The sequence below is a fragment of the Neorhizobium phenanthreniclasticum genome, from assembly GCF_040066075.1.
Taxonomy (GTDB): domain Bacteria; phylum Pseudomonadota; class Alphaproteobacteria; order Rhizobiales; family Rhizobiaceae; genus Neorhizobium; species Neorhizobium petrolearium.
Genome location: NZ_JBEAAL010000032.1, coordinates 1 through 57,671, shown reverse-complemented (window position 1 = coordinate 57,671; position 57,671 = coordinate 1). Strand labels below are relative to the sequence as shown.

Sequence of the window (57,671 nt, the reverse complement as noted above, 5' to 3'; positions counted from 1 at the left end):
CCCGTCGCCGTGCCGGCGGCGCGGTAGATCCCATCGCAACATACCGCGTCAGCGGTTATCGCAAGAAGGTCGCGTCAGAGCGCCCGGCGCCAGCTGCCGGCAGCGGTGGGATTGTTTAGATTCTGATAGGCCGGCCTAAGGGTTAGGTGTGCCGTTCCTTAAAAAGGCATCGGTTCCAACTTCGAATTTGATTACCATGTTTCCGGTATTTCTCTAAGAAACCGGCGCGCGCCCGTAATGCGGCAGCTCAAAACGTGCATCGATAACCATCGGATTAATTGTTCCTTGATTATCAAATCCTAATGTTTCGGCTTGCAGGAATAACCTGCTGTTTATACAGATGCCGGTCCTATAGATGCAGAAAAGCCTACGCGCCCGATCCTCCCATTCCGCCCTTCTTGTTATAGCCGCTGTGACAGCGTTCTTCATCGTCGTCGGTACCATCCTGGCGGTGTTGGTGGCTTTGGCGGTCAAAGACATGACGGGGGCGGCAACGGCGATCGATGATGCCCGCGCACTCAATGCCGCTGGCGCCGCTGTGCGGGCCTTTCGGAACAATCTCAGCGCAACGGTCAGGGACAACGCCGTCTGGGACGATGCCTACAGGGCAATCGCGTCGGAGGATGCAAAGGATTGGGCTGTCGAGAACTGGGGCACGACGACGGAGGACTATCCGCTGTACGACATTGCCATCGTGCTGACGGCAGAGCGGGAGGTATTGATCTCCTACAAGAAAGGGCAGGAATTTGACCCAATCCGCTATTTCGGCGCAACGCTCTTTGAGTTTTCCGAAAAAGCGAGCAAGGCGGGCCAGAATACGGTTGCAGGTTTCGTGGCGACACCTGACGGCACCGTGCTTGTCGGAGCCAGTGCCATTCAACCTTATACGGCGACGGCCGATATCCCTCCGAGGTTCAGCACGCTCTTCCTCGCCAAGATGCTGACACCTGAGGCAGTGGCACAGCTGGACCAAACCTTTCACCTTGGCGACTTGAGACTTGTTAGTTTTCCCAATGCTGACCATTTGAGCACGCCACTTCCAGGCGTCGACGGCAGAGCCATTTCCTATCTGGAATGGCCAAGCCGGGATCCGGGTTCAAAGATCTATCAGGAAGTTCGGGGCTATTTGCTTGCGGCCGCGTTGCTTCTCACCGGCTTCTTCGTTGCCATTGTTGTGACCGGTTCCCTTTCTGCCCGCAACTTCAAGCGATCGGCGCAACAGGCCCATCAGAGAGCAATTCATGATCCATTGAGCTCCCTCTTAAATCGAGCGGGATTCCTGGAAAGGCTGGACGAGCGGCTGGTTCGAAAGGTTGAGTTGGACCTTCATTTTCTCGATCTCGACGGGTTCAAAGAGGTCAATGATGCGTGGGGACATGCCGTCGGTGACGCATTGATCAAGCTCGTCGCCGCCAGGATCGAGGCGCTTCTGCCCGATGATGCATTGTTCGCGCGTCTCGGTGGCGATGAATTCGCCATTGCCGTGGCGAAGGGAGCCGTCGATGAGCTTTCGGAAACGATCCTGCGCGCATTGGCGACCCCGTTCATTATCGGTGGAAGGACAATAGAGATCGGGGTAAGCATCGGTCTTGTTTCCACCGATGCAACTATCAATGACCCTCTCGAATTTGTCCGACGCGCCGACATGGCCTTGTACCGGGCCAAAGAAAATGGCCGAGGTCAGGCTGTCGCATATCACGGAGACCTTGACCTTGAGCGGGAGCATCGCACGAGACTGGAGGATAGTCTCCGTTCGGCGATCGCGTCTGCAAGCATTCACCCAGCCTATCAGCCATTGGTAGATGCGGAGACCGGAGAGCTGAAGGGGGTCGAAGCCCTGGCTCGGTGGACAACCGAAACCGGCCCGATCAGCCCGGAAGTCTTCATTCCGATCGCCGAACGCGCCGGTCTGATCGATGAACTTGGCCTGCACGTACTCTCGGCGGCTATCGACAGCGTTAGGCAATGGGACGATATCACCGTTTCCGTCAATGTCTCGCCGATACAGCTCAAGAATCCGAACTTTGCTGCAGATGTCGCAGCCGTTCTCAAGGCGAAGTCTTTCGATCCAGGCCGGCTGACGCTTGAAATCACCGAAGGTGTTCTGATGTCGAATCCTGAACACGCCAAGCGTTCGATTGCCAGCCTGAAAGCGATCGGCGTCAAGTTCGCCCTTGACGATTTCGGTTGCGGTTATGCGAGCATCGGGGCGTTGCGGGAGTTCGGTTTCGACCGCATGAAGATAGATCGATCGCTGGTAACGGCGATCGATAGCGAGCGGGGAGCGCGGATATTGGCCGCAACCATCTCCCTTGCCAATGCGCTCAACATTCCCGTAACGGCTGAGGGCGTCGAAACGCCGGCACAGGCCAAAGTTCTCAAGCTTTCCGGATGCGACCAGCTTCAGGGCTATTTGGTAGGCAAGCCCATGGCGGCCGTCGAAATCGAAAAAAGATTTATCTCACACGTGGCCTGAACCGCGCCAGGAGATTCCTTTCCTAGCGGAACCCTCCGCCTCAATGCTGGTTCTTCCTCAAAGAAGGAGGATTTGACATGGGCATGAATGCACCAAAGAAAGGCGCACCGGGTACGACCGATCAGTCTCCGCGGTGGGAAGGACCACAGGAAAATCTGCCGCGAGGCTACATGCCGGCCAAGGATGATCCGGATCGGGACAGAGATGCGCGCGGCGAGAACAATCGCGATCCATCTCGCGAAAAGCTTTCCGATGCCGGCAAGACCAAGGGAGACTGACATGAAGGAAAGCCAATCGCCCCGCGGTCCCGAAGCCGACGCAAAAGGTCAGTTCGCCAAGTCGCAAGCCGACAGGAAAAGCAGCGGCGTTCATAGCGCCAAGCCGACGGTCGTTACCGGGTCCGAGGATGCCACGGCACATCGCAACCCGCCAGGAAGGAAGGGTAAGGGGGCCTCCAACGACCATTAGTGCGGTCCGCACCAGGGCGCTGGTGCGGACGTTACTTCTTGAAAAACCAAAGGCCACTCACCAGATTGATTTCGCTTCTTTATCCGGTTTGACAGCGAAAGGAGGAAATCATGTACATCCCGGATATGCCATTCCGTGCGCCTGTTACGATCCGCCTGCAATCGGGCTTGGAGCGCAGTTTTGGAAGCGTCTATGACGCGCTGGATTTTCTGGAAAATGAATGGCCTTTAAAACACGGGGAGCGCTATCAGCGCGCCGTGCGAAGGTGCCGTGCAGCTTTGAACAGGATGCTTCCCACCGAGGTCGCCCGCGAGGCATTCATCGCCGCCTGCCTGGAGGCCGGCATGCCCGCGATCATGGTCGGCGGCATTGTGTTTGCTCCATCGGGTAACGGCAGGATCGCGGCTTCGTAAGCGAAGGCGGGGGACCGGTTGCCTGCATCGCGCCCGTTCCCCTGCTCGTTGAACGCATCTCTCGTACCCGGCATCGTCATGACTTGGCCGACTGACCGCAAGGCGGCCAAATCGCTCAGCGCTCCGAGGTTGTGCTAAGCTCAACCTTATCCCCATCCTCGTTCCCGATGAGGCGTTTGGATTGGGTATCTCGCTTTGTTTCGGCATAGGCCATCATCAGAGGCCCGACGCCCTTGATGTCATCCGGGCGGATTTCCTCCGAAAGATAATATTCCACCGTGCCGTCCCGGTATCGGCCGTTAAAACCGCCAAGACCCGCTACGCAACAGACATTGTGAAGCTTGATCATGCCATCCGGAGCCGGCCGCAATTCGTGTTCGATCAGCGATTGGAGAGCTGTCCGGCCGGCGTGCGCATAGGATGCCGATCCGGTGAGGCGCGCAAGCTTCTGGAGGAAATAGGAAAACATCGCCGTCGCCGAACTTTCTGGGTAATTCCGGGCTTCGTCGGGGCGGTCGATGACCTGCAGCCAGCGGTGGTCCGGCGTTCGAAGGGTCAACAATCGGGATGCGAGCGCCGAGGCTCGATCGGCAAGTTCCTGCCGAACTGGGCCAAACGGCAGGCTCTCGATAATGTCGACGAAAGCCATGGCGAGCCAACCAATCGATCTTCCCCAATGGGCGGGCGAGAGGCCGCTTTCCGCATCCGCCCAGGATTGCTGCCGAGATTCGTCGTAGCCATGCCGGTAAAGGCCGGTCGCCTGGTCGTAAGTCAGGTCGAGCGCGGTCAGGAATTGCCGAAGCGTCTCATCTGCCATGTCGGGCCGGGAGGTGGCGCGGGCATATTCCATCTTGAACGGCAGAGCCATGTAGAGACCGTCCAGCCAGATCTGGTGGGGGTAGCGGAGCTTATGCCAATAGACGTCGCTTTCGGTGCGCGGATGCGTTTCAAGTTGCCGCGCGAGTAAAGTGGCGGCACTAAGCCAGGCAGTCTCGCCGGTTAGCCGGTAAAGGAAGACGAGGGCGCGGCCGGCCAGGATATTGTCGATGTTGAATTCCTCGATCTCATACCCGGCCAGCCGACCCGAGGCGTCGATCTGACCGCCGACCAGCCGGATAAGGTGGTCGAGCCAGCGGTCGTCGCCGGTCGCTTCATAGAGCGTAATCAGACCGCGATAGAGGCACCCGTCTTCGTAGCACCACGCGCCGCCCTTATAATATTCGTAGTTGCGGACATAGGTCTCGAAGTAGTCGTGAAGCATCGGATTTCAGTCTTGTGCTGGATGAATGGAAGGAGGGGAGAGCCGTACAAGGCGGCTGAATGTGGTGTTTTCCGCAATAATCCCGGCGTGGCGGAGAGGCGAGAGACGGCAGGCCATTTCCGGCACCTCTGCCTCCGCCTCGGGCGCGAAGGAAACCGAATAATTCTCAAAGGTGATGTCGTGGATTGCCGCTTCCGGCAGGCCGTAAAAGACGGCTGCCGCCGTGCGGGCGCCGGAGACGGTAACATTTTCGATCGAGATTGATCTGATACTCGGCGTCTCGATGGATACCGGTAGCGGCGCTCGGGACTGGACGTAGTCCGACCGGCCATCGGCATCGCAGAAATAAAAGGAGTTGACCGCTACCGGTGTCGCGACCTCCTCCATAAGGCTGTCCGCAATCCTGATGTCCGAAACCATGCCGCCGCGTCCCCTCCGGGTCTTGATGCGCAGGCCGCGGTCCGTGCCCCTGAAGTGGCAATTCCGGATGGTGATGTCCCGGACACCGGCACTCATCTCGCTGCCGATGACGACGGCCCCATGGCCGCGTTCCATGAAGCAGTTGGAGATACTTACGCGTTCCGTGGGCAGGTCCGGCCCGCCGCGCGGGCTGCGCTTGCCGGCCTTTATGGCTATGCAGTCGTCTCCGACCGAGATGTGCAGCCCGACGAGACGGACGTCAGCACAGCTTTCGGGGTTGAAACCGTCCGTATTCGGCGAATCCGGATGATTGTAGATTTTCAGGCCGACAGCCAGCACTCGCCTGCAGAGGACCGGATGAATCGTCCAGGAGGGCGAATTGCGGATGGTAAGGCCGGAAAGGGTCACGTCCTCACATCCGGAGAGAAAGACGGTCCGTGCCCGGCGGGCGCCCTGACGTGTCTCCTTGGGCCAGGACCACCAGTCTCCGCGGTCGCCGCCGCCATCGATGATACCGGCGCCGGTGATCGAAAGGTTCCGGCAGTCGATCGCGTTGATGAGGCCTGCATAACAGGCTTCCGCCACGCCCTCCCAAGTACCGAGTACACGGCCATCGGGATGACGAGCAGGTATGATAGGAAAGTCTTCCCTTTCGGAGGTCGCCGCCAATTCCCCTCCCTCTTCAATCAGCAGTGTCATGCTGCTCTTGAGGAAGACCGGGCCGCTTAGCCAGCGGCCCGCGGGTATCTTGAGCGTTCCTCCGATCGGAAGAGCGGCAATGGCGCTCTCAATCGCTTCAGCATTGTCCGATGATCCGGTCGACGCGCCGAAATCGCGGATGTCAATTAAAGCGGTTTCGTTTCGCGTTGTGAACTCAAGACGGGCATCGCCTATCTGGAGAGAATAAAGGCTGCCCGGCTCCAGCCCATTGACCGAGGAGACGACACGCCGTGTCGTCTCCTCGGCTACAAGGCCACCATCAGCATCCCGCACTTCCCAGGCGAACGTAGCGTCACGTTCAAAGAAATACCTTCCGGCATCGACGCTGAAGGTCGCACTGCGTGATCCGGTCGTCAGAAGTTCGATGGTGGCCGTCACGTCTTCAGATCCCCGTCAGCGCTTCATTGATGCCGGCGATGATTTCGGCCGCGGCGTCCTCGGCGGACTGTTGGCCGTAGGCGAAGGCTTCGAAATTGCTGTCGAAGGCTTCGGTGACCCGCGGATGCTCGTTGAGCGGCGAAACGCCGGGGCTCGTCGGCTCCATCACTTGCTTGTAAGCCTCCAACTGCACAGGCTTGATCTTGCCTTCCTTGGTCAGGATATCGAGGGCTGCCTTGCTGGAGGGAATGCCTCGACTGGCGCCCATCACCTTCGCCGCTTCCGGGTCGTTGAGCAGGCAATTGACGATCTGCGCTGCCGCCTTCGGGTCCTTGCTGTTCTTGGAGATCGCAAACAGCATGGAAGGCTTGCGATAGACACCGTCCGTCTTGGCTCCGTCGATCGTCAGGAGCTTGACCGGGACCAGTTCCTGCCCCTTTTCCATAGGGGTTGAAATCTTCCCGTAGGTGCTGTCCCACTGATAGGTGCCGGCGATCTGGCCCCTCGCCCATTTTTGGTTTTCATGCAGCGGCGTGTTGCCGGCGGCGGCAACCTGTTTCCAGGATTCGATGACGCCTTTGTCGACCAGGGTCTGGTAGAATTCGAGACCCTCGACGAGTTCCTCTTCCGTCCAGGCGACCTGGTTCGTCGCTGGGTCGATCAGGTCCTTACCGGTCTTTTGCGTGGTGCGCAGGATGACCACAAGCCGGGCGTCGAGGGCGGCGCCTTCGAAGGGATAATAGTCCTTGCCGAGCTTTTCCTTCATCTTCGGTGCGGCAGCGATCAGTTCATCCCAGGTCTTCGGGATCGGGACACCGGCCTTGTCGTAGGTCGTCTTGTTGAACATGAAGACGCGCCCGGTGGTGGAGACCGGAATGCCGTTCAGCTTGCCCTTGACGGTGCCGCTGTCGAGGTCGGCCTTGGTCCACTGGCCGAGGTCGATGATGTCCTTGTACTGATAGAGATCGGCAAAGCCGGTGCCGTTCTTGGTAAAGAGCGGCAGCCACGGCCAGTTGATCTGCAGGATATCGGCTTCGGTGCCGCCGGCAAGCTGGGTGGCGACCTTCTCCTGATGCCCTGTCCACCCGGTGAACTCGGGCGCGATCGTGTGGCCGAACTTGCCGCCGCAAATCTTCAGGGCTTCCTGCGTTGCAAGGTGACGGTCGTCGCTGCCCCACCAGGACATGCGCAGATCCGCAGCGAATGCTGTCGAAAGGCTGGTAGCGGCAAACAGTGCCGCCGTGATGATCATGGTTCTCATTTTGGCTCCTCCCAGGTTGGAACGGTGAAATTTCAGACCGCCAGGCTGATATTCTCCCCGGTCTGGCGATCGAACAGATGCACTCCTCTCGGGTCCGGGCTCAGCCAGACCCAATCGTCGCGCAATGCGCTGCGGTCGTAGGCCGCAGACGGCACGACGGCGATCAGTCGCTTCGGGCCGATATCGACATAGAGGTAGACTTCATGGCCCATGAACTCGATGTGATTGAGCTTGCCTTTGAGTGTTGCCGGCGTCTCAGCGGCGGCAAGGCGCAGATGCTGAGGCCGGATGCCGAGCGTTACCGCGCGGCGCGAATTTCCCGACAGGCGGGAGGCGAAATCTTCACCGAGCTCGACCGTCTGATCCGCTGTCCGGATGCTGCTTTCTCCCACAAGCTCTCCGTCCAGGAAGTTCATTTCCGGGCTGCCGATGAAACCTGCGACAAAGGTATTGGCAGGGCGATTGTAGAGCGTCACCGGGTCGGCGACCTGCATGATGTGCCCGTCCTTCATCACACAGATGCGGTCGCCCATGGTCATGGCTTCCGTCTGGTCGTGGGTCACGTAGATGACAGTCGCCTGCTGTCCCTCGGCCTTCAGGCGCTTATGCAGGTCGGTGATGCGCACACGCATCGAGGCGCGCAGCTTCGCGTCGAGATTCGAGAGCGGCTCGTCGAACAGGAAGACCTGCGGCTTCTTGATGAGTGCCCGGCCGACAGCGACCCGCTGGGCCTGACCTCCGGAAAGTTGCTTCGGAAGCCGATCGAGGAGCGGGTCGATCTCCAGAAGGCCGGAGACGTGCTGCGTCGCCTCCGCGATCTCTGTAGCCGGGCGGCGCTTCAGCCGCATGCTGAAGGAGAGATTCTTGCGCACCTTCATATGAGGGTAGAGAGCATAGTTCTGGAAGACCATGGAAATGCCGCGGTCGCCCGGGGTTTTGTCGTTAACAAGCTCACCACCGATGAGGATCTCGCCGCCGGTAATCCGTTCAAGGCCGGCGATCATGCGCAGCGTCGTCGATTTGGCGCAGCCGGACGGGCCCACCAGCACCATGAACTCACCATCCTCGACATCGAGGTTGATGCCATGCACCGCGCGGAACGAGCCATAGTCCTTTTCGAGGTTTCTCAGTTGCAGACGCGCCATGTCGATTATCCTTTGATGCCGCCGGACGAGATGCCGTCGATGAAATATTTCTGCGCGAGGAAGAAGACCGCGAGCGCCGGCGTCAGCGTCAGGACGGACATGGCGAGCACGCGATTCCATTCGAACGCTTCCGTGGTGTCGATCGAGAGTTTCAGCGCCAGCGAAACCGGATATTTGTCCACCGAGGAGATGTAGATCAGTGGCCCCAGGAAGTCGTTCATCGTCCACATGAACTGGAAGAGGCAGACGGAGATCAGCGCCGGCATGAGCAGCGGCACGACGATAAAGATCAGCGCCTGCCACGTGGTGGCGCCATCGACACGGGCGGCTTCTTCCATGTCGCGAGGAATGGCGCGCAGGAACTGCACAAGCATGAAGACGAAAAAGGCGTCTCCCGCAAAAGCCGAGGGTACCCACAGCGGCAGAAAGCTATCGAGCCATCCGAGGTCGCGGAAGAGCAGGTATTGCGGAATGCGGGTGACCACGTTCGGCAGGAGCAATGTCGCGATCAGCGAGGCGAAGAGCAGCTTCTTAAACGGAAACTCGAAGCGAGCGAAACCGTAGGCTACTGCCGTGCATGAGATGGCCGTGCCGATCACTTTGGGGACGACGATCCAGAGCGTGTTCAAAAAGAACGTGCCGAAGGAATAGGGCGTCGACGTCCTCCAGCCCTTGATATAGCCGTCAAGTGTCGGATTCTCGGGCCAGAAGCCGGGATTGGCAAATATCTCGGAATTGGTCTTGAAGGATGCGCCGATCAGCCAGATCAGCGGATAGAGCATGAGCAGGCCCACTCCGGCGAGCAGTGCATAACGAAATGCCATGCTGAGCCGATGGCTGCGCATTTCGCGCGCGCGCATGGTGTCAATGTCGCCGACCGTGGGTGCGGTATTGGAAAGCACATGCTCGGTCATGATCAGTTCCTCTTGTCGCCGGCGTAGTAGACCCAGTGGCGCGAGGACCAGAAGGCCACGAGCGTGAGCAGCATGATGATGACGAAGAGGACCCAGGCGATCGCCGAGGCATACCCCATGTCGAAGCGCTTGAAGGCCTCATCATAGATGTAGAGCGGCAGGAGATAGGTGGATTTCAGCGGGCCGCCTTGCGTGATGATGTAGGGGCCGTTGAACTCCTGGAAGGCCTGGACCATCTGCATGATCAGGTTGAAGAAGATGACCGGGGTGATGAGCGGCAGCGTGATATAGACGAAGCTTGTCCAACGGCCGGCGCCGTCGATCGCGGCAGCCTCATAAAGCGTCCTGTCGATGCTCTGAAGTGCGGCGAGGAAGATCACCATCGCCGAACCGAACTGCCAAAGCCTCAGCAGCGTGATGGTGAACAGCGCATTGGTCGGATCGCCAAACCAGTTGACGGGTTCGAAGCCAATCAGATTCAGGCCCATATTGACGAGGCCGACATCCGCAAAGATATATCGCCACAAAACGGCGATTGCGATCGAGCCGCCGAGGATGGACGGTACATAATAGGCCGTGCGGAAGACATTGATGAACTTCAGCTTGTAGTTCAGGATCACCGCCATGAAGAGAGCGAAGGCGAGCTTCAGTGGCACGGTCGTGAAGACGTAGACGAGCGTCACCCAGAGCGATTTGCGGAAGGTCCGATCGTTGGTGAAGAGTTTGATGTAGTTCGCCAAGCCGGTGAAGATCGGCTCGTTCATCAGGTTATAGTTGGTGAAGCTCAGGTAGAGCGATGCCACGAACGGAAGGGCCGTGAAGATCAGCAGCCCGATGATGTAGGGCGATAGATAAAAAAGACCCAGGAACCGGCTTTCTCCGCTCATGCCGCTGTCCTCGACTTTGCCAGCGCTTCGGCCCGCCGGTGATGGGATCTATCGATGATCTGGCGGGAGGCATAAAGCTGGATGAGCAGGGCGAGCGTTCCGCCCTGGGCAAGGTCGCCCATGAGTTTCGCCGGCCCGTTGCGCGCGCCCCTGCAAAGGGCAATGTTAAACGACGAGATACTTCCCTTATTGTGCATCGTATTTTTGGCACAGAAATCCCGCGGCGCCCGCAACGACGGCGGGCTCCTGAAAAATCTAACGCCATTTCCTCCCAATCTGGCCTTCAAACGTGTTGAGGTCTTGGTTCCCGCACTGATAATCTCATCTTGTTGGAGAGATCAAATCGACAAATTCGGGGAAAAGGATGGACAAAATTGAAGGTAGCGTGCTCGCCGGGATTCCGATGGGTGCACTTGCCCTGACACTCACGCGTTCAACCATAAGGATGCAGCATTCCCACACCTGGAGCGTCGACAAGTCGAACAGTGTCCACGATCTCATCATCTGCCTGACGGGCTCGGCGCATTACGAGGTGGACGGAGAGGCAATCCTCATGTCGCCGGGCCGGGCGATGCTGTTGCCGGCGGACACGCACTTCATCGGCTATTCGACCTCGAAGGAGCCTTATACGGGAATTGCCCAACACTTCATGCTCGACCTCTTCGGTCGGCTGGACATGATCTCCCAGATGCATCTCAAGCGGTCCGTTGCCCTTTCCCGCTGGGATATGATGGAGCCGCTGACGCGCTACTATCACGACAATTCGCCGCCCTATTCCACCACACTCCTGCAGCATCATCTTTTCATGTTCCTTCTGATCGAATTCATCGAGCAGGCACATATCGGATGGCGGGAGCAATCGGTCGGTAACGTCAACAATCCCGACGCGCTTTCATTTTCCATCATGGTAGCGGCAAGTCAGATTGCCGCCGATCCGCTCAACGATCAGATCGTGGAGCGCGCTCTGAATTCGGCGCCTTATAATCTCGACTATTTCAAGCGCGAGTTCCGCAAGCGCGTTGGATGGACCCCGGACAAATTCCAGGAATTCAAACGGATGGAGAGAGCCATGGGGCTGATGGCTGGCGGTTGCAGCGTCAAGCGCGCGGCAGAGCTTTCGGGATATTCCGATGCCTATTATTTCTCCCGCATGTTCAAGCGCTATATCGGCATCAGCCCGCTTGGGTATCAACAATCGGAAAAACGCAACCGCGAAGGCGCATTTCCGCGAGGCGAAGAGGACGGGCAGCTCCTTTATCCCCTGCCACGATGAGCTCGATGGTGTGTGGCGTCCACGAAAGCACGGATTGATCCCAATTCGGTATGAGATAAAAAGTCCAGGCTTGCCACAAGCTGCGGCCTGAGCGTTTCGAAGCTCAGTTCATCTGGCCGGCCGACGGATCGGAAGACGCCAGAGAGAGGACCTTTTCCCCTTGAGAAGGAATTGAACGGGCCTTTCCAGGCACTCGTAGCCGGCGACACCCGCGAGTGTACCGAGCACGACGGCCGCAAAAAGGATTGCCGGAGCCGCGAGCGATAGCGAGACGCCAACCTGCGCCACGACGGAAACCGCGAAAGTGTGCCAGAGATAGATGGAATAGGAGCTGTCGCCGAGATAGGTGAGCGCGGGAAGATTCGGCAGCTTACCGCTGGCTTCAACGGCCAGCGCTCCCGACACGAGCATCACCGCCAGCGGTCCACATGACCAGGCATCGAATTCAAGCTTCAGCAGATGGATCGCAGCAAAGCCTGCTATTGAAGTTCCCACGAGAACAAGGCCGATCGAGGGGGAGGGCAAACGTCCGCTGCGCCACAATTTTGCGAGCGCCGCTCCGGCTACGAATTCGAGGATGACCGGTGCCGTATAGAAGCCGATGATCTGGCTCGTTGGCTGCAGCAAGGCTCCGGCGGCAACAAGCAGGCCAAACAGGACGGCCAGGGCCGGGAGCCGTGAGGCGGGTTTCAGAAACAAGATCAGCGCGAATACCGCATAGAAGAAGATTTCGTAGTTCAGCGTCCACCCCTGCACCAGTACCGGCCACAGGTTTCCCGAACTTGGAGACGTTACCGGGATGAAGAAGAACGATCCGAGCATATGCTCGAGGTTGAGTTTCAGGTTCGGGAAGAGCCCGATAACCGCACCGATGATCATGACCGCAGTCGCGGCCCAATAGGCCGGTGCGATGCGCTGAAGGCGGTTGCGGAAGAAATCGGCGGGGCTGACTGGCCGGCTGTCACTGAGAGCCACCATGATGAAACCGCTGACCACGAAGAAGACATCGACGCCGGCCGCGCCGATCGTGAAATGCAAGCCGGTGCGCTCGCCGGCATGAAAGATCACGACGGCTATCGCTGCGAATGCCCTCAGGTACTGAATTGAGTAGAGCGTCTGCATCCTGGGTATCCTTCAGCGCGGGGTTTAGGCGGTCGGGCGCCCCCGATAAGCGTTCAGCCCGTACGGGCGCTGTTCAGACTGGAAACATATTGATCGAAATAGGGGCGGGAGAGGCGGGACTGCGCGATCGTCAGCTTCCCGACGGCAAAATAGAGGAGGAACGAGCCGATATGATAAGGATGCATGATGTCGATCTCGACAAAGGAACGGACCAGCAACAGGCTGGCTATGCCGAAGAGGAGAAGCGACCCGGGGTTCCTGTCGACGGTCAGCAGTCGTCTCAGGTGACTGACGACGGTCGTCAGCAGAATGAGGGTAAGCAGAAGCGTGCCGGCCAATCCGGTTTCCACCATGGCTTCGATATAGGTGTTGTGGAAATGGAAGCCGCTTCGCGAGGCGATGTAGAAGTCCTGCCACAATCGTTCCGCTTCGGAAAACCCCGGCACCCAATAGGCCTGATAGCCGATTCCGAAATAGGGATTATCGCGAGCTGCGGCGATGCCCTGCTGCCAGAGATAGGTTCTGCCGGTCAGGGTCGCATCCTTGCCGAAGACGGAGAGGATCACATCCATCGCGCCGAATTGCAGTGCCCCAACGCCTATGACTGCCATCACGATCAGGGACGCGGCGAAGAATACCCGTCGGTTCTGTGGCGTAAAGAACATGATGACCTGCATACCGACACAGAGAGCCACGGCACCAAGCGTCGTAATGACGGATGTTGCCGATTGTGACGCGGCGAGGGAATAGACCGAAAGCAGGCCAATCAGGCCGGAGGCGATGAACCAGAGACCGCGCGCCCGGAAGATCAACACCGTTGCATAGGAAAAGAAAACGCCGAGCGAAGCATAAAGGCCGAGCTGGTTCTTGGAGGAAAAGGCGCCGACGAAACTGTAAGTGCCATCAAGCGAATCGTAGAGATAGGTGCCGAACAGAAGCGAATACAGCAATACCAGCCCGCATCCAGCGACGGCGCCGCGCGATAGAGTGGCGACGGTCATCGTCCGCATTGCGATCAGCGCACAGATGATGTGCGTCAGATACTGTACGGATGCACGCATCGATACCGGAGGAGCCGCCGACCAGAAGACCGACAGGAAACAGAAGAGTGCGAAGGAGAATATCCACAGGTATCTGAAGGAGTTGCCGAGGACGCGGCGATAGTCGATCAGGACGAGCGGAAACCAGACGGCATAATAGGCCAGGATGGAAACCTGCCCCAACCGGCTCGAATAGGCGAACACGAAGAAAGAAAGCGCGATCGCAGCCACGCCATAGACTTCATTGCGGGCCGGATCGATCAGCGCAGATTTGGCTATCCTCATGCATGCCTCATTGCATCAAAAGCTCGGAACTGACCTTGATGACATCGCCGGGCAAGAGCCTGTCGTTTTCGCCCACCATGACTTCCTTCGGCCCTTCTCCCTGGTCCCGCACCACGACATATTTGATGGTGGCAGCCTTGCCGGTAGGGTCGAATTTCAGCGCTTCAGCGGATTGGGCCAGCGCTTCCGACATCAGTTCGCGGCTGGTGCCGAGCTGCAGCCCGAGTTTTTCAAGCTCGGCTTCGGTATCCTGCAGTTCCTTGGCGCGTTGCGCCTCCCAGTCATTACGCAGATTGACTTCGTCCTGATTGGCCTGGTTAATGTCCTGCTTGGCGCGAAGTGCTGCCGTATCCGTATCCAGCATGTTCGATTCGAGATCGGCTGCCCGCTCCTCGGCCGTCAGGCGCCGGCTGGAAGTGGCAAGGCCTTGTTCGGTCAGCTTGGCCATCTTGTCGCGGTCCTCGGCGACAAGCTGCAGCCGGCGCTTCTGTGTCTCGGACTTCTGGGCTAGCGATTGGACTTCCTTTTCGAGCAGTTCCCTGAGATCGGCCAATGCTTTCAATTGAGTTTCATAACGATCCCGCCGGGATTTCATGAGCGCCGCCTCGCTGGCGATAAGCTGGTCGGCATTTGCGACATTCTGAAGCTCCGGCGGGACCTTCAGTTCATCGGCGCCGGCGACTTCCGCAAGCAGGCGGGCGCGACGGGCAAAAAGCCGGCTGCGCCCGGAATCATAGACTACCGCTTCGCCGCGAGCATTAATGAAATCACGGGCGAAACGTTGTCCTGCATCGGACCGGCGGAGCCCGCCGGCGAGGCTGACGGCCTTCAGAACCGTCAGGTTGGGGCCATAGGGATATTCGCCGGGCCTATCGACATCGCCGGTTACGAAAACCGGACGGAATTCAGCGATTTCCACCGAGGCCGATGGCAAGTTGCGTAATGCGAACTTGCTGCGCAGCTCTTCACCGATGGCTTTTGCCACGTCGGCGGTCGTCTTTCCCGCAGCTGCGAGGTCACCGATGAAGGGTAACGAGAGGGAACCCGTTGGCCCTATCGTATAATCGCCGCTGATCGCATCCCAATTTCGAACGGTGCCTTCGGCAGGCTGCCATTCAGCCACCCGAATGCGCAGCTTGTCCATAACACCGAGTTGATATCCGGTTTCATCCGCTGCGGCGCTTTCGGTCGATATGACAAGGAGCGCTCCAACCAGAAAGCATAAAATCCTCCATGCGGAGGCGGTTCGTATCTGCATTTGACTTTTCCTCAAATCGCGCGGTTGCGTCCACGCTTGGGGAGCATCATTTTTCCGAAACCGGCCGCGGACAGGGATTTCGGATTTCTTCTGGGGCAAGAGAAGGCGAACGATTAGTAGCTGCCGCGTGCCAGGCAAACGGCGGGAATCGTTTTCGCAATGATTGCGAAGTCGCCGAGAAGCGACCAGTTCTGGACGTATTGGGTATCGAAAGCGATGCGGGTTTCGTAGGAGACGTCGTTGCGACCGCTGATCTGCCAGAGACCCGTGAGGCCCGGGCGGGTCCGCAGGTAATAAGCGGCAAAGCTGTCGTAGAGGTTCAGTTCCTCATCGACGACAGGTCTTGGACCGACCACGCTCATTTCACCTCGAACAATGTTGATGAGCTGCGGGAGTTCATCGAGGCTGAGTTTGCGTAGCACTGTCCCAACAACCGTCACACGCGGGTCGACCTTGAGCTTGCGGGTGGCCCGCCACTCCTCGGCTGCTTGTGGGTTGGCGTTCAGATAGTTTCGCAGGACCTCGTCGCCATTGACAGCCATCGTGCGGAACTTGAGGCATCTGAATGACCGGCCGTTATGGCCTATCCGACGATGCCCGTAGAAGACCGGACCATTGTCGGAAAATTTCACCAGCGCCGCAATCATCAGAAAGATCGGGCTGAAAAGGATGAGGGCTAGAGCGGCTGCGGTGATGTCGAAGGTACGTTTTGCCAAGCCACCGGTCGGGAAAGCCAAGTCGGCTTGGTCGGGGCTTGAAAACGGCGAACCTGCCGAACGTGTCGCTGACTTCATAGAGTTAACTCCATTTAGGTTTTGCGATAGTCGGTGCCATTGCGGCGCGTTATTCCGAGCCTATGGGATAATAAGTCTGTGTTCGGAATTTGATGCCAGTCAAATTTTTTGCGCGGCCATTTCCGATGGGGCGCCGCTGCCGGCTGGGGGATGCCGGAGGGATATTGGTTAACTTGAGAGGCGTTGGTTTATATGTTTGGAAATACTAATTCTTGTATGTAAAATCCTGTTTGTTGCGAATAGTTTCCGACTGTGTCCGGTTATTTCCCGCTTTTTGTCTCGTCGCTGCCCCAGCTACACCCGACCGTGCTTCTTTGAGAGTGGGACCAAAGTAGCTTGCACTTAGGACCAAAGGCCCAGCCCTGCTGCGCCGCAATACAATGCTGCGCTGCAATAATCGTAGGTGTGCCGTCTTAAGCTTTGTAACAAAAGTTGATCGCATAACCGGCCACTCTACCCGACGCAACTGGTGAATTGTTCCAAACGCGGCGAAACCGGGCTAAAATATGGCGAAAACGAGGCGTAAGCATTGTGGTACGGGGGTATCAAGCGCTATGACGGGCTATATTTTCACGGAACTTGCGAAACCTTACGAAAGTTTCACCAATAGCCTGACATAATCGAGATAGGAAACTTGAATCCTCTCCTGCAGGCTCCTATGGTTGTTCCATTGGGAGAGGAGCCGAAAGATCGATGAACTGAGCAAGTTTAAGTTCGGGAGGAGGAATTATGTACGCACCGCGCGTCTTTGTCAGCATGACAGGGGTACTGATCGTTTTTGCGGTGTCTGCGTATTTTATGACCGGATCGTTTTATACGGCGCTTATACAGACATTGATCTGTGCCGTACTTCTCCAGGTCGGTTATTTCATCGGCGTTCTTTACCTGGTGCGGCGCGAAAAGAAGCTTCGCGAAGAGAACATTTCATCAGAGGCGGCCACCATCAAAAACTCGAAGGACAGCAATCGACGCGACGGTCTGCGCGCCGATGCCGCTCCGAATTTACCCGCCAGTGACACCTGATTTGTCTCGTTCAAGCTTTTTTCAGGAGATTTCACACGAGGGCCATTTTCCTGCGTCCATAGTTCCACCAACCGATGAAGCTTGGAGAGGGCTATGGCTGAAACCACTCACCAGACAATCTGCGTCATCATCGCGGCCAAGAATGCCGCCGAAACAATCGGGGTCGCGATTCAATCGGCCCTGAATGAGACGCATGTCGGCGAGGTCGTCGTGGTCGATGACGGTTCGACGGATGCGACGGCGACGGTTGCACGGCAAGCCGATGACGGATCGGGTCGCCTGACCGTCGTTTCCTTTGAAAAAAACCGTGGTCCTTCGGCTGCCCGCAACCACGCCATTGCGATATCGCGCGCCCCGCTGATCGCCATCCTCGATGCCGACGATTTCTTCTTTCCCGGCCGTTTCGCGCCGATGCTCGAAGAGGATGGATGGGATCTCATCGCCGATAACATCGCCTTCATCTACGAGCCAACCGAAATCATTCATCCAGAACGCTTCGAGACGAGGGCGCGTACAATGTCACTCACCGAATTCGTCGAGGGGAATATCTCGAAGCGCGGCGTGAAGCGCGGGGAGACCGGTTTCCTGAAACCGATGATACGTCGGAATTTCCTGGAGGCTCATGGGCTGCGTTACAAGGAGGAGATGCGGCTTGGCGAGGACTATGATTTCTATGTCCGGGCACTGGCAAAAGGCGCCCGCTACAAGGTGATCGAGCATTGCGGCTACGGCGCCGTGGTCCGGCATGATTCGCTCAGCGGTCGGCATCGCACAGAGGATTTGCGCACGTTCTACGAAGCGGACGAGGCAATTCTCGCCGACCGGAGGCTCCCCGACGAGGCGAGGGCCGTCATTACGCGACATCGCGACCATATCCGCGACCGCTACGAGTTGCGTGCTTTCCTCGACGTCAAGTCGCACGCCGGCAAGTTTGCCGCAATTCGCCATATCCTAACCCGCCCGCAGGTGTTGCCGGCGGTGGCGACAGGCATCTTCCTCGACAAGCTCGATCTCCTGCGTTCGAAATCATCTCCGGCGGCGGTTGAGCCTCCGAGGACGCGCTATCTCCTGCCTGGTATCCCTGCCGTTCAGAAATAGTCGCGGCGGATCCCATCCAGCATCGTGCGGAACTGTTCCTTCCGCTCTTCGAGGACATTATCGGGGCTGAGGCGTGGTTCGGCGCGGCCGGCCTGCCAGAGCGCCAGCACGGAGGGAGAGGCCAGAAACTGCTTGGCCATTCCGCGAAGCCCGGTCTGTGAGGGAGGCCTGCGGGTCATGACTTCGCCTCCCGGGTTTTGCGGCGTCGCCTCGGGGGCGGGCTGCTCCCCGTCGAAGCGCACGCCCCAGAAACGGGAGCGTTTGGCGACGGCCTCTGCGCGGGTGGATACCGGCACATAGCGAGGTTCATAGGTGGTGCCGACGGAGCTTGCCCAGTCGTTCCATTTGAAATTGTTGATCGAACGCGAGGTGCTGACAGCAATCCAGGGAACACGGAAGGCATCCGCCAGGATAGCGCCGTGCATGGATTCGGCGATTATCAGCTCCGACTGCGCAATGTGGCGGATGACGGATTTCGCTTCGCCGCGGGGGTCGAGGTAAGCGAGGCCGACCGGCTCGCAAACCGCCTCCCACATGCCGAATTCGGCCGATTCCCAATGGGGAATGAAGGTTTTCCTGTGGACCTTCGGGAGGCTCTGGAATTCCGGCATGTCTGTGATCATTGCCGCCGGATCGGTAATCGCCCTTTCTGGCGGCAGGCCAAGCTTGGCAGCCGTCAACGGACCGCGAACCGCACGCACGTCCCATTCCGCCGGATTGCCGATATCCGGCGGCGTGCCATAACCATAACCGCTGCCCACCACGAGCTTCTTCTGTCCCGCTGGCAACAGGGCCGGATTGAGAACAGTGCCGACACCTACGAGAAGTATCTCCGGATGCACGTCCCGAAAGCCGGGCAGCAGTGCGTCCCAGAGCCAGAGGTTGAGATCGTCGCCGAAATTGCCGTGATGCGATTCCCAGTAGTACGCTTTCATGCGGGCCTCCGTGGGATAATGGTTGAATGGGACGTCTTGGTTTCAGCGAGCGCTGCCACCGAATTTTCCGGCGCCGAGTTCGAAGGCTGCTCGAAGCAAGCCCGGATCACGCAGCACCCAGCGGGCGAGCAGGCCGAAATCCGGAGCCTGACGTCGTTTCACCCGTCCGGCCTGGCTCCAGAGCGCCTGGCGGCGGGCGGTGTTTTTGTAGGATGCGATCGACGCTACGTCGCCAGGGCGGGAGCGGAAACGCTGTTCCAGCGTGTCAAGCGCGACCCAGGTGTTGAACTGCTGGCGCAGGAACTGCGGCGAGCGGTTGTCGATGCTGTGGAAGATGTTGAGGCCCATGCCGCGGCCCGCCCCCGCCTCGTCGCAGAGCAGGGTTCGTTTCGATTTGAGAATGCAGTCGCAGAAGAACAGCACATCTTCTGCAGCCAATCGCAGCGAGGGTTCGAAGCGGATCGTTTCGAAAACCGGCCGCGCGATCACCATGCAGGATAGATGCAGGAAGCTCCAGTTCTTCAGCATCACGCTTGCCAGATTCGACATCTCGATGACGAGGGGATCTTCGGACAGCCGCGTGCCGCCCTCCGCCTTTTCGAGCTCGGCCATGCCGAAATGATAGTAGAACTCGTCGCTCGCCTGCATGGAGGCCCAGTAGCACTCGGCATCGAACCGTGTCATGCAGTCAAACGCGTTCTTCAGATGATCCGGCAGCCAGATGTCGTCCGAATCGAGAAGGGCGACGAAACGAGTTTCCGCCGGTACGTTATCGAGGCCGGTGTTGCGTGCAGCTCCTGGTCCGCCATTTTTCTGGCTGATCACCCGGATGCGCGATTTCCAGGTTTCATCAATGCCTTGAAGCTCGGTGTCGGCGGGAAGGGGGGACTCATCATCGACGATGACTATATCGAAATCCTGATAGGTTTGATCGAAGATCGATTTCAATGCGCGGCCAAGAATGCCGGCCTCTCTTTGGTAAAATGGGATAACAACCGTGAACGTCGCCATGTTTTAGCCCTGCTTCCTTGAAGAATTGCAAGCCACCGACTTTCGCCGGGCTCCGGGTTTAGGCGGCAGCTCGCTGCCGTATTCGACTGACCTCCAGCAACGGGATTCGACCTGTGGCTCCAGGCCACGACACTAAGACCATCACGCAAGTGCCGGCTGGAGCGCACTATCTAAGACCGCTACATTCGGGCTGAAATTTGTCACCATGTCCATTCTGGCAAGACCGCTGACACCGGAAGATGTCGGATCGGGTGGCCGGAGAGGCCACCTAGCCAGCAGTCTATCGACGGATCACCGCCTTTGTGATGACGCTCGGCATGCGCGTTTTCCTGCCTGTTTTGGGCGGACGGGTTAACAAATCTTCGATATGGAAGTGCTGGCTGCACTGCCGCGGGACGGGTTTCCTCCTTGCGGAGCGGGCGCTTCTGAGAAATTTTCCAGCTTATTCGACGTCGCGGGATGCGCGAGCCGGTCAGACGCCTCGCCTGCCTGATTGTGTCGCAGATTTGCCTTAATCTCGCCATATTTTAGCGAAGTCTGAAACGGGAGCGGTAATAGAATACGGACTCCGATAGATTGTTTCGGGGTCGGGAGGAAAAATTTTTCGCGCGTGCTGCGATGCAGCATTTTGGGTTGGAATCACATCGAACTCCCTGTGAATCATAAATTCGTGCGGGCGAGTTGATGGGGCGGGCGCTTGGCTGCCCACGCATCGATTACTCTGTCATCCATCAATTTTTTGCTGCGCCGCCACATTTTGCGCCAAACTCGGCGTGATCATTTTGATAACCGCGGGCCCAAGTCTGCTCTGATTGAAACGGCGGTGAGGGGAGGCACTGCTCAAAAGGGGTGACTCGTTGACTGTTGATCAGAACATATCCTCCCGTATCAATTTGATGCGTATCCTGCTGATCTCAGGCATTGTCTTCGTGCATGTGCCTTATGATCCTCCGACGAGCGCCTTCCTCGGATTGAATGGCTTCTTCGACTGGCTGCGCGTCTTTTTGGGTGACAGCCTGTTTCGCATTGGCGTTCCGTGCCTCAGCGCCATTTCCGGTTATCTGCTGTTCCAGCGCGGCCTGGACGCTTTCGACTATGCCAGGACGCTTCGTTCGAAAGCGAAAACCGTCCTTCTTCCTTTCCTGCTTTGGAATTGCAGCCTGCTCGCCACCGTTTTCCTCCTTCAGCACTTCGATATTGGCGTGGGTTATTTCCCCGACCTTTGGAACGCCTCGACACGAGAGTTCCTGAGTTATGCGCTGGCAACCGAAGGGCTGCCGGTCAATGTTCCGCTCTATTTCCTGCGTGACCTGATCGTCTGCATCATTCTTTCGCCGATCCTTGCCTTTCTGGTGCGCCGCTATGCGGCACCGACGCTTGTGATCCTCTTCGTCCTGGCGATCTTGCCGGAACTGACGCTTGGTATTGTTCTCAAAAAGTCGATTCTCTTCAGCTTCACGTTCGGCATTTTCCTGGCGCTCAACCGGCTGGACCTGAAGGCGCTCGATCGATTCTCGATTGTTGGGACCGCAGCAATGCTCGCAGTCGCCATCTTGCTGTCGATTGGTCTTTTTCGCACCGGCCCGGATTTCCCATGGGCGCTTGATCTTGCGCGCAACACGCTGTCGATCGTTGGCGCGGGGGGATTCTGGCTTATGTCGGCCTTGGCCATCCGGTCGTGGATCGGCCGGCGTCTCGCCGGCACCGGCAGCTTGAGCTTCTGGGTTTTCTGCGCCCATTATCCCTTACTGGTCCTGCTGTGGATGGTCTGGAACCGGATGGCTGGAGATGAGCAGTATCCGCTTTTCTATGCCAGCTCGGTCATCGCCAGCTTCGTCATCCTCACGACATCCAATCTCTTCGTCTCCCGCGCGATGCCGGGCTTCTATGAAATCCTGACTGGCAGCCGCGGGCGAAAGGCGAAGCTTTCCGCCGCGGCGAAATCCTATTCGTCGGCCGGCACCACTCGCTCCGGCGAACCGGCAATGACGCAACAGCAGAGGTGAAACATGATGGCGAAAGCCAGACATCTTCGGCGAGCCTGCCAGATCGCTACCGCAGCCGCGGTGGCGAGCCTTCTTGCACCCATGGCCCAAGCTCAACAGGGTGCGACCGGCAAATCCTTTGTCGAGAACTTCGACAGCCTCGACCGTTCGTTCTGGTACGTCTCCGACGGCTGGAATAACGGCAAGCACCAGAACTGCACTTGGTCGAAGAACCAGGTGCGCGTTGAAAATGGCCTACTGCAGTTGGAATTTGCCGAGCGGAAGACCAGCAACCGCAACTATGTCTGTGGCGAGATCCAGACCAAGGCGCGCTTCGGCTACGGTACATATGAGGTGCGGATGAAGGCTGCGACCGGTTCCGGGCTGAACTCTGCCTTCTTCAGCTATATCGGACCAACCGACAAGAAGCCGCACGATGAGATCGACTTTGAGGTCCTCGGCAAGAACACCGGCCAAGTTCAGGTGAACCAGTACATCAACGGCAAGGGCGGCAATGAGAAGCTTGTGCCGGTCGCCGGCGGCGCGGACCAGGGCTTCAACGATTACGCCTTCATCTGGGAGGAGAACCGCCTCCGTTACTTCGTGAACGGCAAGCTTGTTCAGGAGGTGACGGACAAGGCGACGATACCTTCGAACGCCCAGAAGATATTCCTGAGCCTCTGGGGCACCGATACACTCAAACAATGGATGGGTGCGTTTTCCTACACTCAACCCACGACGATGACCATTGACCGTGTCGCGTTCACGGCGATGGGCGAAGACTGCCGCTTTCCAGAATCCGTGCTCTGCACGCTCGATTGAGGCGGTCTGCGGCTCGTTGCCCGATGCGGTCCCTGAGAGCCGGAAGGCTCGAAAAAGGAGTTGGACGATTTGACATTGAACGTTCTTTATCTCGCGCATGATCTCGCGGATGCGGCGATCCGGCGGCGGGTGCTGACCTTGAAAGCGGGCGGTGCAAGCGTCACTGTTGCCGGTTTCGAGCGCGGCGCGAACGTGCTGTCCGACGAGCGGGATGTGCCGACGATTGTGCTCGGAAGAACAGCGGATGCCCGCTTCGCACAACGTATCGGCGCCGTGGTGGCCGCGCGCATGGTGCTGAAGCGAAAGCTCTCGGGAATCACCCGGCCCGACGTTATCATCGCCCGCAACCTGGAAACCCTTGCGCTTGCCGGCCACGCTGCCTCGCTTTTCGATCGCAATGTTCCGGTCGTCTACGAATGCCTCGATATTCACCGGCTTCTCCTCGATGAGGGGATAAAAGGCCGCCTGATGCGGCAGGCTCAACGCTTCTTCGGCAATCGCGCCAGCCTGTTGATCACCAGTTCGCCGGCTTTCGTCGAGAATTTCTTCAAGCCGCGGTCAGGTCTCGATCTGCCGGTCCTGCTTCTGGAGAACAAGGTTCTGGCCCTGAAGCCGGAACTTATGCCCGCCTCAGTCGCGCCGAGACCACCAAGACAGGGGGCGCCTTGGCGGATTGGCTGGTTCGGAGCGATCCGGTGCCGAAAATCACTGGACAGCCTGATCGATTTCGCGGCGCGGATGGACGGCAGGGTCCAGATCGTCCTGCGCGGTCGCCCGGCATATAGCGAGTTCGACGATTTCGATGCGAAGGTCAGTGCTGCCCCGCATGTGGAATTCCACGGCGCCTACCGCAATCCGGAGGATCTCGCGGCGATCTATGGCGATGTCCATTTCACATGGGCGATCGATTTCTTCGAGGAAGGGCTCAATTCGAGCTGGCTACTGCCGAACCGCCTTTATGAAGGAGGGCTCCACGGCGCAGTGCCGATCGCGCTTTCGGGGACCGAGACCGGCCGGTTTGTCGAGAAACGTGACATTGGCGTGACGCTCGACAACGCGATGCCGGAAACGCTTGAGGCTCTGTTCGAGGGCATGACCGAGGCACGCTACGCCGATCTCGCTTCTAGAATTTCAATTATTGAACGGAATCAATGGATCACGGGTCAGGCGGAATGCCAGGCCCTTGTCTCCAGACTCGCCGCCCTACATCCCAACCTCTCGTCGCCGGCAGACATGCCGGTCGTGTCAACCGTGCAGTCGTGAGGTTGAGTATGGTTTCGCGTTCTCACTGCAATGCCCAGATTTCCAGCGTCCGGACGCTCCTCGTGATCCCTTGCCTGAACGAGGCGGCAACGATCGAGCCGCTCTTGCGCAAGCTGAACGGACAGCGCGGCGAGATGGACATGTTGCTTGTTGTGGCGGACGGCGGCAGCCATGATGGCACGCGGGATATCGTGCAAAAGCTTCTGCCTGAGATACCCCGACTTCTGCTTCTGGAAAACCCGAAGCGCATCCAGAGCGCCGCGATCAATCTTGCCGTGGACCGTTTCGGGCAGGATCGCGACTATCTCATCCGTATCGATGCGCATGGTGACTATCCAGACGGGTATTGCCGGACCTTGCTGGAGGAAGCGCTCGATATGCAAGCCGATTCCGTCGTGGTCGGCATGGAGACGGTCGGCTTCGGCCTGTTCCAGAAGGCGACGGCCGTGGCGCAGAATTCCAAACTCGGCAATGGCGGCTCCAAGCATCGGGCCGGTGGCGGCGGCGACTGGGTGGATCACGGTCATCATGCGCTCATGCGGATCGAGGCCTTTCGCGCTGTCGGCGGATACGACGAGAATTTCAGCCACAACGAGGATGCGGAGCTGGATTTCAGACTGCGCGCCGCGGGCTTCCGCATCTGGATGACCGGCAAGACCTTCATGACCTATTATCCGCGGGCGAGTGCCCCGGCTCTCTTCCGGCAATATCTCGCCTATGGCCGCGGCCGCGCGAAAAACCTCATCAAGCATCGCTCGATCCCGAGGCTACGTCAGGCGATCCCGCTCGCGGTCGCTCCTGTTGTCGTCGGCGCGTTCCTCGCCTTGCTTCATTGGTGGGCCGCGGTGCCGCTGGCGATCTGGGCTGCGGCCTGCCTCGGCTACGGCTTCTGGATGGCCGTGGGGCAGAAAAACCCCTACGGCCCGCTCGCCTCGCTCTCGGCGATGATCATGCATTTCGCCTGGTCGGCTGGCTTCTGGCTGGAACTGATCGGCATTCGTCCAGGGAGGGCCGCTTGATGACGGCAGGAGAAAAGCCGGTTCGCATCGATATCGGCGTCTGCACCTATCGCCGACTGGAACTGCAGGCGACGCTCATGTCATTGTTTTCGCTGAGCGTTCCGGCGGGTGTCGAACTGCGCCTGATCGTTGCCGACAACGATGCAATTCCGAGCGCGCGCACTCTGGTAGACGGCCTGCGCAACCGGTCGCCCTTTCCGATCAGCTATGTCCATTGCCCGAAATCGAATATCTCGATTGCCCGCAACGCCTGCCTGACCGAATGCAATGCGGATTATCTTGCCTTCATCGATGACGACGAGACGGCTACGCCCCGATGGCTCGCCGAGCTATTTGCAGCGGTGATGCTTACCGGCGCAGACGCGATACTCGGCCCCGTCCGGGCGGTCTACGGAGCACGGAGCACCTCATGGATGCGCAAGGGGGATTTCCATTCCACCATGCCCGTCTGGGTCGGTGGCAGGATCAGGACCGGCTACACCTGCAACGTATTGCTCGACATGCGTTCGCCCGTGGTTGCGGGTCGCAAGTTTGCCTTGTCGCTCGGCCAGAGCGGCGGCGAGGACACGCATTTCTTCACAGCGCTCACCGATGCCGGTGGGCGCATTGAATTTGCCCAGGAGGCGATTGTCGAGGAAATCGTTCCGGAAAAACGGGCGAGCTTTTCCTGGCTTGCAAAGCGACGCTTCCGCTCGGGCCAGACGCATGGGCGCATTCTTGCCTCCAAGCATGCTGGTTTGAATCGGGTCAAACAGATGGGGCTTGCCGGTTCGAAGTTTGCCTTTTGCGCGGCGATGGCCGCAGCCACGGCCTTTTCCCCGGTCATCCGCAACCGTTATGCCCTTCGTGCGGCTCTGCACGCCGGCGCCGTTTCCGGCACGCTCGGCATGCGCGAGATTCGCCAATATGGAGCCGCTGAAGCAGCATGAGCACGTTCGTACACCAACCCGACGTGAGCTTCGTGATTGCCGCCTACAATGCGGAAGATACGATCGAGCGTGCGATTGCGAGTGCGCTGGCTCAGATCGGGGTGACCATGGAGGTCATCGTCATCGACGACTGCTCGACGGACGGCACGCGCGAGCGGGTGCGTGCGCTTGCGGATGATCGGGTGCGGCTGATCGTTCAGGAGAGGAATGGCGGACCGGCTGTTGCCCGCAATGCCGGCCTTCTTGTCGCCCGCGGCCGCTGGATCGCCATCCTCGATGCCGACGATACTGTCTATCCGGCAAGACTTTTGATGATGCTCGAAAGGGCGGAGGCTGCCGAGGCTCAGATCGTCGTCGACAATATCGATGTCATCCCCATCGAGGGCGGAAAGCCGCAGACGATGTTTCCCAGGGAAGAACTGACGCGGCGGCCGCTCATGACGCTTGCCGATTTCATCGGCTCGAACGTGATTTTCCGGTCGACCTTCAACTTCGGCTACATGAAGCCGGTCTATGAGCGGGATTTCCTTGAACGCCACGGACTACTCTTCGACGAGACGCTGCGGATCGGGGAAGACTATCTGTTGCTCGCCTCCGCCCTTGCAAGCGGCGGCGAGTGCGCAATCATGCCGGATGTCGGCTATGTCTACCATCTTCGGCAGGGCTCGATTTCGCGGGTCCTGGAACAACACCACCTCGACGCGATGCTGGCGTCCGACCGGGCCTTCCTCTCCCGCTATACGCTGGATGAGAAGGCTATGGCTGCCCAGCGCCGACGCACCCGCAGCCTCGTCGAGGCGGGTGCGTTCCTCACGCTGGTCGAGGATATCAAGAAAGGCTCCGTCAGGGGCTTCCTGAAAACAGCGATCGGAAATCCGCGTGCATTGAGACATTTGCGCATGCCGATTGCTGTCCGCATGCGCCGGCTGTTGGGGAACGGCTGGCGCCAACTGAAATCCGATCGGATAGGGCGGGGGCGCCCTCGAGAAAGGACGAAGGAATGGATATGAATAGACCAGTTCGAAAGGCGGTGATTCCCGTCGCAGGCAACGGCACTCGGTTTCTGCCGGCCACCAAGGCCATGCCGAAGGAGATGCTGACGATCGTCGATCGTCCCGTCGTCCAGTATGCCGTCGATGAGGCCATGCAGGCGGGAATCGAGAACATCATCTTCGTGACTAGCCGCAACAAAACGGCGATCGAGGACTATTTCGACAGTGCGCCGGAACTGATTGCCACGCTGACCCGCTCCGGCAAGACGGTCCAGGTTACCCAGCTTGAAAAGATGCTGCCGGTCGCCGGCACCGTCAGCTACACGCGTCAACAGGTCCCGCTCGGGCTCGGTCACGCGGTCTGGTGTGCCCGGGAACTGGTGGGCAACGAACCATTCGCGCTCTTGCTGCCCGACATGGTCTCCTACGGTCCGCAAGGCTGCATGGCCGGGCTGATGGAGCTTTATGAGGAAGTCGGCGGCAATGTCTTTGCGGTAGAAGAATGCTCACCCGAGGAGACGTCCAGCTATGGCATCGTCGGTGTCGGCCACTCCGTCAGGCACGGTTTCGAGGTGACCGAGATGGTCGAGAAGCCCAAACCGTCCGAAGCGCCGTCTAATTATTACCTGAATGGTCGCTATATTCTGCAACCGGAAATCTTTGAATTGCTTGCGCGTCAGGAACGGGGTGCCGGCAATGAGATCCAGCTTACGGATAGCATGCACAAGCTTGCGAAGGCCCAGCCGTTCCATGCACACCCCTATCAGGGACGCACTTTCGACTGTGGCAGCAAGCGTGGCTTCATCGAAGCGAATGTCGCGTTCGCCATGTTGCGTGCGGATATGGGAGCGGAGATTTACGCCTCCCTCAAGGAACTGATGATGTCACACGAGACACGCGTCCAGGCAGCTTGATGCAGCTTGAAATCATTCGCGGCGGACGGCAGCGCGGCTGCCGCCCGTCACACCAACGCTCCGGAAAGCGAGCTCCATGGATCAGGTAAACTTTCGACCACGAACGATATTTCCCGGCGAGACGCGCGACAGCGACACGTTCATTGATCTCGACAAGCTCTGGGCGGCGGCGTTTCGCCGCCTGGGCGTGATCGTCGTGTGCCTCATCGCCACCGTCACGCTTGCGGGGCTTTACCTCCTCACCGCGCAGCCGACTTACACGGCGATGACGCAAATCCTGATTGACGAAAATCTCTCGCGTTATGCCGAGGACGAGCGAGACAGCCAGACCGCCCAGCAGATCGACAACCGCATGTCGAGTGCGGTGGAGATCCTGAAATCCAAGGCATTGGCGTTACGGGTCGTCGACAAGGGCAAGTTCGACCAGAACGAAATACTGGTCAATCCGCCGCAATCGCCGGTCGCTCTTGCCAAGGGAGCGGTTCGCAGCATCGTCGCCCTGGTCACCCCCGGCGATCCGCCGCTTTCGGAAGAGCTTGCCCGCATGGGCCGGCGTGAGAAGGCCGCCGCTGTCCTGCAGCAGTCCCTGACCGTCGAACGCGTCGGACGCAGCTCGGTGATTGCGGTTTCCGTCAGGTCCCCTGATCGGCAGCTTTCGGCATCGATCGCAAGAACCTATGCCGATTCCTATCTGACCGATCAGCTCAATGCCAACTTCGATGCGTCTGAACGAGCCTCGCTGTGGCTGCAGGAACGGCTCAACGATCTTAACAGCCGTTCGCAGCAGGCGGCGCTTGCCGTCGAGCAATATAAAATCGAGCACAATCTCGTCTCGCCACGCGGAGAACTGCTTTCGACGCAACAGCTTTCCGATCTGAACAGCCAGTTGATCGTGGCCCAGGCAGATGCCGCAGCCGCTTCGGCCCGCTACGAACAATACAAGGCGATCACCGACAAGGGGCCGGATGCGGCTGTCCAGAACGCGGTCGTTTCAGCACGCGATACGGACAATACGGTCATTCAGGACTTGCGGAAGCGTTATATCGCGATCAACGACCGAGAGCAGGGGGTCATCCAGCAGTTCGGGGCAGATCACCCGCAGGCTGTCGCGCTGAAAGCGGAAAAGAACGATGTCGCGCAACAGATCTATCGCGAATTGCAGCAGTTGATGGGAAGCTTCCGCAATGAGTTCGAAGTGGCAAGCTCCCGGGAAAAGTCGCTGCGCGATAGCATCGACCGCGTCGCCGGGCGGAATTCGGAGGCCAATGTCTCAATGGTCCAGTTGCATGAACTGGAGCAGAAAGCGGCGGCGCTGAAGTCACTTTACGAATCCTATCTAGGCCGTTTCGAAGAAGCCACCCAGCGGCAATCCTTCCCGATTGCCAAGGCGCGGGTGATCTCAGATGCCGGTATTCCGACGGCGCCGTCCAGCCCTCGCAAGACGCTGACGATGGCGCTTTCGATCGTGCTCGGCCTGCTTATCGGCGGTGCGGCGGCGACGCTGCTTGAATTCCGCGAGCGGTTCTTCCGCACCGGCGACGACGTGCAGGACAAGCTGGGCCAACGTTTCCTCGGGTATCTGCCGAGGGTCAGCAATGCTCTGGTGGAAGACAAATCGACGTCTTCGGCCCCTCCTGCGCCACCGACGGAGAATGAGGCGGCTGGTGTACCTGCCGGCAACCCGATTTCATCCAGACGTCTGATGCGGATTGCCGTGGAGGCGCCCCGTTCGCAGTTTGCCGAGACGCTGCGCAATACCAAGCTTGCCTGCGATATCATGCTGCAGGATCGGAAATGCCGGGTGATCGGCGTTGTATCCTGCCTGCCCGGCGAGGGGAAATCCATGGTTGCTGCAAACTTCGCCGGCCTGCTCGCCTCGACCGGCGTGCGGACGCTGGTGATCGATGCCGACCTGCGAAATCCCGGCCTCAGCCGCATGCTTGGCAGCGAGCCGGAGGTCGGCCTTGTGGAAGTCATCCTCCAGAAGACGTCATGGACGAGCGCTGCACGTGTCGATCGCAGATCGCGGCTGACGATCCTGCCGATGACCATGCGGAGCCGCAATCTCGCCCATACAAGCGAGCTCCTGGCGTCCTCCGGCATGAGCCAGTTCCTCGAAAGCATCAAGGAAACGTTCGACGTCATCGTCGTCGATCTCGCACCGCTTATCCCGGTGATCGATGCCAAGGCTTTCGAACCCTATGTCGACGGCTTCGTCTTCGTGACGGAATGGGGCGCGACGCCCGCGAAAGCGGTGCAGTCCGTGCTGCGATCCGAGCCGCAGATCGCCTCGAAGACGGTCGGCGTCATCCTCAACAAGACGGAGATGTCGGAACTGCATAAATACGCTGATCCAGGCGCACCGGAGCGGCTGCGCAGCAGCTATCTTTCCTACTACAAGGACAAGGAAGGGGCCGCGCCGGCGCCACGATAAACCGAGAAGGGGCGGTTTCATCGCCCTTTTTTGTTTATCGACGTTCCGCCCTCAGGCACTGGCGGCAAGTTGTTCGCTCAAAGGATCGGTGTTGGCAACGAGGATTGCCTTGCCGAACACCTCGCCGATGCCGATCAGCACGGGTTCGTCGACACCGATCTCTGTCATCGCCGCTGTCATATCCCTAAGCGATCCGGTCCAGCGCTTTTCGTTTGGCCTGGATACTGCACTGACGATCACGGCCGGCATGGCAGGCGTCATGCCGGCTTCAACGAGTTTCGTGGCGATTTCGCCGGCGGTGCGACCGGCCATGTAGTAGATCGTCGTCGTCCGCGGGTCGGCGAGACCGTTCCAGTCGAGATTGTCGGGCAGCGTACCTTTGCGGGAATGGCCGGTGACGAAGCGGACGCCTTGTGCATGATCGCGATGGGTAAGCGAAACACCGAGCCGCGAGGCCATGGCGCTCGCCGAGGTGATGCCCGGCACGACATCGACCGGAATGCCCTGGCGTTCCAGGCAGGCAATCTCCTCGCCGGCCCGGCCGAAGATCATCGGGTCGCCGGACTTCAGGCGGACCACGCGTTTGCCGGCCTTGGCGAACTTCGCCATCATGTCGTTGATGTCTTCCTGCCGGCAGCTCACGCGACCGCCGCGTTTACCGACCAGCATGCGCTTCGCCTCACGACGGGCGAGTTCCAGCACTTCGTCAGAGACGAGATCGTCGAAGAGGATGATGTCGGCGGCCTGTAGTGCACGCACCGCCTTGAGCGTCAGCAGTTCGGCATCGCCAGGACCGGCTCCGACGAGCGTGACGCGGCCGGTGGCGGGGGCTTCCGCGAGCCTTTCGGCATCGCTTAGAAGCACCCCGCCGGCACCCTCCTCCGGCGCATTCGAACTTGCAAAGACACAATCGACAAAGCGTTCCCAAAATGCACGGCGCTGCGGACCAGGCGCCAACCGTTCATTGACCCTCTCCCGCAGCGATTGCGCAAGCTCTGCCCAGTTCTTGAGCGAGGCCGGCAGCAGCGTTTCGATGCGCCGGCGGATCGCCTGAGCAAGGATCGGCGCGGCACCATCCGTCGAGATCGATACGACGACCGGCGAGCGGTTGACGATCGAGCCGAACTGGAATTGGCAGAAGGTGGGCTTGTCGATCACGTTGACCGGCACGCCGGCTGTGCAGGCTGCATTGAAGAAGGCTTCGGCTTCACCCTGTTCGTCGCAATCGGCGACCGCCAGGGCGGCGCCCTCGAGCGCCTCAGTGTTCCATCCGTCGAAGTGCCGCACAAATCGGCCCTGCGGATGCTCGGCATCTCGCTCCACCAACCTCTCGAAAGTCCCTGAAAGTTCTTCCGCGTAGACATGCACCTCGGCACCGCAGGCGGCCAGAAGTTCGGCTTTCCAGGCGGCGGCATCGGAGCCTCCCGCGACGATCGCCCGCTTGCCTTCGAGCGCCCAGAAGACTGGAAGCTTCGCCAGTGCCGTCATGCGGGCAGACGCTTCGTTCCGCTGCTGTTGCAGAAGGTTCATCATTCCGCAGCCACCATCATCAGGCTTTCGAGTTTGATGAAGAGTTTGCCGTTTTCGTTTCTGACGGGGATGGTCCGCACTTCACCATCGTCGGCGCCGAGCGCCTTGCCGGTTTCGAGCGAGATTACCCAGTTGTGCAATGGGCAGGTGACCGCCTTCTGATGAACGATGCCCTGGCTGAGAGGACCGCCTTTATGTGGGCAATGATCCTCGATTGCGAAGACCTCGTTCTCGGCGGTGCGGAAGACGGCGATCTTGCCCTGCGGCGTCTTCACACAGCGCGCGCCTCTGAGCGGGATATCGGAAATATCGCCGATCGGGTGCCAATTCATATCCAACTCCATCACTCGGCCGCCTGCGGATAACCGACGGTCGCCATCGGCTTGAACTCGTGCTTGTCCTTGCCGGAAACACGTTCCGACCAGGGATCGACCTGCGCGAACTTCTGGGAGAACACGAAACGTTCGTAATAGGCCTTGCGCTTGTCGTGATCCTCCATGATCTGCCGGCGGATCTCGTCGAGCCCGATGCGCTTGGCCCACTTGTAGATGCGCTCCAGATATCGGGCCTGCTCGCGATACATCTGGGTCAGCGCGACGATATGCTCGAGCGCCTCGTCCTCGGTCCTGACGAGGCCCAACACCTCCGTGCCCTTGATGTCGAGGCCGGCGGCGCCGGCGAAGTGGATCTCGAAACCGGAATCGACGCAGATGACGCCGATGTCCTTGCAGGTCGCCTCGGCGCAATTTCTGGGACAGCCGGAAACGGCCATCTTCAGCTTTGCCGGCGTCCAGGACCCCCACATGAACTTCTCGATGCGGATGCCCAGTCCGGTCGAATCCTGGGTGCCGAAGCGGCACCAGTCGGAGCCGACGCAGGTCTTTACGGTGCGAAGCCCCTTGGCATAGGCCTGGCCGGAAACGAAACCGGCCTTGCCGAGATCGGCCCAGACGGAGGGAAGGTCTTCCTTCTCGACGCCGAGCAGGTCGATGCGCTGGCCGCCGGTTACCTTCACCATCGGAATGGCGAATTTGTCGACCACATCGGCGATCGCACGCAATTCCTGCGAATTGGTCACGCCGCCCCACATGCGCGGCACGACCGAATAGGTGCCGTCCTTCTGGATGTTGGCGTGGACGCGTTCGTTGATGAAGCGCGACTGGTAGTCGTCGGCATATTCGTCCGGCCAGTCGCAGACGAGGTAGTAGTTGAGTGCCGGACGGCACTTGGCGCAGCCGCAGGACGTCTTCCATTCCAGTTCCTGCATGACGGCCGGAATGGTCTTCAGCTTCTTTGCCTTGATGAGTCGGCGCACATCGTCATGGCCAAGCTCGGTGCAGGGACACATGGGCTGCACGGCTGCGGGATTGTATTTGTCGCCGAGAGTGAGTGCCATAAGCTGTTCGACGAGACCGGTGCAGGAGCCGCAGGAGGCCGACGCCTTGGTATGGGCGCGCACGTCGTCCAGAGAGGTCAGGCCCTTGGCAGTGATCGTCGCAGTGATCTTGCCCTTGCAGACGCCGTTGCAGCCGCAGATTTCAGCATCATCCGGCAAGGCTGCAACGGCCGCCATAGGGTCCAGCGGGGATCCTCCCTGATAGGCCTGGCCGAAGATCAGCGTGTCGCGCATCTCGGAGATGTCGGTCGCCTTCTTCTTCAGATCGTTGAACCAGGCGCCGTCGGATGTCTCGCCATAGAGAACGGTACCGATAATGCGGTTGTCCTTGATGACGAGGCGCTTGTAGACGCCGGCGGTCGCATCGCGAAGCACGATTTCCTGCCGGTCGTCACCATCGGCGAAGTCACCGAGCGAATAAAGGTCGATGCCCGTTACCTTGAGCTTTGTCGGTGTGTCCTGATGGACGAAGCCGGCCGTCGTCTCACCCGCAAGATGAGCCGCTGCGACGCGGGCCATTTCATAGAGCGGCGCGACGAGGCCATAGACCTGACCTCCGACCTCGGCGCATTCGCCAAGCGCCAGAATATCTCCATCCGAGGTTCCCATGCCGGCGTCGACGACAATGCCGCGGTTGACGGCAAGGCCGGCTTCCTTGGCGAGCGTCACATTCGGGCGGATGCCGACGGCCATGACGACGAGAGTTGCCGGGATGACACGGCCGTCGTCCAGTTCAACGCCTTCGACCTTGCCGTTGCCGATGATCTGTTTGGTGTTGGCCTTGCAGAGGACCTTGATGCCGCGCTCCTCGACGGCCTTCTGCAGCAGATAGCCGGCGGCGGGGTCGAGCTGACGTTCCATCAACGTCGGCATGACATGCAATACGGTCACATCCATGCCGCGCTGGGCAAGGCCGGCCGCGGCTTCGAGCCCTAGAAGGCCGCCGCCGATGACGATTGCCTTCTCGCGCGACTGGGCGGCGAGCAGCATGGCGTTGACGTCATCGAGGTCGCGATAGGTGATGACGCCTGGCAGGTCCTTGCCCGGCACCGGGATGATGAACGGTACAGAACCGGTGGCGATCACCAGCTTGTCGTAGCTTTCGGTAACGCCGTGATCAGACGTTACGGTCTTCTTTTCACGGTCGATCGCGACGATCTTGTGACCCTTGTAGAGGGTGATGCCATGATCGATGTACCAGCCGTCGCCGTGAATAACGATCTGCTCATAGGTCTTTTCGCCGGAAAGGACCGGTGAGAGCATGATGCGGTCGTAGTTGACGCGCGGTTCGGCGTTGAAGATCGTGATCTCAAAGCGGCCGGGCGCCTGTTCGAAGAGGTGCTCCAGCATGCGCCCCGGGGCCATGCCATTGCCGATGATGACGAGTTTTTCGGTCATGTGCTCATTTCTCCATCAGATTTCTGCTGATGCAGCCTGGGGGATGGGCTCTGCCTGATCTGCAGAGCCCATAAGGTGGCGTTATTCAGCGGCGACGAGAGCCGGGGTCTTTGCCATCGACGCCCGCTTTGCAGCCGTGCGGGAATGCGTCGCATACAGAGAGAGGCCTACGAACGCGAGGCCGCCGACCAGGTTGCCGACCACGGTGGGGATCTCGTTCCAGATGAAGTAGTCCATGATCGAGAACTTGCCGCCGAGCATCAGACCCGAAGGGAAGAGGAACATGTTCACGATGGAGTGCTCGAAGCCCATATAAAAGAACAGCATGATCGGCATCCACATCCCGATCACCTTGCCGGATACCGAGGTGGACATCATGGCGGCAACGACGCCGGTGGAGACCATCCAGTTGCACAGGACGCCGCGAATGAAGAGCGTCAGCATGCCGCCGGCGCCGTGGGCCGCGTAGCCCACCGTCCGGCCTTCGCCGATATGGCCGATCGCCTGACCGACCGCATTCGGTTCGGTGGTGAAGCCGAAGGTGAAGACGATGGCCATCATCACCGCCACCGTCAGCGCGCCGGCGAAATTGCCGATGAAGACGAGGCTCCAGTTGCGCAAGACGCCGCCGGGGGTGACCCCGGGGCGCTTGTCTATGAGCGCGAGCGGCGCAAGTGTGAAGACGCCCGTCAGAAGGTCGAAGCCCATCAGATAGAGCAAACAGAAGCCAACCGGGAACAGGATGGCGCCGGCGAGCGGCTGTCCGGTCTGGACATTGATGGTGACCGCGAAGGCGGCGGCCAGTGCCAGGATCGCCCCCGCCATATAGGCGCGGATGAGCGTGTCCCGGGTGGACATGAAGATCTTGGATTCGCCGGCATCAATCATTTTGGTGACGAAATCGGCGGGCGTGACGTAGGCCATTTCAATTCCCCTTGTTGTTTTGGACGTGGCCGATGACCAGAAATTCAGCACAAAAAAACGCCGCTCGGAGTTTGCGTCCACGGGAAGGGAGGTGTCCCGGATAGCAAAACCTTGCGACGTCGATGTCTGTGTAAACGCTTATGGCGCGCTCATCCGCGCCGATCGCCATTGACCGGTGCAGAAACTATGAAGCAAACCGCGTGCCAATTCCTGGGTTTTTCAGTAAATATCTGAAAACAATTGGAATCTTATCCTGTTAAACTTCTCGCTTAAATTATCGGCGAGTGGCTTCTGTGCAATATTTTTGTGCGATTGCTGAAATGAGAGCATCAGGGATGTGCAGATGCCAATCCCTGTTAGATTTCATGGCTGTCGAAATGGCTTGCAAGAGCACTGCGGACGGCAAATTTTTCGACATAGGCTGGCATGTTCGAGGGGTCGAAAACGTGCCCGTCCATGAAGCGGTCGCCCTCTCTGTCGCCTTCGAGGCCGATATCGGAATCGTCCGGGCCGATGCCTAGAGCTTTCCGATAGAGATCAGGACGATAGGCGCGTTTAGCCGAATTCAGGCCTGCCTCGCTGAAGGTGGTCTGGCCCCAACGGATCATCTGGCTGTAAATCCACAGCGCATGGTTCGGCCGCGGATAGTTCGCGAAATCGCGATGGAACGTGAAATAGTCGGCGATGACCCGGCGGTTGCCTTTGGCGTCCAGACTGAATTCGCCGGCAAGCACATGGCGGATGATATCGACAGGGGCCGCGATGAAGCGCGGATCGGCCAGCGCCTCGGCCAAAGCGTCATGGTTTTCGGCATCGTCGCACCAGCGCGCCGCGGCATCCAGCGCGACAATGAGCCGTGAGACGGTCTCCGGATGACTTTCGGCCCATTCCGGTCGCATACCGATGACCTTTTCCGGTGCGGACGGCCAGATGTCCTGCTTGGCGGCGACGATACGGCCGACGCCCCGTCCGGAGGCCACCATGTTCCACGGCGCGCCGACGCAGAAGCCGTCGATGGCGCCGGCTGCCAGTGCGTCGGAAGTCAGCGGCGGCGGTACCACGATGAGCTTCACGTCGCGGTCGGGATCGATGCCGCCGGCGGCGAGCCAATAGCGGAACTCGTAGTTGTGGGACGAGAAGGGGTAGGTCATGCCGAGCGTCGGCAGCGGTTCGCCGCGCTCCTTTATGACCTGCAGCACCTTTGCGAGCGCCTGGGCGTTTTCCAGCGCGCCCGCCGTCTCCGAAATCCCGCTGACTTCGCACATCCGCTCGAACAGCCGGATCGAAAGCGTGATGGCATTACCGCCGCGGCCGAGGGAGAACGGTGCAATGGTGGGTGAGGGGTTGGAGCCGAGACCAAGCATGGAGGCGACCGGCATGGGCGATAGCATATGGGCGATATCGAACTGCCTGAAGGCGAGGCGGTCCCGCACGTTGGCCCAGGAGACGTCCTTCACCAGATCGAGCGTCAATCCCTCCTTTTTGGCAAAACCAAATTCGGCTGCCGCGATCAGCACGGAGGCATCGACCAACGGAATGAAACCGGCGCGCAGCACTTTTGGACCTTCGCCATTGGAACGAGAGGGTGCGGAGAGATTGCTTCCGGTTTGGCTGATCTTCGTCATCATATTCACTCCGGCAGTCTCCGGGACACTTTCCTACTCGAAACCATCACATCAATAGCCCGGCCGCAGTCACCACGCTCTGGGCGATCTCCGACATTTTCTTCTTCTCGTTCATGGCTGTCTGGCGCAGCAGCGCAAAGGCATCCTCCTCCGACAAGCCTCGCATCTTCATGAGAATCCCCTTGGCACGCTCGATGACCTTGCGCTCTTCCAGCGCCGATCTGGCATCCGCAAGTTCGCGCTGCAGGCGGCTGAAGGCGTTGAAGCGGCTCACGGCCATGTCGAGGATCGGCTTGACGCGCTCCTTCTTCAAACCATCAACCACATAAGCCGAGACGCCGGCCTCGACGGCGGCTTCGATCGAGGCCGTGTCGGAGCGGTCGACAAACATGGCGATCGGCCGGCTCACCGTGCGGGTGAGCTGGAACAGGTGCTCCATCATGTCGCGGTTCGGGTTCTCAATGTCGATGACGATGACGTCCGGCCTCAGCGTCTCGACGATCCGGGCAACCCCATTTACCTCATGGATGACCGTGACATTGCCATGCCCAGCCTCCCGCAGCCCTTCCTCGATGATGGAAGCGCGGATGGCATTTTCGTCGATAACCAGAATGGTGAGATCGGGCGCTGACATTCCTATAGTGTTGCCGCAGTGCAGCAACCTTGGCAAGCCCACGATCACATTTGTGGATTTGTTCCATCTTTGGCCGGACGGAAAGAACCGGTTAACCTTTATTTTTTACTTCATGGAAGCATGTGCCACTCTCGTATTTCGTCCGGTTCTCATGCAATTTTCTCGTCATAATTTCCCTCAGAGTTCCGACCAGGCCAGCGCTGAAGACGATGCAGTCGACGGAGCGCGGCAGAACATCCGCCAGCAAAGTCTGGCGGAATTCAACCAGCCCGTCGTGGAGCAAGCGCCCTGGCAAGCGGCTTTCCGTCTGGCGCCGAACGTGCGCTTCACGCGGACGCCGGAAAAGATTCCGAATCGCAAGCCGGAACCGTTCGAGCCGCCCAAGGTGCTGACGGACGAAGAACAGGCCGAGCATTTTGAGGCCTTCCCGTCCGAAATCTTTGAAACGGCGGCGAATGATGCGGATGCCGCGCAGGAGATACCAGAGCCGATCGAACAGATTGCCGGCCTGCAACGGCTTGCGACGACGATGCGGCAGAACGCGGCGGAAATGCTAGAAACTGCCGCAATGCCCGAAAATTTCATTGAGGTTGCCATGCCGGAACCCGTTCAGGAAATGTCGGTGGTCACCTCGACCCGGCGCGACATTGCGATCTCCGACTATGCTTTCTGGGATGCCATGCCCTTTGAGCTTGAGGGACCAACCATAGCCGAGCCGGCAATTGCGCCAGCCGAGCCGGGCGTGTCCCGTATCGTTCCGGAGCTGACCGGCTCGGTCGCGGCGCTTTACCGCGAAGTGCCGCGGAAGACAGCTATCAGGACGGTGATGGTTGCGCCGTCTCCGAGACCGGAGCAAGTCAGGACGCCTGAGCCGGCGGTGCCTGTGCAGCCAACTCCTCAAACTCCTCGGCCGGCCATCGGGGCGGAAGCCCCGGTTGCGGTGGAGCCTCCGCGTCCCCTTCCCGCGACAGTCTCCGTGCCGGTGCCGCATCCGGAAAAGGCACGCCCGCAGACGGTCCGTCCGGCGGTGGCGGAATACGAATTCCCGCCGATCTCGCTTTTGCAGGAGCCGCGGGGCGAGCGCGGCCAGGCGATGCAGCCCGACACCCTGCAACAGAGTGCCGGTTTGCTCGAAAGCATTCTCGAAGACTTCGGCGTCCGCGGAGAGATCATCGACGTGCGGCCGGGTCCGGTCGTCACGCTCTACGAATTCGAGCCCGCGCCGGGCGTCAAATCTTCCCGCGTCATCGGCCTGTCGGACGATATCGCCCGGTCGATGTCGGCCCTGTCCGCCCGCGTTGCCGTGGTGCCGGGTCGTAACGTCATCGGCATAGAACTGCCGAACGCAACGCGCGAGACGGTCTATTTTCGCGAACTGATCGAATGTGAGGACTATTGGGAGACAAAGCACCGGCTGGCTCTCTGCCTCGGCAAGACGATCGGCGGCGAGCCGGTGATTGCAGAACTCGCGAAGATGCCGCATCTGCTCGTCGCCGGCACGACCGGTTCGGGCAAGTCGGTCGCCATCAACACCATGATCCTGTCGCTTCTCTACCGGCTGCGTCCGGAGGAATGCCGGCTGATCATGATCGACCCGAAGATGCTCGAACTCTCGGTCTATGACGGCATTCCGCACCTTTTGACGCCGGTCGTGACCGATCCGAAAAAGGCCGTGCTGGCGTTGAAATGGGCGGTGCGCGAGATGGAGGATCGCTATCGCAAGATGTCGCGCCTCGGCGTTCGCAATATCGACGGCTACAACCAGCGTGCCGCAAGCGCCCGCGATAAGGGAGAGGTGATCACCGTCAGCGTCCAGTCGGGCTTTGATCGCACGACTGGCGAGCTTCTCTACGAGGAGCAGGAGATGGATCTTTCGCCGATGCCCTATATCGTCGTCATCGTCGACGAGATGGCCGACCTGATGATGGTCGCCGGCAAGGATATCGAAGGCGCGATCCAGCGGCTGGCGCAAATGGCACGTGCCGCCGGCATCCATCTCATCATGGCAACCCAGCGTCCCTCGGTCGACGTCATCACCGGCACGATCAAGGCGAATTTCCCGACCCGTATTTCCTTCCAGGTCACTTCGAAGATCGATAGCCGCACGATCCTCGGGGAGCAGGGGGCCGAACATCTGCTCGGCCAGGGCGACATGCTGCATATGGCGGGCGGCGGCCGGATTTCCCGCGTCCACGGGCCGTTCGTCTCCGATGCAGAAGTGGAATCGGTTGTCCGTCACCTCAAGACACAGGGGCGGCCGGATTATCTCGGCACGGTCACGGAGGACGAAGAGGAGGCCGAGGAAGAGGAGGTTTCGCAGGAAGCTGTCTTCGACAAGAGCGCCATGGGCGGTGATGACACCGACGAGCTTTACGACAAGGCCGTCAAGGTGGTCATGAAGGATCGGAAGTGCTCGACCTCCTATATCCAGCGGCGCCTGTCGATCGGTTACAATCGTGCCGCGTCGCTGGTGGAACGCATGGAGAAAGAGGGTCTGGTCGGTCCAGCCAATCACGTCGGCAAGCGCGAGATCATCACGGGCGGACGACCGAGTGCGGCGGCGACCGAGGATTTCGGGGATTGAGCAGAGTTGGCTGGCAATATCCCCTCACTTGCGATTTCTAACACTTAGCTTTCAGCTAAGATGTTGAAATCGCTTTCTCTCCCACGAGGGGAGAGATGGGGATGCCGCGCCACCGCGAATCGACCTCTCCCCGTGTGGGAGAGGTTACAAAATCAGCATCTTGAGCCAAGCTAAGTGCTGGATTTTGTTGGTGAGGGGATCGCTTCGTTCTCTATGGCTTTGTTAACGCCTGCGGATATAATCGCTGAGCCGTTGCGCGGCATCTTCGATCTGCAGCGGATCGCGCAGATAGCAGGCGCGCATGAAGGCTGCACCGCCCGGACCGAAAGCGGTGCCCGGTGCCATGCCGATGCCTGTCTTGTCGACGATCCTGAACGCTTCCTCACGGCTGTCGGTGACACCGTCGATCTTCAGGAAGGCGTAGAGGGCTCCCTCCGGTTTGCGCGTTTCCACCCGGTTGGTGGCGATCAGCGCATCGCAGAGAATGTCGCGCGATTTTCGCGCTCGCTCGATATTCGAACGGATGAAGTCGTCGCCCTCTTCAAGGGCAGCGATCGCGCCTTTCTGCATGAACTGCGCAACACCCGAGGTCGAATACTGGATGAGGTTGGTCAGCGTCTGGCCGATCTCGGCAGGCACCACCATCCAGCCGACGCGCCATCCGGTCATGCACCAGTTCTTGGAGAAGGAATTGGCGAAAATGATCCGGTCTTCCGGCTCCATGACGTCCATGAAGGACGGCGCGCGGGTGCCCTCGAAATAATAGAGGCCGTAAATCTCGTCGGCGATGATCCAAAGGCCGTGCTTGCGGGCAAGTTCGAGGATCGCCTTCAGGTCTTCATGCGTAGCCGTCCAACCGGTTGGATTGGATGGCGAATTGATGAACAGCGCGCTGGTTTTCGGCGTGATCGCCGCCTTCAGGCGTTCTATGTCGAGCACCCAGCGGCCGTCGGCAAAACCCAGCTGGACGGGCACGGCCTTGGCTTCCGCGACACCGATCGAGTTCACCACATTCGGCCAGGCGGGAGAAAGATAGATGATCTCGTTGCCGGCAGAGGCGACCGTCTGGATGGCGAGAACGATCGACTGCATACCTGAGCCGGTGACGTAGATATTGTCGGTCGACAGGCTGGTGCCGTAGTGTCGCCGGTAATAGCGGACGATCGCTTCACGAAGCGGTGGAATGCCTTGCGTCCAGGTGTAGAAGGTCTCGCCGGCGAGCAGGGCCTCGCTGGCCGCGCGGGTGATGAAATCCGGCGTCGGCAGGTCGCCTTCGCCGATCCAGAGCGGCATCAGGTTTTCCCGGCCGCGGGCGTGGGTGACGATCTCTCCGATGCCGCTGCGTGGCGCTGCCGCGGCGCGGGCGCTGATATCCGGTCTGATGATGGTCATGGAGGGCCTGTCGATGCTGGAAGGGTGTTTTCCTGCGTAGGCCCGGCCCATGCGCCGGTCAATATTTTTCCGACTTCAGTGGCCTTGAAAACGGCCGAATGTGCCGCGGGAGAAACACAAGGGATCGCCCTCGCGATGAGCGGCGCGAAGCACCCTGCCGAGGATCAACGTGTGGTCGCCTGCATCGTGCATGGAGGAGAGTTTGCACTCGAAGCGGGCCAGCGTGCCTGGGATGACCGGCACGCCTTCGAGGTTTTCCAGCCAATGCAGATCGTCGAAGCCCAAACCGCCGCGGGTGAAGCGGGTGCTCAAGCGGTCTTGCTCGGCGCTCAGCACGTGGATGGCGAAATGGTCGGCCGCCGTGAAGGCACCGTGGCGGGACGAGCTTTTTGCGGGAGACCAAAGGACGAGCGGCGGGTCGAGCGACACGGAGGTGAAACTGTTCACCGTCATGCCGATCGGCCCGTCGGGTGTTCTTGCCGTCACCACCGTCACCCCTGTCGTGAACGCACCGAGCGCATCGCGGTAATGCCTGGCGGTTGATGCGTCCGGAACGAAGACCTGTTCGTTGGGTCCATGGGTGGCGTTGGCGGATATCGTCATGGCACAGGCTTTCCGATAGCTGCGGTATAGAGTTCGAACCAGGTCTGGCGGTCGATCGCCACTTTCGTAGCGTCGCCGATCTTCTTGATGCGGTAGGGATTGTTGGTGCCGAGCACCGGCAGGATATTGGCCGGATGGGCAAGCAGCCAGGCGACTGCGACGGCGGTGGCGTCGAGACCTTGTTCGACCGCGATGCGTTCCAGCACCTCGATCAATGCCGCATTTTCCGGCTTGAAGAGTGAACCACCACCGAGCGGCGACCAGGCCATCGGCGCAATGGCACGTTCCTGCAGATAGGCGAGATCGCCATTCGTGAAGGCGTCCGTCGCCAGCAGGCTGATCTCGATCTGGTTGGTGAGGAGCTGGGATTCCATCGAGGACTGCAGCAACGAGAAATCGTAAGGCCGGAAATTGGAGACGCCGACGGCGCGCACCTTTCCGGATGCGACGAGGGCATCGAGCGCCGGTCCCGTTTCATCGGGGTCCATGAACGGATCGGGACGGTGGATCAGCAGGAGGTCGACGTAGTCGGTCGCCATATCCCGCAGCGAGGTTTCGACCGACGCGTTGATATGCTCGGCGCTGGTATCATAGTGCTTGCCGCGAACCGCGGAATGCCGGCCGGACGGCGCAACGATGCCGCATTTCGTGATGATCTCGATCTTGCCGCGCAGCGAAGGCGAAGCCTTCAGCGCCGCGCCGAAGATCGCTTCGGCCGTGTAGCCGCCATAGATGTCGGCATTATCCATGGTGGTGATACCCTGCGCCAGGCAGGCTTCGACCTTGGCCTGGACATGTTTCGGCGAGGTGTCTGCATCGTCGCCGATGCGCCACAGGCCATAGACGAGACGGCTCAGTTCGAGTTCTGGCGAAAGTTGGATGCGGTCCATCAGTGGCGTTTTCCCATTAGTATCGTGTCCCTGCGCCGAGCGGTGTTGCGGGTGTTTCGGCCGGGACCCGGCCATAGACATGCGGCAGCGAGCAGGTTTTCAGCTGCGGCAGCACCTTCTGACCGAAATGTTCCGCCTCGTCGAGATGCGGATAGCCGGAAAAGATGAAGGCCCGGATACCCATCTTTTTGTATTCCTCGATCTCGGAAAGAACCTGGTCCGCCGAGCCGACGAGCGCCGCGCCGCAACCCGAGCGAGCCCGGCCGATGCCGGTCCAGAGATGCGGCTCGGCATAGCCGAACTTGTCGGCGAGTTCGCGGGTTCGAGCCTGATGCGATACGCCAAGCGAGGTGCTGTCATGGGCGCGGTTGCGGATCAGCTGGCCGTATTCGTCATCAAGTTTCGAGACGAGGTGTTCGGCATATTCGCGGGCTTCTTGCTCGGTATCACGGACGATCATATGGATGCGCAGGCCATAATCGAGCGTGCGGCCATGCGCCTCAGCGCGGGCATGAACCGCCTTCATGCGCTCGGCTATCTGTTCCTTGGGTTCCGGCCACATGAGATAAACGTCGCATTGGGCGCCGCAGAGCTCCAGCGCGTCTGGAGAGTAGCCGCCGAAATAGAGGAGCGGCCCACCGTTCTGCTGGTAAGGTCTCGCCGGATCGGTGGTGAGTCCCTTGAAGTTGTAGACCTCGCCCTCATGATCGATCGTGTCGCGCGTCCAGGCCTGGCGCAGGATCTGCACGACCTCATGGCTGCGGCGGTAGCGGAAGGCGCTGTCGGCAACCTCGCCCGGGAAATCCGAGCTGATGACGTTGAGCGTCAACCGGCCCTTCAGCATGTGGTCGAGCGTCGCGACTGTGCGGGCGAGCATGATCGGCTGCATCTCGCCGCAGCGGATGGCCGCCAGAAAATTGATCCTGTCGGTGATCTGCGAACAGGCTGCGACGAAGCTCAATGTGTCCTGACCCACCTGATAGGAGGATGGGCAGAGGATATTGCGAAAACCCAGAGTTTCGGCGCGCTTCACGATATCGGAGCAGTGTTCGAAGCTCGATTTGAGCGCGTCGTCCGGCACCCCGAGATAGGCATAGTCATCGGAGCAGAGAGCCGCGAACCAGGAGGCTTCGGCCGCATCGAGATCGGGCGATGTGATGGGTACGACGGTCATCAGTTCCTCCTCCGCGTTTGACGATTGTCACTTGCATAACATCCGATTTTATGTAGATCAATGATGTATCAATTTAGGTCCACGGTTCCTGGGGAGGGGAGCGGGAGTTCATGGAAAGCCATCCGGGCAGCCTGCCGATCTATCTGCAGATCACCGAATTGCTCGTGCGCGACATCGCGGCCGGCCGGCTGGTCGATGGGGAGAAGCTCGCGCCGGAACGCGATCTGGCGGCTGAGCTCGGGATTGCAGTCGGCACGCTGCGCAAGGCGCTGGCGGAACTGCAGAGCCGTGGGCTTCTGGACCGGGTGCAGGGGTCGGGCAACTATATCCGGGCGATCAGCGACCCGAAGAGCGTCTATGCCATGTTCCGGCTGGAGCTCATCCAGGGTGGGGGGCTGCCTACGGCCGAGGTTCTGGATATTGTTCGGCTCGACAAACCGAAGGACCTGCCGGGGTTCGGCTTTTCCCCGGAGGGACACAGGATTCGGCGGGTCCGAAAACTGTCGGGGAAGGTGGCGGCGCTGGAGGAGATCTGGCTCGACGGCTCCTATATATCGGCGATCACGCCGGAAGACCTTTCGGAATCCCTCTATCTCTACTATCGCAGCCGGCTTGGCCTCTGGATCTCCCGGGCGGAAGACAGGATCGGTCTCGACACGGTGCCCGAATGGGCGCCGCCGGTTTTCGGACCGAAGCCGGGCGCGCCGGTCCCTCATGTGCTGCGCATGAGCCAGGCGCAGGATGGCGTAGTGGCTGAGGTTTCCCATACATGGTTCGACCATTCCGTGGCGCGTTACGTGTCGCGGCTCAGGTAGGTCATCCGAATTGAGTAACGCACATATGAAATTCGAAACGACGTCAGACGGCTTTTCCATCTCGCTGAACGGACGCCTGATCCTGCGTCATGGCGCCTCCTCGCCGTCCATTTTCATCGGTCATGGCCAGGAGCGGATGGAGATGTATCGCGGCAATTTCGAGGTCGAAGACTATATCGAAGAGCGCAGTCCGCTCAGGCATGTGGAGGTCGAGGACAACAGAATCAGCCTGTCGGAGGCGAAGGGCCGCGCGCCGCGTCTGGAACTGACGATCTCGGATTCTGTGATCCACTTCCGATCGCTGGACGACACCATCAACCGCCTCTGGATTCGCATCCCTGCGGAGAGCGACGAGCATGTCTGGGGCGGCGGCGAACAGATGTCCTATTTCGACATGCGCGGCCGCCGTTTTCCGCTCTGGACCTCCGAACCTGGAGTCGGGCGCGACAAGACTAGCGAGATCACCTTCAAATCCAACCTGAAGGACAAGGCGGGCGGCGATTATTACAACACCAATTACCCGCAGCCGACCTATATCTCCTCGGCGCGTTACGCGTTGCATGTGGAGACTTCCGCTTATTCCGTCTTCGATTTCCGTCGCAAGGCATTCCATGAGATCGAAGTCTGGGCGGTTCCGGAACGGATCGAGTTCTATTCCGCGCCGACCTTCATCGAACTGGTGGAAGCATTGTCGCTGCGTTTCGGGCGGCAGCCGGAATTGCCGGAGTGGGTTTACAACGGGGCGATCATCGGCCTCAAGGACGGCATCAACTCCTTCGACCGGCTGGCAAGGATGCGGCAGGCCGGTGTGCAGATCTCCGGCCTCTGGTGCGAGGATTGGGTCGGCATCCGCCAGACCTCGTTCGGCTCACGCCTCTTCTGGGACTGGCAGGCGAACGACGAGCGGTATCCGGGCCTGCGGCATCGCATCGCCGAGCTGAACGACCAGGGCATTCGCTTTCTCGGCTATGTAAATCCCTATCTCTCCGTCGACGGGACTTTGTTTCCGGAGGCTGAGGCGGCCGGCTATTTCGCCAAGGACCAGCTCGGCCGTACAGCAATTGTCGATTTCGGCGAGTTCGATTGCGGTGTGGTCGACTTCACCAACCGGCAAGCCGCCGAATGGTTCGCCGAGGAGATCATCGGGCGGCGCATGCTCGATTTCGGGCTTTCCGGCTGGATGGCCGATTTCGGCGAATACCTGCCGATCGATGTCGAGCTTTCGAACGGCATCGACGCCAAACTGATGCACAATGCCTGGCCGGTGCTCTGGGCCGAGGTCAATGCCAGGGCGGTGGCGAGCCGCGGCAAGACCGGCGAGGCACTGTTCTTCATGCGCGCGGGTTTTACGGGCGTGCAGAGACATTGCCCGCTGCTGTGGGGCGGCGATCAGTCGGTGGATTTCTCCCGTCACGACGGCCTCGTCACCGTCATATGCGCGGCGCTTTCGTCAGGCCTGCTTGGCAACGCCTACCACCATTCCGATATCGGCGGTTACACAAGCTTGTTCGGCAATGTCCGAACTTCCGAACTTCTGATGCGCTGGGCGGAGATGGCCGCCTTCACGCCGGTCATGCGCACGCATGAGGGAAACCGGCCGCGCGACAACATCCAGATCGACCAGGATCCGGAGGTGCTCGCGCATTTCGCACGGATGACGCGGATCTACGTGCATCTGGCGCCCTATCTGAAAACGCTGTCGAAGGAGGCGGCTGCCCGCGGCCTGCCGGTCCAGCGACCGCTCTTCCTGCACTACGAGTACGATCCAAGGACCTATCCCATCCAGGATGCCTATCTTTACGGCCCTGAACTGCTGGTGGCGCCGGTCTGGCATGCGGCGCAGGAGAAACGCACCGTATATCTGCCGGAGGGTGCGGAGTGGGTGCATGTCTGGAGCGGTGAGGCGTTTTCGGGCGGGCAAGAAGTGACCGTCGCCTCGCCGATCGGTAGTCCGCCGGTGCTTTATCGCAAGGATGCAGCGTTTGCGGAGATTTTTGCGACATTGAGGGAAATTTGAGGGCGGCGAGCCGTCCTCAAATTGGATATCACCGCGCCGCCCAATTCGCTCCACGTCTAAAGATCGTCTTCATCTGCGGCACATCGAATTCCTTCGCCTGATGGCCGAGCGACGAATAGAAGACGCGGCCCTTGCCGTATTTCCGCTTCCACACCACCGGCATGACGACGCCGTCAATCCAGTATGCGTGATCGCCGGTGAAGGTGGTCGTGGCGAGGACCTCATTCGAGGGGTCGACATGCATGTAATACTGCTCGGACGTGTAGGGGAAATCGCTGATCCCTTCCATCAAGGGATCGTCGGGCCGGGTGATGTTCACGGTGTAGTCGATGATGTTGCCGGGATGGGCCACCCACTGGCCGCCGATGATGAACTGGTAATCGACGGAATCGCGGAAAGCGTCGCCCGCGCCGCCATGGTAGCCGGCGATGCCGACGCCGTTCTGTACGGCCGCGGCGAGGTTCTTCACCTCTTCCTTCTCTATCTTCGACATGGTCATGATCGGCACGATCAGGCTGAGATCATGGATCGAGGGATCGGCGAAGGCTTCGGTCGAATGTTCCAGATAGACCTTGAAACCATCCTCTTCGAGCATGTCCTTGATAATGGCTGCGCATTCCTGCGGCTCGTGGCCGCTCCAGCCGCCCCAGACGATCAGTGCTTCGCGCATTTTCTTCTCCTCCAAAATCATAAGGCCAGCAGGCCGTCGATCAGCGACTCCGACAGGGGTGCCGGGCGTTCCGTTGCAGTGGTGATGGTGATCGTCCGGCCTTCCGCGGCTGCCGTGTGGAAGGCTTCCATGACCTCCAGTACATGCAAGGCCAGATCGCCGTTCGCCCGGTGCGGGCGATTGGAGCGGATCGCATAGGCCATGTCGGCGACGCCGATCGAACGGTAATTGCCGTCCGCATAGGGCATGGTGACCGGCTGGTCCTCGAACTGGCCGCCCTTCTTCAGATATTCGACCGGGCCGGCGAAACGGTTCGGATCCGGCACAATCAGCGTACCTTCGGTACCATAGACTTCGAGCGGTACATGCTTGTGGCCGGCGACATCGAAACTCATGCCGATCTGCACGACCGCGCCGTTGGCGAAGCGCATCACGCCCGCCACATGGGTCGGCACATGCACGGGAATGCGCTCGCCGTTGCGCGGTTCGCTGGTGATGGTGCGCTCCTTGCGCGGGGTGATCGCAAAGCCCGCGACCTGCGCGACAGGGCCGAGGAGATTGACGAGATCGGTGATGTAGTACGGCCCCATGTCCAGCATCGGGCCGCCGCCGACCTCGTAATAGAAGGCGGGGTTCGGGTGCCAACGCTCATGGCCGGGGCACATGAAGGTGGCCGTGCCGCCGACCGGAATGCCGATGACGCCCTGGTCCATGAGCGCGCGGGCGGTCTGGTGGCCGCCGCCGAGGAATGTATCGGGCGCTGCGCCGATGCGCAGGCCTTTTGCCCTGGCGGTATCGGCCAGTTTTTTCCCTTCCGCGAAATTAATGCCGAGCGGCTTTTCCGAATAGGTGTGCTTGCCGGCTTCCAGCGCCTGCAGTCCAACCGCGACATGCGCTTTCGGGATGGTCAGGTTGACGATGATCTCGACTTTCGGATCAGCCAGCAGATCAGCGACAGCCTTTGCCTGCAGATTGAATTCGGCAGCCTTGGCCTCGGCGAGATCGCGATTGAGGTCGGCCAGCCCGCGAATGTCGAGGATCGGAAAGGTGGAGGTCATCGCCTTCAGATAGGCGCCCGAAATATTGCCGCATCCGATGATGCCGATACCGACTTTGTCCATCATTCTCCTCCCGATGAATTCTGCCTGTTCGATGCGTCAGAGCGCCGGTCCCGTGGTGCTCCAGGGCGATTCGTAAAGCTCGTAAAGCGCGACGGCGGCAGCGCCCTGAGCCCAGAAATCGTCCGTGGAATCGTCGAATACGAGCTCGCTGACACCCTTAAGCGACGGTGGAATGGCAAGCGCATAGGCATCGCGCAAACTGTTGAGAAATGGCTCTCCAAGCGCCAGCGACGACCCGACGAGGATCACGCGCGGCGGCGCGAACAGCGTGACGATATTGGCGATCGTCAGTCCGATTGCCTCGCCGGCACGTACCGCCGCGGTGATCAGTCGGTCGTCATCGGCCTGGATCAGCGCCTGGACATGGGTCATACCGCGACCGAGCCGTATCGCTTCGGCGAAACGCCCATCAGTCTGCTGTTCACCCAGAATGGCGCTCTCTCCCGCCTGACTTGAAAGGCGTATGACGCCTTGTGGGCCGATGCCGAGCACAAGGTCTCCGAGATTGTGGCTGAGGCCGCCGGCACCGCGAAAGAGCCGATTGCGATGCAATACGCCGAGCCCCAGCGTCTGCTCCAGCGAGACCAGAACCATGTCTTCCAGCTCACGGGCCTTGCCGAACCAGTGGTGGCCAAGCGTGATGGCGTGCGCGTCGCTCTCGATAATCGTCGGCGTCGACAGGCGCGCTGACATTTCTGCAGCAAAATCAATATTGACTTCGCGAAAGATCGGGCTCGATCGGATATGGCCGGTGCGGTGTTCGACGACGCCGGGAATGCCGAGGCAAACGCTGTCGACATCCTCCAGCGAGAGGCCGGCATCTACAACGCAGCGACGCACGCCATCCTCGACAAGATCAGCGATTACCGCGATCGGCTGCCGGTCGATGCGGATCGGCAGCGTCAGCGTCGAAAGCACGTCGCCGCGGAAATTGGCGACGACGAAGACCATGCGGCTTGCGGCGATCTTGGCGCCGACGACGCGGGCGGCGTCCTGATTGACCTCCAGCATGACGCGGGGGCGACCACGCGCGGCCGCGTTGCGGATATCGCCTTCATGGCGGGTCAGGATCAGCCCGTCGTCGAGAAGGGATGCGGTGATCGCCGAAACGGTGGTGGTCGAGAGTTCTGTGCGTTCGCTGATCTCCACCCGGGAAATAGGTCCATGTCGCCGGATCGTATCCAGCACGCTCAAACGGTTGATGGCGCGCATCAATTCGGGATCGGCAGTCTTCATTGCGCAGGCATCCAGAACCCAATCAGTGCCTGCGGATTTTTTACGCCAGGCAAATTAAATTCACTTTCTTCTAGAGCGGAATTTCGCATAAGTGCAACAGGAATTTCTGTAAAGGCCGCATTTTCGCGCATTCAAGGCCGCTTCTCTGGGCAAGGTATTGACAGATTGCTAACGTCCGCGTTTATTTAATCCGGATGCAGAAATAAAGCGCTACGGGAGGAGTGCGATTATGGCTATCATCAGGACACACGGAATACGCAGGTTCAAGGTCGCGGCCCTGGGGGCCGCCGCGCTTATGGCAAGCGCCGCAGTCGCGGCTGCGGAATCGGTCATCACATGGATGTATGTGGAGGCCCAGCCAAACGTGATCGATGTCTGGCGCGGCATTGCCGAGCAGTTCGAAAAGGACCATCCGGGCGTCAAGATCGAGATGAAATTCCTGGAGAACCAGGCCTTCAAGGCGAAGATCCCGACCCTGCTGCAGTCGTCCGAAGCGCCGAGCATGTTTTACACCTGGGGTGGAGGCGTGCTGAAGGCGCAGGCGCAAACCGGCATGCTGCGCGACGTCACAGGGGCGCTTGATGCCGATGGCGGCGCCTGGCGAAACACGATCAACGCGGCGGCCGTCGATGCGCTGACCTTCGACGACAACGTCTGGGCGGCACCCTTCAGGACCGGCGTCGTCGCTTTCTATTACAACAAGGAGCTGTTCCAGAAGGCCGGTGTCGATGCTTCCACGATCAAGACCTGGGGTAATTTCACCGATGCCGTCAAGAAGCTCAAGGCAGCCGGTATTACGCCGATCGCCGGTGGCGGCGGCGACAAGTGGCCTCTCCATTTCTACTGGAGCTATCTTGCCATGCGTCAAGCCGGCCACCAGGGGTTCGTCGACGCCAAGGCGGGCAAGGGTGATGGTTTCGCCAGCGAGCCCTTCGTCAAGGCAGGCGAATATCTGGCTGAGCTCGGCAAGCTCGAACCGTTCCAGAACGGCTATCTAGGCGCTACCTGGAACGATGCGCTCGCGGCGTTTGGCGACGGGCGCGCCGCCATCATCCTGAGTTTCGAAAACACGCCCGGCACGCAAGCCGTGAATTCCACCAGCGGCAAGGGATTGCCGGTGGAGAATATCGGCAGGTTCCCTTTCCCGGCGCTTGACGGCGCGCCGGGGGTCGTCACCGACAATTTCGGCGGCATCAACGGCTGGACGATCACCAAGAACGCGCCGCCCGAGACCGAAGAGTTCCTGAAATATTTCAGCAGCCCGGATGTGCAGCGAAAGCTGGCCCGGGATGCGAAGATCCTTCCCGTGGCCAAGGGCGCAAGCGATGCCGTGTCCGACCCGCTTCTGAAGGTCGCCGCGGAGGCGATCGCCAACGAGACGTGGCACCAGAACTTCCTCGATCAGGATCTTGGGCCCAATGTCGGGGCCGTCGTCAACGACATGTCGGTCGCCATCGTTTCAGGCCAGCAGTCCCCGGCGGACGCCGCCCAGCAGATCCAGGACGCGTTTTCGCTTGAGAACCCGTAAGTCCTGATCTTTACCGGCACCGCATCGCCGATCGCGGTGCCGGAACGAGTCAGATGTCATTCATGTCATGAGCGACCGCCACCGGCAGTCGGGGAGCCGCGACCATACCGATGAATACGACGTCAATATTGGCCAAATCGCTGCCCGCCTCAGGCGCTGGCATCACCGGCCGAACCAATCGCCGCCGTCGCTCGTTTGCGAAAAGCAAGTGGCCGGTGCTCGTACTCTTCCTGCCGCCGGCTCTCCTGCTGTTCACCGTGCTGGTCATCCTGCCGATGGGGGAGGCTGCCTGGTATTCCTTCTACAACTGGAACGGTTACGGCCTGCCGACCCAATGGGTCGGGTGGCGCAATTATCAGCTTGTTCTGCGCAACAGCGCGTTCATCCAAGCGCTGATCAACAACGGCCTCATCATCCTCGTCTCGCTTGCCTTGCAGATTCCCCTGGCGCTCTGGCTCGCCACCATGGTGACGACCCGCATCCGTGGCGCGCTGTTCTTCCGGCTGATCTTCTTCCTGCCTTATGTGCTGGCCGATGTCGCCGCCGGCATGATCTGGCGCTTCGTCTATGACGGCGATTTTGGCCTCGCCGCCGGTATCGCCCATTTCTTCGGTTTCGAGGCGCCGTTCCTGCTGGCCGACCGCGACACAGCGATGTATGCGATCCTCGCCGTGGTGGTCTGGAAATATTTCGGCTTCCACATGATGCTGTTCATCGCAGGGCTCCAGGCGATCGACAAGAGCGTACTCGAAGCCGCCGATATCGACGGCGCCTCCGGCTGGCAGAAGTTCCGCCTGGTCACCCTGCCGCTGCTCGGTTCCACCGTCCGGCTGTCAGTTTTCTTCGCGGTCGTCGGCTCGCTGCATCTCTTCGACATGATCATGCCGCTCACCGGCGGTGGGCCATCGAACGCCACGCAGACTATCGTGACATTTCTCTACAATTTCGGCGTGACGCGCATGCAGATCGGTTTCGGCAGCGCCGTCGGCGTGATCCTGTTCGTCATCTGCGTGACCCTCGCCTTCAGCTACAAGCGGATATTCATGCGCCATGACTGATATTGCCGCACCACCGATCGACGCAGCAACGGAGCAGACGGGCGGCCGCAGGCTCTCCGTCGGGACCAGGACCTATCTCTATGTCTGCCTGATTGTCGTCGCTGCCCTGGTCATCGTTCCACTCGTGAGCACCGCGCTCGGCGGCTTCAAGACGCTGTCGGATCTGAGGGGCAATCCCTTTGGCCTGCCGTCGGAATGGCAGTGGAGCAATTACGGCGACATCATCACCAGCCAGCGCTACTGGCTGCAGATGGGCAATTCCCTGCTGATCGCCGCGCTCACCGTGTTCCTGACGCTGACATTTGCGGCGATGGCGGCCTTCTGTTTCGCCCATATCCGCTTTTTCGGCTCGGATTATCTGCTGAACTATTTCCTGACCGGCCTGATGTTTCCGGCTGCCACCGCCATATTGCCGCTCTATATCCGCATTCGCGATCTCGGTCTGCTCGACACCTATTGGGGCGTCGTGCTGCCGCAGGTGGCCTTCGGGCTCGGCATGAGCATCATCCTGTTCCGCAACTATTTCCGCGGCCTGCCGGTGGAGCTTTTCGACGCGGCCTTCGTCGATGGCTGCGGCTATTTCGGCTTCTTCTGGCACGTGACGCTGCCATTGTCGCGTCCGATCGTCGCGACCGTCGGCATCATCTCCTTCGTCGGAAGCTGGAACAGCTACATCCTGCCGCTCATCCTGCTGAATTCCGAAAGCCGTTATCCCTGGCCGCTCGGCATCATGGTCTACAAGGGAGAGTTCAGCACCGAATGGCATCTGGTGCTCGCCTTCATCACGCTCACCATCCTGCCGACCATCATCGTCTTTTTTCTCGCTCAGAAGCACATCATCGCCGGTCTCACCGCCGGTGCGGTGAAGTCCTGAGCGCAGGATCGGAGGTATTATCATGGCATCCGTCGAACTCAGGAATGTCCGCAAGGCCTACGGCTCGCTCGAAGTGATCCATGGCGTCTCCCTGTCGATCGAAGACGGCCAGTTCATCGCCCTGGTCGGCCCATCCGGCTGCGGAAAATCGACGCTGCTGCGGATGATCGCCGGGCTTGAAGAGATCACGGCCGGCGATGTCGTCATCGACCATGCGGTCGTGAACGATCTGACGCCGCGCGAACGCAACATTGCCATGGTGTTCCAGTCCTATGCGCTCTATCCACACATGACGGTGGCGGAAAACATGGGTTTCAACCTGCGCCTTTCCGGTGCGCCGAAACCGGTGATCGCCGAACGAGTCAATGAGGCGGCCCGCATGCTCGACCTCATGCCGCTTCTCGATCGCAAGCCGGCCCAACTTTCCGGTGGCCAACGGCAACGCGTCGCTATGGGCCGGGCGATTGTTCGCAACCCTGCCGTCTTCCTGTTCGACGAGCCGCTTTCCAATCTCGACGCGAAGCTGCGTGTGCAGATGCGCTCAGAAATCAAGACGCTTCACCAGAAGGTCGGTACCACCTCGATCTATGTCACCCACGACCAAATCGAGGCGATGACGCTCGCCGACCGCATCGTCGTGCTGAATCAAGGCCGGATGGAGCAGGAAGGTACACCGATGGAACTCTACAAAAAGCCGGCCAATCTCTTCGTCGCCGCCTTCATCGGCTCGCCGGCCATGAACATCCTCGATGGCACGGTAGACGGCGAGGGGGGCGAACCGGCGGCGCGCCTCAGCGACGGGACGGCGATCCGCATCGCGGCGGACCGCAAGGTGAAGCGCGGCCAGGCGATCAAGGTGGGCTTGCGCCCCGAGCACCTGAGCCCCGGTGTGGGCGGGACGGTGCTCGCGGGGCAGACTTTGCTGGTCGAGCCGACCGGGGCGCAGACACATGTGGTCTTCGACCTTGCCGGCCAGCCGGTCGTGGCGATCGTCGACGGCGAATATCCGGCCCGCTACGGCGCGCGGTTTGAGGCCAATATTCCCGCTGAACAGGTGCATGTCTTCGACCGCGAGAGCGGTGTCGCGCTGTAATTTCAGAATATCTCCAGCCGGATATCGGCGGGTCGCGAATTGGCGATGATATAGCGCCCGTTCGGCAGGTCGTTGCCGTCGAGTTTCCATGCGATGCCGGCTTCGTCGAGGCCATGATGGACCCATCGTGCGATGAGCCGTTCTCGCAGCACGTCTTCCGATGGGCCGACAAAGATCGTGAGATCGAACATGTCCTTGAGCCGCGACCAGGGGGCGTGGTCGATCAGCAGGTAATTGCCTTCCGCAAGCACGATATGGGTATCCGGCGAAATCGGGCGAGCCGAGGCGATGGCGATCTCGCGGGACCGATCGAAGACCGGCACCAGCACTTCCTCGTCCGCCTGCCGGACGGCCTTGAGGATGTCGGCAAAGCCGCGAACGTCGAATGTCTCCGGTGCGCCTTTGCGGGGCAGGAGGCCACGCGCGCTCAGAATGCCGTTGTCCATATGGAAGCCGTCCATCGGCAGAATCTCGACGGTTTCTCCGCGAGCGATGAGGGCTTCGCGCAGCGCATCGGCGAAGGTCGATTTGCCGGCGCCCGGCGGTCCAGCAATCGCGACGATGAACCGCCGCCTGTCTTTCGCGCGGTTCATCACGGTTTCAGCAATATCGTCCAGTTTCATCATCCGGCATCCTGCAGGGGACTCATCTCCGGACGATTTTATCGCTTCCGTCAGACGTTGGCACCCGCCGAGTTCAAGGCCGCCCAGACCCTATAGGGCGTTGCCGGCATATCGAACTCTTTGACGCCGGACCGGCGCAGGGCGTCCATCACGGCGTTCATCAGCGTCGGCAGCGCTCCGGTCGTGCCGGCCTCTCCGCCGCCCTTGGCGCCGAGCACGTTGGTGGGCGATGGCGCCGGCATGTCGAAGAAGCGCGGCGTCGGCATGAAGTCGGCGCGCGGCATGAAATAGTCCATGAAAGTGGCGGTCAGGAGCTGGCCGCTTTCGCCATCGTAGACGATCTGCTCGCCGAACACCTGGCCGGCCCCCTGGGCGAGGCCGCCATGCATCTGGCCTTCGAGGAGCGTGTGGTTGATCACATGCCCGGCATCGTCGACGCCGATATAGGAAATGACCCTGGTCTCGCCGGTGCCTGGGTCGATCTCCACTTCCGCGACATGCACGCCGCCCGGAAAATTGCGCTCCGGCTGGATCGACGCCAGCGTGTCGAGCGCATTGCCGTCCTGTGCGGCATTGCGGGCCGCGAGTTCCATAAGCGAAATGGAAAGGTTGGTCCCGGCGACCTTATAGTGGCCGTGGTCGAATTCGATGTCGTTCTCGGACGCTTCCAGCGCGTCCGCTGCGAGCTTGAAACCCTTTCTGACCACTTCGCGGGAGGTAACCGTGAGCGACGCTCCGTGTGAGGCCATGCTGCGCGAACCCATCGTGCCCGCGCCTTTCAGCTTGTGAGGGGCGTGAACACTGTTGGCACGCAGCGTAATCAGGTTCTCGTCGATGCCGAGTTCCTTCGCGACAAGTTGCGGGAACACCGTCTCGTGGCCCTGGCCGGCGGAACCGGAAAGAGTGTAGAGCGTCACGGTGCCGTCGGGCTCGAAGCGGATCTCGGTTTCCTCCGGCATGTGTCCGCCGCCGGATGGCTCGATGAAGATCCCCATGCCGATGCCGCGCAGATTGCCCTGCCTTTCGGACTGTTCCCGACGCGCCTCGAAACCCTTCCAATCTGAAATCGAGACGGCTTCCTCGATCATGGCCATGTAGCTGCCGCTATCGTAGACGGTGGTCGGAGTCTGATAGGGATAGGCGTCATCCGGGATCAGGTTCCTGCGACGGATCTCGACACGGTCCATGCCGATATCGACGGCGGCCTGGTCGACCAGCCGCTCGACCATGTAATTGATGTCGGGGCGTCCCGCGCCGCGATAGGCGGCGATCGGAGAAGTGTTCGTGAAGGCGAGACGGTTGAGTCCGAAGACGGTCGGAATCCGGTAGCAGCCGGTGCCGGTCAGCATCGGGTTCAATATGTTGATCAGCGCGCCCGGCGGCGAGTGATAGGCGCCGAGATCGCACACGACATTCATGCGGATGGCAAGGAACTTGCCGTCTTCGCCGAGCGCAAGCTCGCCGGTGAATTTTACCGCGCGGCCGTGGTAGTCGGCGAGGAAGCTCTCTGTGCGGCTGGCGGTCCAGCGCACCGGGCGACAGAGTTTTTTTGCGGCAAGCATGATCGCCGCATATTCCGGATAGGCGGCGCCGCGGATGCCGAAGCTGCCGCCGACATCGCCCATGTGGTGCCTGACCTTTTCGGGAGGATGGCCGGTGAAACGGGCAAGCCCGTCGGCAAGCCCCGTGCCCTGGCTGGCGGAATAGACGTCGAACCCGTCCGTTTCCGGGTCGTAGGCCGCGATGAAGGATTTGAGCTCCATGGGATTGGCGGCGACGCGCTGCGACTCGACCGTGAGCGTCGAGATATGCGTGGCGCTCGCGAAGGCTGCGTCGGTCGCGGCTTCGTCGCCAAATCCATGCAGGAAAACGAGATTACCCGGCACATCATCGAAGATCTGCGGCGCACCGTCATCAAGAGCCGCCTCGGGGCCGACGACGGCCGG

Annotated in this window: 52 protein-coding genes (1 of these 52 running past the window's edge); 23 read left to right on the top strand and 29 right to left on the bottom strand. The window is 60.1% G+C overall.

The window, feature by feature from the left end:
• From rhaI to ABK249_RS28850, 5 genes are all read left to right on the top strand, one after another.
• Positions 1–119, top strand: partial view of an L-rhamnose catabolism isomerase gene (gene rhaI / locus ABK249_RS28870; protein ID WP_227703983.1) — the end only. 1,174 nt of this gene lie to the left of the window's left edge; 119 of the gene's 1,293 nt are visible here — the last part of the coding sequence; its start codon lies off the left edge, out of view; the stop codon is at positions 117–119.
• Between the two features lie 236 nt (positions 120–355).
• Complete coding sequence (locus ABK249_RS28865; RefSeq protein WP_227703982.1) at positions 356–2,476, top strand: putative bifunctional diguanylate cyclase/phosphodiesterase; 2,121 nt, start codon at positions 356–358, stop codon at positions 2,474–2,476.
• A 77-nt stretch (positions 2,477–2,553) separates the two neighbouring features.
• Positions 2,554–2,754, top strand: a complete 201-nt coding sequence (locus tag ABK249_RS28860) for a hypothetical protein (RefSeq protein ID WP_227703981.1) — start codon at positions 2,554–2,556, stop codon at positions 2,752–2,754.
• Between the two features lies 1 nt (position 2,755).
• On the top strand, positions 2,756–2,944 hold the full coding sequence (locus ABK249_RS28855) for a hypothetical protein (protein ID WP_227703980.1): 189 nt from the start codon (positions 2,756–2,758) through the stop codon (positions 2,942–2,944).
• A 110-nt stretch (positions 2,945–3,054) separates the two neighbouring features.
• Positions 3,055–3,357 carry a DUF982 domain-containing protein gene (locus ABK249_RS28850; protein WP_227703979.1) on the top strand — a complete coding sequence of 101 codons (303 nt, stop codon included), beginning with the start codon at positions 3,055–3,057 and terminating at the stop codon, positions 3,355–3,357.
• Between the two features lie 115 nt (positions 3,358–3,472).
• Here the strand turns inward: ABK249_RS28850 and ABK249_RS28845 are convergent, their stop codons facing one another.
• From ABK249_RS28845 to ABK249_RS28815, 7 genes are read right to left on the bottom strand one after another with little or no spacing between them, the layout of a single operon-like run.
• Complete coding sequence (locus ABK249_RS28845) at positions 3,473–4,618, bottom strand: glycoside hydrolase family 88/105 protein (protein WP_227703978.1); 1,146 nt, start codon at positions 4,616–4,618, stop codon at positions 3,473–3,475.
• 6 nt (positions 4,619–4,624) lie between these two features.
• Entirely contained in the window at positions 4,625–6,136 is a 1,512-nt protein-coding gene (gene pglA / locus ABK249_RS28840) for a polygalacturonase PglA (RefSeq protein WP_227703977.1), read from the bottom strand.
• A 4-nt stretch (positions 6,137–6,140) separates the two neighbouring features.
• A complete protein-coding gene (locus ABK249_RS28835) occupies positions 6,141–7,397 on the bottom strand; it encodes an ABC transporter substrate-binding protein (protein ID WP_227703976.1) in 1,257 nt (418 codons plus the stop codon).
• Between the two features lie 32 nt (positions 7,398–7,429).
• Complete coding sequence (locus ABK249_RS28830) at positions 7,430–8,542, bottom strand: ABC transporter ATP-binding protein (protein WP_227703975.1); 1,113 nt, start codon at positions 8,540–8,542, stop codon at positions 7,430–7,432.
• A 5-nt stretch (positions 8,543–8,547) separates the two neighbouring features.
• Positions 8,548–9,402: a carbohydrate ABC transporter permease gene (locus ABK249_RS28825; RefSeq protein WP_227705210.1), complete on the bottom strand. Its 855-nt coding sequence runs from the start codon at positions 9,400–9,402 to the stop codon at positions 8,548–8,550.
• 56 nt (positions 9,403–9,458) lie between these two features.
• The gene (locus ABK249_RS28820; protein ID WP_227703974.1) at positions 9,459–10,343 is read right to left on the bottom strand and encodes a carbohydrate ABC transporter permease; all 885 of its coding nucleotides are present in this window, start codon (positions 10,341–10,343) and stop codon (positions 9,459–9,461) included.
• Entirely contained in the window at positions 10,340–10,465 is a 126-nt protein-coding gene (locus ABK249_RS28815; protein WP_265105709.1) for a hypothetical protein, read from the bottom strand. Before ABK249_RS28815 ends, ABK249_RS28820 begins: the two co-directional genes overlap by 4 nt.
• Before the next feature lie 242 nt (positions 10,466–10,707).
• Here ABK249_RS28815 and ABK249_RS28810 point away from each other — a divergent pair, with 242 nt between their 5' ends.
• Complete coding sequence (locus ABK249_RS28810; RefSeq protein ID WP_227703973.1) at positions 10,708–11,616, top strand: helix-turn-helix domain-containing protein; 909 nt, start codon at positions 10,708–10,710, stop codon at positions 11,614–11,616.
• 108 nt (positions 11,617–11,724) lie between these two features.
• Here ABK249_RS28810 and ABK249_RS28805 read toward each other — a convergent pair whose 3' ends face one another.
• The 4 genes from ABK249_RS28805 to ABK249_RS28790 all read right to left on the bottom strand — a co-directional run bounded on the left by ABK249_RS28805 (position 11,725) and on the right by ABK249_RS28790 (position 16,115).
• Positions 11,725–12,738, bottom strand: a complete 1,014-nt coding sequence (locus tag ABK249_RS28805) for an acyltransferase family protein (protein WP_227703972.1) — start codon at positions 12,736–12,738, stop codon at positions 11,725–11,727.
• 53 nt (positions 12,739–12,791) lie between these two features.
• Positions 12,792–14,063, bottom strand: coding sequence for an O-antigen ligase family protein (locus ABK249_RS28800; RefSeq protein ID WP_227703971.1), 1,272 nt, complete (start codon positions 14,061–14,063; stop codon positions 12,792–12,794).
• A gap of 7 nt (positions 14,064–14,070) precedes the next feature.
• On the bottom strand, positions 14,071–15,321 hold the full coding sequence (locus ABK249_RS28795; RefSeq protein ID WP_227703970.1) for a polysaccharide biosynthesis/export family protein: 1,251 nt from the start codon (positions 15,319–15,321) through the stop codon (positions 14,071–14,073).
• A 113-nt stretch (positions 15,322–15,434) separates the two neighbouring features.
• The gene (locus ABK249_RS28790; RefSeq protein WP_227703969.1) at positions 15,435–16,115 is read right to left on the bottom strand and encodes a sugar transferase; all 681 of its coding nucleotides are present in this window, start codon (positions 16,113–16,115) and stop codon (positions 15,435–15,437) included.
• A 729-nt stretch (positions 16,116–16,844) separates the two neighbouring features.
• On the opposite strand from ABK249_RS28790, the gene ABK249_RS28785 reads away from it, so the two are divergent.
• Both ABK249_RS28785 and ABK249_RS28780 read left to right on the top strand, forming a co-directional pair.
• Complete coding sequence (locus tag ABK249_RS28785; RefSeq protein ID WP_280107459.1) at positions 16,845–17,138, top strand: exopolysaccharide production repressor protein; 294 nt, start codon at positions 16,845–16,847, stop codon at positions 17,136–17,138.
• A 93-nt stretch (positions 17,139–17,231) separates the two neighbouring features.
• Entirely contained in the window at positions 17,232–18,236 is a 1,005-nt protein-coding gene (locus ABK249_RS28780; RefSeq protein ID WP_227703968.1) for a glycosyltransferase family 2 protein, read from the top strand.
• Here the strand turns inward: ABK249_RS28780 and ABK249_RS28775 are convergent.
• Together ABK249_RS28775 and ABK249_RS28770 are read right to left on the bottom strand one after the other, a co-directional pair.
• Positions 18,227–19,171: a polysaccharide pyruvyl transferase family protein gene (locus ABK249_RS28775; protein ID WP_227703967.1), complete on the bottom strand. Its 945-nt coding sequence runs from the start codon at positions 19,169–19,171 to the stop codon at positions 18,227–18,229. The two genes, ABK249_RS28780 and ABK249_RS28775, sit on opposite strands and share 10 nt — an antisense overlap.
• A 42-nt stretch (positions 19,172–19,213) precedes the next feature.
• Positions 19,214–20,182: a glycosyltransferase family 2 protein gene (locus tag ABK249_RS28770; RefSeq protein WP_227703966.1), complete on the bottom strand. Its 969-nt coding sequence runs from the start codon at positions 20,180–20,182 to the stop codon at positions 19,214–19,216.
• Between the two features lie 857 nt (positions 20,183–21,039).
• On the opposite strand from ABK249_RS28770, the gene ABK249_RS28765 reads away from it, so the two are divergent.
• The 8 genes from ABK249_RS28765 to ABK249_RS28730 all read left to right on the top strand — a co-directional run bounded on the left by ABK249_RS28765 (position 21,040) and on the right by ABK249_RS28730 (position 30,540).
• Positions 21,040–22,188 carry an acyltransferase family protein gene (locus ABK249_RS28765; RefSeq protein ID WP_227703965.1) on the top strand — a complete coding sequence of 383 codons (1,149 nt, stop codon included), beginning with the start codon at positions 21,040–21,042 and terminating at the stop codon, positions 22,186–22,188.
• 3 nt (positions 22,189–22,191) lie between these two features.
• The gene (exoK, locus tag ABK249_RS28760; protein ID WP_227703964.1) at positions 22,192–22,989 is read left to right on the top strand and encodes an endo-1,3-1,4-beta-glycanase ExoK; all 798 of its coding nucleotides are present in this window, start codon (positions 22,192–22,194) and stop codon (positions 22,987–22,989) included.
• Positions 22,990–23,058: 69 nt separating this feature from the next.
• Positions 23,059–24,252, top strand: coding sequence for a glycosyltransferase (locus ABK249_RS28755; protein WP_227703963.1), 1,194 nt, complete (start codon positions 23,059–23,061; stop codon positions 24,250–24,252).
• A gap of 8 nt (positions 24,253–24,260) precedes the next feature.
• On the top strand, positions 24,261–25,271 hold the full coding sequence (locus ABK249_RS28750) for a glycosyltransferase family 2 protein (RefSeq protein WP_227703962.1): 1,011 nt from the start codon (positions 24,261–24,263) through the stop codon (positions 25,269–25,271).
• Complete coding sequence (locus ABK249_RS28745; RefSeq protein WP_227703961.1) at positions 25,271–26,200, top strand: glycosyltransferase family 2 protein; 930 nt, start codon at positions 25,271–25,273, stop codon at positions 26,198–26,200. The genes ABK249_RS28750 and ABK249_RS28745 overlap by 1 nt, the downstream gene beginning before the upstream one ends.
• Positions 26,197–27,210: a glycosyltransferase family 2 protein gene (locus tag ABK249_RS28740; RefSeq protein WP_280107458.1), complete on the top strand. Its 1,014-nt coding sequence runs from the start codon at positions 26,197–26,199 to the stop codon at positions 27,208–27,210. The genes ABK249_RS28745 and ABK249_RS28740 overlap by 4 nt, the downstream gene beginning before the upstream one ends.
• Positions 27,201–28,106, top strand: a complete 906-nt coding sequence (locus ABK249_RS28735; protein WP_227703960.1) for a UTP--glucose-1-phosphate uridylyltransferase — start codon at positions 27,201–27,203, stop codon at positions 28,104–28,106. Before ABK249_RS28740 ends, ABK249_RS28735 begins: the two co-directional genes overlap by 10 nt.
• 76 nt (positions 28,107–28,182) lie before the next feature.
• Positions 28,183–30,540, top strand: a complete 2,358-nt coding sequence (locus ABK249_RS28730; RefSeq protein ID WP_227703959.1) for a polysaccharide biosynthesis tyrosine autokinase — start codon at positions 28,183–28,185, stop codon at positions 30,538–30,540.
• Positions 30,541–30,591: 51 nt separating this feature from the next.
• Here the strand turns inward: ABK249_RS28730 and cysG are convergent, their stop codons facing one another.
• The 6 genes from cysG to ABK249_RS28700 all read right to left on the bottom strand — a co-directional run bounded on the left by cysG (position 30,592) and on the right by ABK249_RS28700 (position 38,047).
• Entirely contained in the window at positions 30,592–32,070 is a 1,479-nt protein-coding gene (gene cysG, locus ABK249_RS28725; protein WP_227705209.1) for a siroheme synthase CysG, read from the bottom strand.
• Entirely contained in the window at positions 32,070–32,402 is a 333-nt protein-coding gene (gene nirD, locus ABK249_RS28720) for a nitrite reductase small subunit NirD (RefSeq protein ID WP_227703958.1), read from the bottom strand. Before nirD ends, cysG begins: the two co-directional genes overlap by 1 nt.
• Positions 32,403–32,413: 11 nt before the next feature.
• Complete coding sequence (gene nirB / locus ABK249_RS28715) at positions 32,414–34,864, bottom strand: nitrite reductase large subunit NirB (RefSeq protein ID WP_227703957.1); 2,451 nt, start codon at positions 34,862–34,864, stop codon at positions 32,414–32,416.
• Between the two features lie 81 nt (positions 34,865–34,945).
• Positions 34,946–35,788, bottom strand: a complete 843-nt coding sequence (locus ABK249_RS28710; protein WP_210049965.1) for a formate/nitrite transporter family protein — start codon at positions 35,786–35,788, stop codon at positions 34,946–34,948.
• A 356-nt stretch (positions 35,789–36,144) separates the two neighbouring features.
• Entirely contained in the window at positions 36,145–37,422 is a 1,278-nt protein-coding gene (locus ABK249_RS28705; RefSeq protein ID WP_200883968.1) for a CmpA/NrtA family ABC transporter substrate-binding protein, read from the bottom strand.
• A 37-nt stretch (positions 37,423–37,459) separates the two neighbouring features.
• Positions 37,460–38,047, bottom strand: a complete 588-nt coding sequence (locus ABK249_RS28700; RefSeq protein ID WP_037152751.1) for an ANTAR domain-containing response regulator — start codon at positions 38,045–38,047, stop codon at positions 37,460–37,462.
• A gap of 151 nt (positions 38,048–38,198) precedes the next feature.
• On the opposite strand from ABK249_RS28700, the gene ABK249_RS28695 reads away from it, so the two are divergent.
• The gene (locus tag ABK249_RS28695; RefSeq protein ID WP_227703956.1) at positions 38,199–40,631 is read left to right on the top strand and encodes a DNA translocase FtsK; all 2,433 of its coding nucleotides are present in this window, start codon (positions 38,199–38,201) and stop codon (positions 40,629–40,631) included.
• Positions 40,632–40,853: 222 nt separating this feature from the next.
• Here ABK249_RS28695 and ABK249_RS28690 read toward each other — a convergent pair whose 3' ends face one another.
• From ABK249_RS28690 to ABK249_RS28675, 4 genes are all read right to left on the bottom strand, one after another.
• Entirely contained in the window at positions 40,854–42,023 is a 1,170-nt protein-coding gene (locus ABK249_RS28690) for a pyridoxal phosphate-dependent aminotransferase (protein WP_227703955.1), read from the bottom strand.
• Positions 42,024–42,098: 75 nt separating this feature from the next.
• Positions 42,099–42,626, bottom strand: a complete 528-nt coding sequence (gene smoA, locus ABK249_RS28685; protein WP_037152748.1) for an NADH-dependent FMN reductase SmoA — start codon at positions 42,624–42,626, stop codon at positions 42,099–42,101.
• Positions 42,623–43,516 (bottom strand): aldo/keto reductase, encoded by an 894-nt coding sequence (locus tag ABK249_RS28680; protein ID WP_227703954.1) that lies wholly within the window; start codon positions 43,514–43,516, stop codon positions 42,623–42,625. Before ABK249_RS28680 ends, smoA begins: the two co-directional genes overlap by 4 nt.
• Before the next feature lie 16 nt (positions 43,517–43,532).
• Entirely contained in the window at positions 43,533–44,690 is a 1,158-nt protein-coding gene (locus ABK249_RS28675) for an LLM class flavin-dependent oxidoreductase (RefSeq protein ID WP_227703953.1), read from the bottom strand.
• A 110-nt stretch (positions 44,691–44,800) separates the two neighbouring features.
• Here ABK249_RS28675 and ABK249_RS28670 point away from each other — a divergent pair, with 110 nt between their 5' ends.
• On the top strand, positions 44,801–45,505 hold the full coding sequence (locus tag ABK249_RS28670) for a GntR family transcriptional regulator (protein ID WP_227703952.1): 705 nt from the start codon (positions 44,801–44,803) through the stop codon (positions 45,503–45,505).
• Between the two features lie 25 nt (positions 45,506–45,530).
• A complete protein-coding gene (locus tag ABK249_RS28665) occupies positions 45,531–47,522 on the top strand; it encodes an alpha-glucosidase (RefSeq protein ID WP_227703951.1) in 1,992 nt (663 codons plus the stop codon).
• A 28-nt stretch (positions 47,523–47,550) separates the two neighbouring features.
• On the opposite strand, the gene ABK249_RS28660 is transcribed toward ABK249_RS28665, so the two are convergent.
• The 4 genes from ABK249_RS28660 to ABK249_RS28645 are packed head-to-tail and all read right to left on the bottom strand — an operon-like array spanning position 47,551 to position 50,680.
• Positions 47,551–48,192: a ThuA domain-containing protein gene (locus ABK249_RS28660; RefSeq protein ID WP_037152733.1), complete on the bottom strand. Its 642-nt coding sequence runs from the start codon at positions 48,190–48,192 to the stop codon at positions 47,551–47,553.
• Between the two features lie 17 nt (positions 48,193–48,209).
• Positions 48,210–49,313 (bottom strand): Gfo/Idh/MocA family protein, encoded by a 1,104-nt coding sequence (locus tag ABK249_RS28655; protein ID WP_037152731.1) that lies wholly within the window; start codon positions 49,311–49,313, stop codon positions 48,210–48,212.
• Positions 49,314–49,349: 36 nt separating this feature from the next.
• On the bottom strand, positions 49,350–50,549 hold the full coding sequence (locus tag ABK249_RS28650) for an ROK family transcriptional regulator (RefSeq protein ID WP_037152729.1): 1,200 nt from the start codon (positions 50,547–50,549) through the stop codon (positions 49,350–49,352).
• Positions 50,546–50,680 (bottom strand): hypothetical protein, encoded by a 135-nt coding sequence (locus ABK249_RS28645; protein ID WP_265105708.1) that lies wholly within the window; start codon positions 50,678–50,680, stop codon positions 50,546–50,548. The genes ABK249_RS28650 and ABK249_RS28645 overlap by 4 nt, the downstream gene beginning before the upstream one ends.
• A gap of 98 nt (positions 50,681–50,778) precedes the next feature.
• Between ABK249_RS28645 and ABK249_RS28640 the strand changes: the two genes are divergently transcribed.
• The 4 genes from ABK249_RS28640 (at position 50,779) to ABK249_RS28625 (ending at position 55,102) form a co-directional block, all read left to right on the top strand.
• On the top strand, positions 50,779–52,077 hold the full coding sequence (locus ABK249_RS28640) for an extracellular solute-binding protein (RefSeq protein ID WP_227703950.1): 1,299 nt from the start codon (positions 50,779–50,781) through the stop codon (positions 52,075–52,077).
• A gap of 110 nt (positions 52,078–52,187) precedes the next feature.
• A complete protein-coding gene (locus tag ABK249_RS28635; RefSeq protein ID WP_037152726.1) occupies positions 52,188–53,135 on the top strand; it encodes a carbohydrate ABC transporter permease in 948 nt (315 codons plus the stop codon).
• Positions 53,128–54,009 (top strand): carbohydrate ABC transporter permease, encoded by an 882-nt coding sequence (locus tag ABK249_RS28630; RefSeq protein WP_227703949.1) that lies wholly within the window; start codon positions 53,128–53,130, stop codon positions 54,007–54,009. Before ABK249_RS28635 ends, ABK249_RS28630 begins: the two co-directional genes overlap by 8 nt.
• A gap of 22 nt (positions 54,010–54,031) precedes the next feature.
• Positions 54,032–55,102, top strand: coding sequence for an ABC transporter ATP-binding protein (locus ABK249_RS28625; protein ID WP_227703948.1), 1,071 nt, complete (start codon positions 54,032–54,034; stop codon positions 55,100–55,102).
• Positions 55,103–55,104: 2 nt separating this feature from the next.
• On the opposite strand, the gene ABK249_RS28620 is transcribed toward ABK249_RS28625, so the two are convergent.
• Positions 55,105–55,725, bottom strand: coding sequence for a nucleoside triphosphate hydrolase (locus ABK249_RS28620; RefSeq protein WP_227705208.1), 621 nt, complete (start codon positions 55,723–55,725; stop codon positions 55,105–55,107).
• A gap of 50 nt (positions 55,726–55,775) precedes the next feature.
• A partial coding sequence (locus tag ABK249_RS28615) for a xanthine dehydrogenase family protein molybdopterin-binding subunit (protein WP_348864661.1) occupies positions 55,776–57,671 on the bottom strand: 1,896 nt, incomplete at its 5' end.

Bases quoted from the DNA above. Each gene is read 5' to 3' on its own strand.
- ABK249_RS28740 (WP_280107458.1), top strand. From the start codon at position 26,197: ATGAGCACGTTCGTACACCAACCCGACGTGAGCTTCGTGATTGCCGCC.
- ABK249_RS28815 (WP_265105709.1), bottom strand. From the start codon at position 10,465: ATGGGCGACCTTGCCCAGGGCGGAACGCTCGCCCTGCTCATCCAGCTT.
- ABK249_RS28770 (WP_227703966.1), bottom strand. From the start codon at position 20,182: ATGGCGACGTTCACGGTTGTTATCCCATTTTACCAAAGAGAGGCCGGC.
- ABK249_RS28810 (WP_227703973.1), top strand. From the start codon at position 10,708: ATGGACAAAATTGAAGGTAGCGTGCTCGCCGGGATTCCGATGGGTGCA.
- smoA (WP_037152748.1), bottom strand. From the start codon at position 42,626: ATGACGATATCCGCCAACGCCACCCATGGACCCAACGAACAGGTCTTC.
- ABK249_RS28775 (WP_227703967.1), bottom strand. From the start codon at position 19,171: ATGAAAGCGTACTACTGGGAATCGCATCACGGCAATTTCGGCGACGAT.
- ABK249_RS28800 (WP_227703971.1), bottom strand. From the start codon at position 14,063: ATGAGGATAGCCAAATCTGCGCTGATCGATCCGGCCCGCAATGAAGTC.
- nirB (WP_227703957.1), bottom strand. From the start codon at position 34,864: ATGACCGAAAAACTCGTCATCATCGGCAATGGCATGGCCCCGGGGCGC.
- ABK249_RS28660 (WP_037152733.1), bottom strand. From the start codon at position 48,192: ATGCGCGAAGCACTGATCGTCTGGGGCGGCTGGAGCGGCCACGAGCCG.
- ABK249_RS28645 (WP_265105708.1), bottom strand. From the start codon at position 50,680: ATGCGCGAAAATGCGGCCTTTACAGAAATTCCTGTTGCACTTATGCGA.
- ABK249_RS28710 (WP_210049965.1), bottom strand. From the start codon at position 35,788: ATGGCCTACGTCACGCCCGCCGATTTCGTCACCAAAATGATTGATGCC.
- ABK249_RS28785 (WP_280107459.1), top strand. From the start codon at position 16,845: ATGTACGCACCGCGCGTCTTTGTCAGCATGACAGGGGTACTGATCGTT.
- ABK249_RS28750 (WP_227703962.1), top strand. From the start codon at position 24,261: ATGGTTTCGCGTTCTCACTGCAATGCCCAGATTTCCAGCGTCCGGACG.
- ABK249_RS28795 (WP_227703970.1), bottom strand. From the start codon at position 15,321: ATGCAGATACGAACCGCCTCCGCATGGAGGATTTTATGCTTTCTGGTT.
- ABK249_RS28635 (WP_037152726.1), top strand. From the start codon at position 52,188: ATGAATACGACGTCAATATTGGCCAAATCGCTGCCCGCCTCAGGCGCT.
- ABK249_RS28690 (WP_227703955.1), bottom strand. From the start codon at position 42,023: ATGACCATCATCAGACCGGATATCAGCGCCCGCGCCGCGGCAGCGCCA.
- ABK249_RS28730 (WP_227703959.1), top strand. From the start codon at position 28,183: ATGGATCAGGTAAACTTTCGACCACGAACGATATTTCCCGGCGAGACG.
- ABK249_RS28860 (WP_227703981.1), top strand. From the start codon at position 2,554: ATGGGCATGAATGCACCAAAGAAAGGCGCACCGGGTACGACCGATCAG.
- ABK249_RS28805 (WP_227703972.1), bottom strand. From the start codon at position 12,738: ATGCAGACGCTCTACTCAATTCAGTACCTGAGGGCATTCGCAGCGATA.
- ABK249_RS28670 (WP_227703952.1), top strand. From the start codon at position 44,801: ATGGAAAGCCATCCGGGCAGCCTGCCGATCTATCTGCAGATCACCGAA.
- ABK249_RS28820 (WP_227703974.1), bottom strand. From the start codon at position 10,343: ATGAGCGGAGAAAGCCGGTTCCTGGGTCTTTTTTATCTATCGCCCTAC.
- ABK249_RS28735 (WP_227703960.1), top strand. From the start codon at position 27,201: ATGGATATGAATAGACCAGTTCGAAAGGCGGTGATTCCCGTCGCAGGC.
- ABK249_RS28640 (WP_227703950.1), top strand. From the start codon at position 50,779: ATGGCTATCATCAGGACACACGGAATACGCAGGTTCAAGGTCGCGGCC.
- ABK249_RS28620 (WP_227705208.1), bottom strand. From the start codon at position 55,725: ATGAAACTGGACGATATTGCTGAAACCGTGATGAACCGCGCGAAAGAC.
- ABK249_RS28650 (WP_037152729.1), bottom strand. From the start codon at position 50,549: ATGAAGACTGCCGATCCCGAATTGATGCGCGCCATCAACCGTTTGAGC.
- ABK249_RS28695 (WP_227703956.1), top strand. From the start codon at position 38,199: ATGCAATTTTCTCGTCATAATTTCCCTCAGAGTTCCGACCAGGCCAGC.
- ABK249_RS28850 (WP_227703979.1), top strand. From the start codon at position 3,055: ATGTACATCCCGGATATGCCATTCCGTGCGCCTGTTACGATCCGCCTG.
- ABK249_RS28680 (WP_227703954.1), bottom strand. From the start codon at position 43,516: ATGGACCGCATCCAACTTTCGCCAGAACTCGAACTGAGCCGTCTCGTC.
- ABK249_RS28655 (WP_037152731.1), bottom strand. From the start codon at position 49,313: ATGGACAAAGTCGGTATCGGCATCATCGGATGCGGCAATATTTCGGGC.
- ABK249_RS28665 (WP_227703951.1), top strand. From the start codon at position 45,531: ATGAAATTCGAAACGACGTCAGACGGCTTTTCCATCTCGCTGAACGGA.
- ABK249_RS28865 (WP_227703982.1), top strand. From the start codon at position 356: ATGCAGAAAAGCCTACGCGCCCGATCCTCCCATTCCGCCCTTCTTGTT.
- ABK249_RS28780 (WP_227703968.1), top strand. From the start codon at position 17,232: ATGGCTGAAACCACTCACCAGACAATCTGCGTCATCATCGCGGCCAAG.
- exoK (WP_227703964.1), top strand. From the start codon at position 22,192: ATGATGGCGAAAGCCAGACATCTTCGGCGAGCCTGCCAGATCGCTACC.
- ABK249_RS28790 (WP_227703969.1), bottom strand. From the start codon at position 16,115: ATGAAGTCAGCGACACGTTCGGCAGGTTCGCCGTTTTCAAGCCCCGAC.
- ABK249_RS28830 (WP_227703975.1), bottom strand. From the start codon at position 8,542: ATGGCGCGTCTGCAACTGAGAAACCTCGAAAAGGACTATGGCTCGTTC.
- ABK249_RS28675 (WP_227703953.1), bottom strand. From the start codon at position 44,690: ATGACCGTCGTACCCATCACATCGCCCGATCTCGATGCGGCCGAAGCC.
- ABK249_RS28835 (WP_227703976.1), bottom strand. From the start codon at position 7,397: ATGAGAACCATGATCATCACGGCGGCACTGTTTGCCGCTACCAGCCTT.
- ABK249_RS28630 (WP_227703949.1), top strand. From the start codon at position 53,128: ATGACTGATATTGCCGCACCACCGATCGACGCAGCAACGGAGCAGACG.
- cysG (WP_227705209.1), bottom strand. From the start codon at position 32,070: ATGAACCTTCTGCAACAGCAGCGGAACGAAGCGTCTGCCCGCATGACG.
- ABK249_RS28845 (WP_227703978.1), bottom strand. From the start codon at position 4,618: ATGCTTCACGACTACTTCGAGACCTATGTCCGCAACTACGAATATTAT.
- ABK249_RS28825 (WP_227705210.1), bottom strand. From the start codon at position 9,402: ATGCGCGCGCGCGAAATGCGCAGCCATCGGCTCAGCATGGCATTTCGT.
- nirD (WP_227703958.1), bottom strand. From the start codon at position 32,402: ATGAATTGGCACCCGATCGGCGATATTTCCGATATCCCGCTCAGAGGC.
- ABK249_RS28625 (WP_227703948.1), top strand. From the start codon at position 54,032: ATGGCATCCGTCGAACTCAGGAATGTCCGCAAGGCCTACGGCTCGCTC.
- ABK249_RS28855 (WP_227703980.1), top strand. From the start codon at position 2,756: ATGAAGGAAAGCCAATCGCCCCGCGGTCCCGAAGCCGACGCAAAAGGT.
- ABK249_RS28745 (WP_227703961.1), top strand. From the start codon at position 25,271: ATGACGGCAGGAGAAAAGCCGGTTCGCATCGATATCGGCGTCTGCACC.
- ABK249_RS28700 (WP_037152751.1), bottom strand. From the start codon at position 38,047: ATGTCAGCGCCCGATCTCACCATTCTGGTTATCGACGAAAATGCCATC.